Consider the following 41148-nt stretch of genomic DNA (forward strand, 5'->3'; position numbering starts at 1 on the left):
GATCGCGAGCGCGGTGTGGGAACAGCGTCCGCTGCAGATTCGCTATCAGAGCTGGAAGGCCGAAAAATTTCGGCGGATCGAACCGCTCGGCATCGTGCTGAAAAGCGGCGCGTGGTACGTGGTCGGGCGGGTCGGCGCGGACATTCGCATCTACCGCATTTCGCGTATTCTCGAATTGAGCATGCTGGACGAGACTTTCGAGCGGCCACCCGCCTTCGATCTGACGGCTTACTGGCAAGACAGCACGCAGCGTCTGTCCGAAGAGATGCATGCGAGCGAGGCAACGTTGCGTCTGTCGCCATGGGGCATGCAGATGCTCGAAGCCTTCACGTCGCCGTTCGCACGCTCAGCCGCGAAAATCGGCGAGCCGGATCCGTCCGACGGCTGGTGCACGGTCACGTTGCCGGTCGGTTCGATAAGACAGGCATGCGCGGAGTTGCTGCGCTTCGGCGCTGAGGCCGACGTACTGGCGCCGCCCGAATTGCGCGCCCGTTTCGCGGAAGTGGCCGCCGCCTTGCATCGCCGCTACGCGCAATGAGCGCGTCGGTTCACAGCCTGCTGTAGTTTCACCGGGTGCACTGCTGCGCAACTGGGTGGCCCGACCTGCGCTCGCAAAGCACTTGCGGACGCACCAGCCAGCCACCTTTCCTCAGACGAATTTTGGCCTTTTGGTGCCTCTTTTGGGGGCAGAGCTATAATGCGCACATCCCCTTTCTTTTCCGTCCTCCGTTATGAGCCGGTTACTTTGCCTGATCGTGCTTTCGCTCGGCCTGATGCAAACCGCAACGGCCGATGAAAACAATGACCGCATGTCCGCGTATCTGACGCAGAAATTCGGTCTGGCAAAGGAAAAGGCACAAAAGATTTCGGACGCGGTTCAGTCCGCTGCTTCGAAATACTCACTGCCGCCAGCACTGTTGCTGGCGATCATCTCGATCGAATCCCGCTTCAAGGAAAAGGCCAAGGGCGCCAACGGCGCGACCGGGCTGATGCAGGTGGTGCCGGGCGCCCATCGGGGGATGTTGAGGAACGTCAAGGACCTCACCGAGCCGACCACCAACATCGAGGTAGGCTCGGCGATCCTGTACGGCTACATGCGTTCGGCCAACGGCGACATGAACGCCGCGCTCAAGAGTTACGGCGGATCGCAGGCGTACGCGAAGAAGGTGAGCTTGCGCGTCGAAGATTTCGCCGACGTCGCCGGGGCGCAGAACATCGCATCGCACGCAGGCGCGCAAACCAGCATGTGCGAAGCCGACCGTTGCCCGACGCCGGACAACTGGGCCGACGCTTTTACGATACCGGCCGGCAACGCCGCTGTGGCGCTGCCTGGCGCATCGCCTGCCATGCTGCACTGAGCGGCAGCTCCGTCGTATTTCTCCTCGTTGTCATACTCCCGCGCCTGAAGGCGTGGAATTGAGCCGTCACGCTGTGTGAGGCGGCGCAGCGCTGCGCACTTTTTACGCACACCTTGGCAACCGCTCTACAATGCATTCCCATTCGAGCTCACGCAGCGCCTCTTCCGATCGATCATGTTCACCTCGTTTTCCAAAGCCACTGCCGCCACGCTTCTCGGCCTGCTGACACTTGCCGCTTGCAGCAGCGCCCCGCAACCGAAATTCCAGCAGGAATTATTCGAAACGGGTGCGAGCCCTTACGCCCGAAATTTCAATTCGAGCGTCACGGATACCTGTGAGGCCGCACGTCGCGCACTGCTGAGTCAGGGCTATCTGACGACGCTGACGCGTACCGATACCGTCGATGGAACGAAAAATTTCCAGCCGACCGGTGATACGCACGTCGTCGTCGAGTTCCATGTGGTGTGTACGCCGGGAGAAGAGGCGAGCGATACGAGCATCGTCTACGTCAATGCTGTGCAAAACGGCTTTGCGCTGAAGAAAAGCGATACGTCGGCGAGCGTCGGGCTAAGCGTGCTGGGTTCGCTGTCGCTGCCGATCCGCTCGAACAGCGATGCGATGGTCAAGATTTCAAGTGAGACCATTCCGTCGGGCAAGTTTTACGATCGTTTCTTCGGCCTTGTCGATCACTATCTGCAAACGGTGGTGCGCACGCAGCCGGTCGTGAACAACCGCATCGAAACGCGCCTGTTGCCGTTGCCGGTCGAAGCGACAGTTCCAGCGCCGCTTCCCGACTTGCCTGATGCGATTGACAAAGCAGCTGCCGTGCAACCTGCAAGCGGACCGAGCATCGCGCCTTGATGCATGTCCCGATGCAACGGGGTTTCGGCTGGTCAAGAGCTGATCAGCCTTTGATCTCATCACGCAGCGCCACTTATCCTATGTCTTTTACTTCATACGTATACATATGTAGTAATAGTTAACAAGGGTTAACCCCGTCTGTGGATAACTATCAAATCCTCCGTCACATCAATGTCATGCGAAACCCATAACCCTGCGGAACACGACGGTAGAAAAACTACAAAGCTGGGATAACTTTGACAGGGCTTGCCCGGCGGCGCGTCTTATCAAGATTTCGCACACAGGCTGTCCGATGCGCTTTCCCGAAGTTATTCATAGGCAATTGTGGATAACTTGCCGATCCGGGCCTCAGCTGCCGGGTGGCGCCCCGGTTTTTTTCGTCAACGTCATACGCTCGCCAGCGTACAGACCGCGCTTCCCCGCGCGCGCACATTGAAGCTGGAAGGTACAAAGATTGCATCTATGTTTTTGCAAGCGCAACTGTTGCTATTTAGTCAAAATCATTTCAGCAACGCCCTATCCAGGCATAGAGTTAAAGTGTTTTCTGAAGTTATTGGTGCAGTGCGGGGGTGTGCAATGAAACGCAGAACAGCACGACAATTAGTCCGTCTTCTCTCGGACATCCGGCATGCCAGCCACTGCACGACGTTGCGGGCGGCGGCCACTAATCGGGCCATATCTCTCGCATCCGCCGAGCATGATGAGGAAGGCGCCGAAAACGACGAAAGCAACGACGCCACGCGTGAGGCGAGCCACGACAAGCCGGCCCGGAGCGGATCATGAGAGCCGCAAGCGAACAGTCGCTACGTTTTCTGGTCGAGAAATGGCTGGCGCCGGGGCCTTTGGTGCCGGTTCACGTGACCGAATTCAGCCGCACCCGTCTGGGCGGCAGGCGTTATGTGCGGGTCGAGACTTCTCAGGAAGGTGGATCGCGCGGTCTCTTTTTCTTTCGACACGACGACGGCTGCTGGTGTGTGTTTCCGCCCACTGCTGATACACCCAAACTCTTCGCGCTGCCGCGCGCCGCTTAGCGGCCGATGCGGTCACTCGCGCGACTGGCCAAGCCCTCACGCCTCGTGAGGCAAGCGATCACGCTCACTTCCGCGTCGCGGCGCGGGCATCACCTGGCACACAATCAAACCCGCGAGCATCAGCGCGCATCCGAATAGCGCACGCGTCGTCAGCGTTTCGCCGAGCACGAGCCACCCCGCGAGCGCGGCGAACACACCCTCCATACTGAAGATCACTGCGGCATGCGACGGCGCCGCGTACTTTTGCGCAACCACCTGAATCGTATAGGCGACGCCCACCGACAGCGCACCGCCGTACAGAATCGTCGGCGCGGCGCGCTCGATCACGGCGAGATTGACCGGCTCGATCACAAGACCGATGGCCAGACACACGAGCCCGCAAGTCACGAACTGCACGAGCGCCAGCATCAGCGTGTCGTGTCGCAGCGCGAAGCGGCCGACCAGCATCATCTGCACGGAAATCACCAGCGCGCCGGCCAGCTGATACCAGTCGCCGTACAGAATCGAGAAGTGCTCGTTGACGCTCAGAAAGTACATGCCGATCGCGGCCAGCGTCGCACCGAGCCACGTGCCGAATCCCGTCCGATGACGAAACAGCACGCCCAGCAGCGGCACGAGCACCACATACAACGAACTGATGAAGCCGGCGTTGGCGACCTTCGTATATTGCAGGCCGATCTGCTGAAACGAAATCGACGCCGAGAGCACGACGCCAAGCAGCACGCCGGCACCGAGCAGTTCACGTGCGCCGCCGGGTTCGCGCTTCGTTAGTTCTGCCAGTGCGGAGCGCCGCACGCAGACGATCATCGTCAGCACGACCAGCGCGCCGAGCAGGAAACGCAGTCCGGTAAACAGGAACGGTCCGATCGCATCGAGGCTCAAGCGTTGTGCGACGAATGCGGAGCCCCAGATCATCGCCGCGATCAGCATCAGCAGATTCGCGCGAAGGTGTTGGCGTGTGTCAGGTTTCAAAGGCGGTTTTTCGAGTTCGGTTGTTCTAACAAGGCGTCGTATCAGGCACCGATTCTATCCGCGCGCATGCGTGCGGGATACGCAGCGGACATTCGCGAACACTTGAACACAATTGTGCACACATTTCCCCAACTTCAGGACAGACGCGCCGAAGCAGCATCCCTAGACTGCGGCTTCCGTCCCAAAAAAGTCCTGACCGTGCGCAAACGCTTCGCTTGTCTGTGTGTTCCGCTGTTTGCCCTGACCTGCTCGTCGACGGTCTACGCCGAGAATTTCTACATGTTTTCGCTCGCTGGCGGCGTGGCGCCGCGCTATCAGGGCAGCCGCGACTACCGTCCGTTCGTCGCGCCGCTCATTGCCGCCGAGTTTAGCAACGGCATCTTTCTGAGCCCGATGGACGGCCTCGGCTACAAGCGCATCTTTGCTAACGGCATGTTCGCCTCGGCGGCGCTGAGCTACGACTTCGGTCGCACCGATCGCAATCGCGCCGATTTGCCCGGCTCCGACTACCTGAAGGGCATGGGCCGGATTCCCGGTTCGGTGATGCTGTCCGTGCAGGTCGGGGCGCATCTGTTCGGTCCGTCGACCATCAGCATCACGTTGGACCAGCTGGTGACGAACACGAGTCACGGGACGAGCGGGCACGTCGATCTGACCGTGCCGGTGCTGCAAAGCGTCGACAACGAAATCAGCATCAAAGGCAGCGTGCATGCCGGCAGTGGCCGCTACACGCAGACCTTCTTTGGAGTCACCGATGCGCAAGCGGCCGCGAGCCGTTTTCAGCCGTATGCGGTGAAAGGCGGATTCGACAGCGCGAAGGTGTCGGCTGCGTGGACGTACATGTTTTCGCCGCGCTGGTCGGTGCATACCGAAGGCGGCGTGACGCGGCTGTTGGGTGCGTCGGCGAACAGCCCGATCGTGCAGTCGAAGAACAACTACTTCGCGATCTCGGCGCTGACGTATCGGTATTGATGCGCTGGCTGATGCGCCTGTTGTTGACTGGTTGTCCGGATCGACGCTTTGACGATCTCACGTTCCCGCAAGGAGCTCGCGATGTTTGCATGGCAAACCCCTTTGTCCAACGCCTGGCAGGACAGCCTGGTATCGTCGGCGCGCGCGCAGGCGATGGGCGTCGACAGTGTGCTGCTGACCGGTGCGACCGGCTTTATCGGCGGCAATCTGCTGGTGACCCTGATCAACGCCGGCCTGATCGAGCGCATGGTGTGTCTGGTGCGCGGCGTCAGCGTGGCCGACGCGCTCGCGCGGCTGCGCGCTTCGGCGGTGCGTTGCGGGCTGCCGCATGCTCGCGCTCAGCGAATCACTGATAGGAACGTGATGGTCGGCGAGCTCGGCAGCGCGTTTTCGGAAATCGATCTGGCGCGGCTCGGCAAGGCATCGCACGTGATCAACTGCGCGGGGCTCGCATCGTTCTCGACGCATCCGCAAGTACTCGATACAAATGTGCGCGATACGTTGCGCTTTGCGTCGCGTTTTGTCGGCAGCAAAACGCTGCGGCGCTTTCTGCACGTGAGCACGGCGATGGCGTGCGGCACCCAATGCGGGGCGAACGTGCAGGAATCTCCGTTCGGTTACGGCGAGACGCGCCACCTCGTGCCGTACACGCAGAGCAAACGCGAAGTTGAACGTCTGTTGCGCAGCACGTATCCACGTTTGCCGTTGGTGGTGGTGCGGCCGTCGAGCGTGGTCGGCCACACGGTGCTCGGCACGTTGACGTCGGCGAGCCTGTTCTGGGTGTTTCGCGTGGTGCACGGCGCGCGACGCTTCACGGCGCGGGCGATGAATCGCATCGACGTCGTGTCCGCCGACGACTGCGCGCGTGCACTCGCGCTGCTGGCGATGAAGCCGTCGCTGGCTTTCGATACGTATCACGTGTCGGCGGGCTCGGAGGCGCCGACCATCGGTCAGATCATCAGCGCGATGGACGAAGCCACCGGCACCTCGGGCAGCCGCTATTCGATGTGCCGTGTGCGCGACTTCGGCAAGATCGCGCGCGAGGTGGTGGCCCGCGACCGTTGCGGCAGCGGCCGCCTGATCGAGCATGCGCTGCGTTTGTACGCCGGCTTCGCGGAGTTGGACTACGCGTTCGACAACCGCCGTCTGCGCGACGAGATCGGTTTCGAGCCGCTGCCCTTCACAGACTACGTGAGCGAATGTGTGCGGACCTCGCGCGGAGTGGGGATCGCCGAGCAGATGCGCTGGGACTTCAAATGAGCTTTCAGCCGGCCGCACGGCGAGCGAGTCGCGCGATAATCGCGCAACGGCCAGACGGCTCGAAACATCACTGACCCGCCGGGCAGGCCGACTTTCAGGCAGACGCAATGGACGAGAAAGACTGGATCGCTGGCGCCGCGAAGGCGCTGGCGATCATCGAAGCATTCGACGAAGAGCATGCGCGCATGACGCCGACCATGGTGGCCGCCCGCGCCGGGCTCTCGCGCACGGCGGCGCGCCGCTATCTGCTGACGCTGCGCGAACTCGGCTACGTGGATACCGACGGCAAGCTGTTCTGGCTCGCGCCGCGCGTATTGCGGCTCGGTCAGTCGTATCTGGATTCAGCGCGTTTGCCGCGCACAGTGCAGCCGTTTCTTCAGCGCATCACCGCGACAGTGCAGGAAACCGCGCTGGTCGCGATTCTCGACGAACACGACGTGGTCTACGTTGCGCGCAACGGCGTCAATCGCGCGATGGCGGTCGGCTTCGTGCTCGGCTCGCGGGCGAGTGCGCCGCTGTCCTCGGCGGGTTTGATCCTGCTGGCCTTCCAGCCGCCGGAAAGTATCGAACAATGGTTGGCGTCCTATCCGATCAAGGTATTCACGCCCCATACGTATTCGACCACGGAGCGCTTGCGCGAAGTGCTGGGTGAAATCCGCCGCGATGGTTATGTCGTCACCGATCAACAATTGGAGTTGGGCATGCGCGGCGTTGCGGTGCCGTTGCGTGACCGGCATGGCTCGGTCGTGGCGGCGATCAGCGTGAGCATGCCGATGGGCCAGGAGTCGGCGAATGCGGCGCTGCATCGGGTGCTGCCGACCCTTCAGGAAACCGCCAGTTTGCTGCGAAATCTGGTCTAGAAGGAGACCTAGGTAATCTCCCTAATGCGGCATGCTTAATGAGTGAAAGCTTACCGAAAGCAAGCTGTCTCGCGGAAAATACATATCGAGTTTTGCGCATGACAAACCGCCTACGCTGCGTAATACTCTCCCGCGGGGAGCGGTAAGGCACCTTAAGCCTTGTCAGCTTCACCGTTCTGCTATTTCATTCACATTGACTCAGTCGTCCAGGTTTGGGGAACAACACATGAAAAAATTCATCGTCTCGCTCGCAGCCGCATCGATCGCGCTGGTCTCCGTTCAAGCTTTCGCACAGGCATCGGACGCAGCAGCGCCGGCCGCTGCAGCTAGCGCGCCGAAGAAGCACCACATCAAGAAGCTGAAGACGCACGGCAAGCGCGCTCCGGTTTCGGCAGCAGCTTCGGCAGCCGGCACGAACGACAAGGGCGCGGCAAACTAAGCTCACGCTTGGTTTCACCGGGCGAACCCTGCCGGTTCTCCTGTGCGCGCCGCTTGTCGGCGAGTGCAGCACAGTTCCGGTTAAATGTCGCCAGCAAAAAGGCCAGAGCTTCTGCTCTGGCCTTTTTGTATTGGACGGCGGTTTTGGGCGGTGTTTAGCCCGCGAGGCCGCGCTTGATGACCTCGTTCAGCAGCCCGCTCATGCCTTCCGGATGCGTGGCGGCCCGTTCTTTCAGTTCTGTGACCAGATCGCCATTCAGCTTGCAGGCGAACGCGACGAGGCCTTGCGCCTGATCGAGCTTGCGCTGTTCGCGGCGGTCGAGCTTCGGTTCGGCGGCAGCGGCTTTGCCGAAGCGGTCGGCCGTCGACAGTTTCATTGCGTTGTTCAGCTTGAGTGCCTTGTTCTTTTCAAGGTCGGTCTTTTTCATCGCCATACGGAAGGCCTCTGCCAGATAAGTAATCCCGCATTGTACGCATCGCGCCGCGCGCCGAGCGAGCGGCGCCGATTCCGCATCCGAGCGGCGTTGGCGCGGTGTTCAGGCGTTGTGGAGCCTGAGTTCATTGAGCGGCGTTCAGATCGGGCCGCTCCGGCGCGCCGGCCAAGCTGTCCATCAGCGCCCGCATGCGTTGCCAGTGCGTGCCTTCCCAGAACACGCGCCGGCACACATCGCAGGTGACGAACTGGTTATGCCGTTCCAGCACGCCATCTGGCGCCCGATCGCCGACTTCATCTTTGGCGATACGCCGCAACGGCGCATTGCACATCAGACACAAACGGAACGGCTGCGCACTGCCGGCCAGATCGAGCCGTTCAAACACTTCACGCAATTGCTCACGCGGCCGCAGCGTGCGTACATAGCAGCCATGCGTGATGCTGCGGCGTTTCAATAGCTCCCGATCGCGCGTCAGGACGATGCGCTGTTGTGCTGCGGCAAGCGCTTCGATATCGGCGTCGGGATAGTGGTTGTCGTACAGCGTGTCGAAGCCCGCGAGCCGCAGCAGCGGGGCGAGACCGCCAAGATGGGCATCAGCAATGAAGCGCACCACGCGCAGCGGATATTCGCGCACGCGCAATAGCGGCTGGATGTCGAGCGCTTCAAACTTTGGATAAACGGCGATGCGATCGCCGTCGGCGAGCGGATGATTGAAACCGACCGACTCACCGTTCACCAGAATCAGTTCGACCTCGGTATGCGGCACGCCGAGCACTTCGATCATATGTTTCGCGGTCGCGCCGCGCGCGCAGGCGCAACTGAACGTGCGCCGGCGCAGGGGCCGGGCGAGAAAATCGTTCAGCTCCTCATAGAAGCGGAATGTCGCGGTGACCATCGCATCAGTATCGCACCGTGTTTAATTGCGCGCTGTCCTGCACGTGTCGCATGGGTGTGCTTTACTTCCAGTTCTTTAGAAGACGGAGCGACAGATGGACATCGGTTTTATCGGTCTCGGCGAGATGGGCGCCGCGATGGTTGCAAACATTTTGAAAGCCGGGCATCAGGTGCGCGTGTGGAACCGCTCGCCAGAACGCGCGCAACCGCTCGCCGACGCAGGTGCGCGGATCGTCGCGACGCCGGCTGAAGCGTTTGCGGGCGACGCCGTGTTCTCGATGCTCGCCGACGATGCCGCGCTGCGCGAAGTCATCACCGCGTCGCTGCTGGAACACGCCCCGCGTGGCCTGATCCACGTGAACATGGCGACGATCTCGGTGGCGCTGGCCGAGGAGCTGGCGACGGCGCATGCGTCGCGCGGCGTCCACTACGTCGCCGCACCGGTGATGGGGCGGCCTGACGTCGCGGCGGCGGGCAAGCTGACGATCGTGGCGGGCGGCCCGGCCGAGTCGATCGACCGCGTGCAGCCGATTTTCGACGCCATCGGTCAGAAAACCTGGCGCATCGGTTCGCTGCCGCAACAGGCGAACGTGATGAAACTCGCGGCTAACTTCATGCTGGGCGCGGCTGTCGAGACGCTCGGCGAGGCAGCCACGCTCGTGACCGGCCACGGGCTGGCGATGCAGGATTTCCTCGATGTCATCACGAGCGGCCTGTTCCCGGGACCGGTCTATTCGGGCTACGGCAAGTTGATTGCCGAGCAGCGCTACGAGCCGGCGCTGTTCAAGGCACGCCTCGGACTGAAGGATCTGCGCCTCGCGCTGGCGGCCGCGGACGCGGTCAACACGCCGCTGCCGATTGCGAGTGTCGTACGTGACAGCCTGATCGAAGCAGTAGCGCATGGCGACGGCGAGAAGGACTTCGCGGTGCTGGGCCAGGTGGCGGCACGGCGGGCAGGGCGCTGAGCGGGGGCTTGGGGCGTGCGCCTAACGGCGCGCGCCGGCTTTCTTAGCGGAACCGGAGACCGGGTTCGGCCGCCCGGCAGTTGGGCCGAGCGCGCTTCGCCGCGGATTCGCACGGGCGGGCATAATAGCCGTCCGATTCCTATTCGCCTCGATCCCAATGAGTCTGCATACCTGGTGGCTGTTCGCCGCTACTGTTTTCGTCGTTTCCGCGATCCCCGGTCCGAACATGCTGCTCGTGATGACGCACGGCGCCCAGCACGGGCTGCGCCGTGCCAGCGCGACCATGGCCGGCTGCCTGTCGGCGCTGGTGCTGATGCTGGCGGTGTCGGCGGCGGGCCTCGGCGTCTTTCTCGCGGCGTGGCCGACGATGTTCAACGCACTGCGGATGATCGGCGCGGCCTACCTCGTCTATCTGGGCATCAAGGCGTGGCGGGCGCCGGCTGACGAAGGCGCTGCCGGCGCGGTCGACGAACTTTCCGCCAAACCGGCGCGCTCGTCCCTCGTGCTGTTTCGCAACGGCTTCCTGGTGGCGAGCAGCAACCCGAAAGCCATCCTGTTCGCCGCCGCGTTGCTGCCGCAATTCATCGACGCCGCGCAGCCCAAGCTGCCGCAGTTCGGTGTGCTCGTCGCGACTTTCGCGGTCATCGAGGTGAGCTGGTACCTGGTGTACGCCGGTTTCGGCACGCGAATCGGCGCCCGACTGAAGAGCCGTAGCGTCGCGAGGATGTTCAATCGTCTGACGGGTGGCGTGTTTGTCGGCTTCGGCGCGATGATGGCGCTGGTGCGTCACTAGGCGAGCGGCCTCGGCAGGTGCGCGGCACCCAACGCCGCTCGCTCCCAAAGCGTTGTAAGAATTGTTGCGCTCGTACAACGCCGAGGGTCAACCCTAATTTGTATGTTGCGACGCACCAAACCATTTGCTATAGTTTGCCTTGTCTCCTCCATGTCTCCTCTGATATGGATTCAGCCCGCCGGATTAGGCGGGCTTTTTTTTGCCCAGAATTTCCCGCGTCCCCCAGAAAAGACAAAGCCGGCTGACCCCTCCGCGGGGCCGCCGGCTTTGTCGCATCCGCGTCGAACTCAGAACTTGTAGGAGACGGCCAGGAACGAAATGATCGGATCGGCTTTCAGCTCTGCCTTCGAGACACCCAATTCCGTGCCGTCCGCCGCCTTGATGATCACCGACGAGGTGGTCTTCAGCGGAATGTACGTGACTGATGCAACGAGGCCCCAGTGGTCGGTGATGTTGTACGAGAGCCCCGCGTTGAACACCGGCTGCCAGGACGAGGACGCCTTCGCCGACACCTGCGTCTGTCCGGGCTTGCCCGCGCCGGCTGCCAGCACCGAGCCGAGATTGTTCTGCGTCGCGGTCACGAAGTTCGGGCTCAACTGAACGTCGGAGAACCAGTTATACGACACGCCGATACCCACGAACGGCCTGAAATGGGCCGTCGGCGCATTGAAGTAATACTGGAACAGCAGCGCCGGGCTCCACTGGCGCACGCTCTTCACGATCGGATTGGCCTGCGGATCGCCCAGATCCTGCTGACCGAGTGCGCCTGCAGGCCCCGGCGGCTTGACGGTGCCGTGCCCGTAGAGCTTGAAAACCGGCGGTACGCCAGCCACTGTCGAGACGGCGATGTGATCGGTGAGGTAGTGGCTGAACACGAGGCCGACGGTGTTGGCACTACTGGTCGACAAGCCCGTGCCGGCAGACGTGAACGAACTCGGCAAACGCAGCGGCGTATTGATCGGCGTCGGCGCGACGTTGGTGGTCAGCGGCGTGCTCGAATCCTGCGGCATGACGTGGAACCAGCCGAGCACGGCGACGTTGTCGCCCGCGTGTTGCGCGTGCGCACTGGCCGACAGGCAGATGGCCAGTAGCGCGAAATAGATTTTTTTCATGTTGTTCCTCCTGAGGCGCGCGTTGCGTTCGTCGCGCGCGGCGAGCGACGGCGGCCTGGCGGCCCAACCGGTGCGCTGGATACTGGGTGGACGCCGGCTGCCGCGCTATTGCTGTGCGCAGCAGCCGGGACGCGAACGCCTCGCTGCGTGCCGGCGGCGCGTGCTGCGTCCATTACTGGACGAAGGCGCCGATCGTGAAGTACGGCGAGGCCGCGTTGGTCAGATCGAGGTAGCCGAACACGCCACCCGTGAAGATCATCTTTCCGGTCGGCGTGGTGCCTGTCGAGGCGCCCACTTGCGTCGTCGTGACAACACCCGGCACGGTCTGCGTGAAGGCCAGATTCAGCGCCGTCGCAAGCGATGCTTGCGATGCGTTGAACGGATCGAGCAGCGTGGCCTCGGTGCCTTCGAGCGCCGTGGTGCGATAGTCGAACTGGCTATCCACACCGATGTACTCACCGTTTTGCGAGTTCACCGCGATCGAGGTTTGCGGCGCCAGAATCGAGATGCCCGATTCGTCGTCCGCGTACGGACCGAGTTCGCCATTCACCGGCGTCGTCACCGACGAGTTCGCTGCGCCGGTTCGCACCAGGATCGGCACCACCTGATTGCGCAGCTTGCCGACGATCATGTAGCCGCGCGCCTTCGGCGTGGTGGCGAGCGTCGGTTTGGCCTGGCCCACGAACTTGTCGGTTTCGAATGCGCCGCTGCCGTCCGACGACTGCACGAAGTTCGTACCCGGTTGCTGGCACGAGCCCGCGTTGACACCGGAGTTGTCGCACTCGGTCCACGTGCCGTCCGCATTGATCGTGATCTTCGTATCGACCGCGACAGGCGCGAAGTTCTGTGACGGAACCTGGTGATAGCCGAGCTGGTTGTAGGTGCCGACCACGTTCGCAAGGTTCGTTTCAATCGACGAGAAACCGATGAACGGGTAGTACGGGAACTTGGTGTCGGGTACTGCGCCTACGCCGAGAATCCCGCCGAACGAAATTTCCGCACCCGGGATCGTGCCGCCCGCCACGCCTTCGCCAACGAAAATACGCGCCGGACGATTCGGATCGAGACTGGCGCCGTTCAGGCGGAAGGCGCACTGGTTGAGCTTCTGCGTCGGCAGCAGAGTTTCCTGGGTCAGCGTGCCGCTGGCGGTCTGGCCGGCGCGCGTCGGTGCGACGGTGCCGGTGGTCGCCGGAATCGGCGATTCGATGTAGCTGATCTGCCAGGTCATCTTGGTCGTGTCCATCTGCAGCTTGACCAGTTCCCCGTCACCGCCGCCGCCCGTGAACACTGTGCCGTAATCGAGCGAAGCAGGGCACAGGCGAACTTCAGTCACCGGGCCGTCTCCATTACCGCCGCCACCACCACTGCACGCCCCCAGCAACGGTGCTGCAAGAGCGAGCACCGAAAGGATTCTCCATTTCATACCGCCTCCAGAATTTTCTCGTTGTGTGTGGCCGGCTCCCAGTCCAGCCACCTATTGCTCTATTTATGCCTCGAGTTGCGAACTACCGGTCCTTCGTTCGTTACTTGCTGATCTGCGCTCCGATGCCGAAGTAGGGGGCGCTGGAAGCAGTGCTGCTGAGTTGCGAGGTCGGCGCTACGCCGCCGTTCACCGTGCCCTGAATCTCGATCGCGTACAGTCCGCCGGAGGCGATCGCGAAGCCGGTTCCGCTCGGGTGCTGGACACCGACCAGTCCGGGGCTCGACAGACCGTAGCTCAGAGCGAAGTGGTCCTCCGGTGCGGAAGTCGACGGGTTGATGAAGGAGCCCACACCGCCCTGGATCAACGTTGCAGTGGATTTGAAGTTCGAATCCGCGCCGACGTAGCCACCGTTGAAGCCACCCGATGCGAGCGGCGTGGCTGCGGCGAGCATGGCGATACCGGATTCGTCGTCGACCTTGGCGTCGAGATGCAGCGGCGGCGTGCCGAGATTCACGAGACCCGTGCGGACAACGAGCGGCACCGTTGCGCCGTTGATCTGGCCGAGGATCATGTGCGCCGGCGCCACGGAACCGCTAGTCCCGGTAGGCAGCGTCAGTTGAGTCCCGATCTGCGGCGTGTTTTGACTGTCGAAGTAGCCGCTACTGTTGAGCGTCCAGGCGGTGCCGGTCGTCAGGCAGCCACTTGCACTCGGATGAAACGCTGCGTTGGCCGCATTGGAGCCGGTGCAATTGCCGCTCGCGTCGAAAGTCTCAACCGTAGTAGTGGCCGTTGCCGCGTAAGAGCCCGACGGCACGAGATGGTAGAGCAGGCCGTTGTAGGTGCCGGGCAACTTCGTGATGTCCGTTGTCGTGGCGGCAAACCCGAGGAACGGATAGAAATCGAAATGCCGAGCGGGAACGGCGCCGATGTTCTCGAGGCCGGGCAACGGTGCAATCGTCAGGCCGTCGTACTCGACGTCCGCGCCCGGGATTCCGCCGCCGGCCACGCCGAGGCCGACGAGGATCATCGGCGGATTCGGGTTGTTGGTGAAATCGGGTGTTGTGTAGGGCTGACCGTCGCCAACGCCAGTGCCTGTGCCCGCGCCGAGGATGAACGCGCAGCGCGTCTGTTCGGCGGTCGGCAGTGCGCCGGTCGGCGGGTGGATCACGGCGCCCTTGATCTGTGTACCCGCGCGTGTCGGTGTGACCTGACCCGTGCGCAACGGAATCGGCGACTCGAGCCACTTCAGCGTGTACGTCATCGCCGTCGCATCGATATTCACCTGCACCACTTCGCCGCTACCCGCGCCACCCAGGAACGTGGTCTTCACGATGTCCGCAGTGGCCGGACATAACGCGGTCGTACCAGCGTTCGAAGTCGGCGGACCTTGCACGCCGCAGCTCGAGCCCGAGCATTGCGGTGCGTTGATCGTGCCGGGGTTGTCCGCCTTGCCACCGCCGCAGGCGACAAGAAATGGGGCCGTGGCAATGGCCATCGCCAGGCCTCGAGTAATGGCGTGCGACATACTGCTGTCTCCCTTCCTGTAATTGTGCGGACTAATTTCGCTGCGCGATTAATGCCTGTCAATTGAATGAGCCGTCTAAAAAGACCGATTCAAACAGCGAAATGTTTGCCGGGTGCACGCCATGTGGGGCCTGGCAGCCCTTTTAAACAAAAAAGGATTTTTGGGTTCAGCAGCGACATCGTTGCTTCGCGGCACACCCTTGCCAGGCAAGCGTTGCAGCAAAATGGCTCTATGATCTTCGAACGACCGTTCGCCAAAAAATCCGGAGTTTCCCTATGCGGCAAACTATGCTGTGCGGGTCAATTCAGGGAATGAATTACCGGAGATTGGTGAGCATTCCGATTTTTCTTTTTAAAGTAATGCGGGCTACTACTGATTAACTTTTAAAGAGGGATTCTGAGTGCAGGTTTTTAAAACGAAAAAGCCGGTCTGTTAAGACCGGCTTTTTTGTGGATTGACGGCGAATTGCCGTCTGTATCTCGAACCTGTTTAACGTTTCAAGCCGGCTTCTTCGTCGGCGCCGATCGCGAGGTTCATGCACTGGATTGCTGCGCCCGATGCGCCCTTGCCCAGGTTATCGAGGCGTGCGACCGTCACAAAGCGCTCTTCATTGCCGAACACGAACAGGTCGACACGGTTGGTGTCGTTGTTCGCCTGTACGTCGAAGAAGCCGCTGTCGAGGTTTGCTTCCGCGTCGAACGGCGCGACGTTCACGAATGCCTCGCCCGCGTAGTACTCGGCGAACAGCGCCTGTACGTCTTGCGGCGTGGCCTTCTTGGCCAATTGGCTCGGCGAGAAGAACGTGGTGACCGCGAGACCCTTGTAGAAGTCGCCGACGATCGGCGTGAACACCGGCGCCGACTTCAGGCCCGTATGCGCCGCCATTTCCGGCAGATGCTTGTGCGTAAGGCCGAGCGCGTAAGGGCGCGGGCTCTTACGCTTGTCGTTACCGCCGGCTTCGTAGTCGGCGATCATCTTCTTGCCGCCGCCGCTGTAACCGGTGATCGAGTAAGCGTGCGCAGCGAATTCCGGCGCCACGACGCCTGCTTCGACGAGCGGACGCATGGCCAGCACGAATGCCGATGCATGGCAGCCCGGCACGGCGATGCGTTTCGCGGTGCGCAGACGCTCGCGTTGCGCGTGGGCCAGTTCGGGCAGGCCGTAGGCCCAGTCCGCCGATGTGCGGAAGGCCGTGCTCGCATCGATCAGCACGGTGTGGTCGTTGTCGAGGAGGGACGCCGACTCGCGTGAGGCGACATCCGGCAGGCACAGGAACGTGACGTCCGATGCGTTGATGAGACGACGGCGCTCTTCGAGATCCTTGCGCTTCGCTTCTTCGATACGCAGGATCTCTACGTCGGCGCGTTGCGACAGGTATTCGAAAATCTTCAGGCCGGTCGTGCCTTCCTGTCCGTCGACAAAAACTTTCGTGCTCATCTCAATCTCACTGGCTTGCTGGAAACGGGGCGCGACACCGCGCCGGAACGCTATTTTAAGACCTGATAGCGGCGGGTGCGCGAAACGGGGGCGAAAAAACGACGATGCGCGCCGAAAATGACATCGGCGTGACCGGTTACGCGACAGATGCAAGCCGATGCTGGTGGATTCGGGGCAGATTGACGGCGCTTGTCAGGCTGCGCGCAGCACGCGTTCTGACGAGCGCCGCGGCCAACTCGAGGGCGTGCGACCTAACCGCGGCTTCCCGGCGCAAGCCTTCGAACGCTGCCTTATCGAACTCCAGCGTTCCACCGCGCCGTCACGTCGGCAACGCGCTTACCGAACATCCGCGCAGTTTCCAGATCGCCGGGAGGCGGCGCTTCTTCCGGCGACGCATCCGCAGGGGATTGCGCCAGCAGGCCGGTAAAGCCGCCCACATAGTTCAGGTCGTTGCGTGTCGCCGCCTTGGTGTTCGACGGCATCATGCCGGTGCCCACCCAGATCATGCTGTGCTGCATTGCCAGCGTGACGAAGTACTGGATCGTCGAAAACTTGTCGCCGTTCATGGTCGCCGAGTTGGTGAAGCCGGCGGCGATCTTGTCCTTCCACGTCTGGCCGAACCAGGGTTTCGAGCTCGCGTCGGCGAATTTCTTGAAGTCGGCGGACGGGCCGCCCATGTAGGTCGGTGCGCCGAAGATGATGGCGTCGGCGGCCGCCAGTTCTGTCCAGCCCGCGTCGTCGATCTCGCCGACCGGCATGAGTTTCGCGTCCGCGCCGGCTTCGAGCGTGCCGGCCAGCACGGCTTCGGCGACTTTCTTGGTGTGGCCGTAGCCGCTGTGATAAACGATGACGATTTTCGACATAACACTCTCCGGCAAGGTGAAAAAGCAGAGGTAGGTACCGCAACTGTGCGCGCATGCAGCGACGCGACATCGACAAGCATCGCCTGCGTCGCCCTGTTGCACATTAGCGTGCCCGGATGACAGAAATTCCGCAGCGGCGGCAATGTGATACAAGCCGAGCGCCCATCGGCGTGTCGACCCAAGGCGCGACTTGCCCGAGCTTGGCACTCGGCGCCGTGTGAGCCGCGTTTCGGCGCGCAGGCGATGCAGTTCAAGTCAGATGTAGACGTCTGCAGCTACCGTCCGTAACTCACCACCATTCGCGCGCTGCCGAGCGTGGCGGTGCCGATTTCGTGATCGAACATGAGCGCCGGGCGCCCTTGAGCGAGGCGCAGGTCCGCGCTGCTCAGCGCATAAACGGTGACAACATAGCGATGAGGTTTTCCGGGTGGCGGGCAGGGGCCACCGTAGCCGTCGATATCGAAATCGTTGCGTGCTTCGACCGCGCCGAGTTTCTTCAGGAAGCCCGACGAACTGGCGTTTTCCGGCAAGCTGTCGACGGTAGCCGGAATCGCCGCCACGGCCCAGTGCCACCAGCCGCGGCCAGGCGCGTCCGGGTCGAATACCGTGACCGCAAAGCTGCGCGTTCCAGCCGGCGCATCGTGCCACGTCAATTGCGGCGAGCGATTGCCGCCTTTGCAGTCGTCCTGATCGAAAACCTGAGCCGCATCCACGGTACCGCCCGCGCGGAAGCTTGCGCTGGTCAGCGTGAACACACCCTCGGCAGATGCGTCAGGACAATGCGCCGCGAATAGCGCGAGACTCAGCATCGCGCAGGTGAGGAACGGCATACGGCGGAATGGCGAAGCAAGCGAAACAACCAGGCAACGCGAGCGCATGTGCCGGTTCTCCTGTCAGGGCGCGAGGGTTGTCCTCGCGAGGATTATTGTCCCTATTTTGTGCCCCAGGGTCGAATCAAGTCTAACATTCGCTTTGCGACGGATCATTGTTGCTGGCGACGGGCTTGGCGGACGCGAAATCGGCTATAGTCCGAGGAAATATTCGCGCGAATATAGGCGCGTGCCCGATCAGTTCAAGTACCAAGAATAGAAAGGCATGTCAGAAGTTTTGGAGAGTGGTTTATCTGTCGAGGGGAGGGCAATGCAAGATCCAGTCAGGGTCGTGGTCGCCGACGACCATCCGGTGATTCTGTTCGGCGCCGAACAAGCTTTGCTCAAGTTTCCAGGCCTGCAGGTCGTCGCGCGCGCGCGACAGTCAACCGAACTGGTGAAGGTGCTGCAAACCGTTGCGTGCGATGTGCTTGTCACGGATCTGGCCATGCCAGGCGGCCAGTACGGTGACGGTTTGCCGTTGATCGGTTATCTGCGCCGCAATTTTCCCGACCTTCCCATCGTTGTGCTGACGATGCTGGAAAACGCCGCGTTGCTCAAACGCTTGAGCGAGCTCGGCGTGACGTCGGTCGTCAACAAATCGGACGACCTAAGCCACATTGGGCTCGCGGTGCAGCACGTCAGCCGCAACCTGGAATACATGAGCCCGTCGGTCAAGGCGTCGCTCGATACGCTGCGCATGAATGCCGGCGGCAAGAACGAAGATGTGATGCTGTCGCGGCGCGAACTCGAGGTGGTGCGCCTGTTCGTGTCCGGCATGACGATCAAGGAGATTGCGGAGCAGCTCAATCGCAGCATCAAGACGATCAGCACGCAGAAGAACACGGCGATGCGCAAGCTCGGCATCGATCGCGATTCGGAGTTGTTCCAGTACGCGCAGAGCAACGGCTTGCTGAATCTCTCGTCGCATTCGGTCGGCGATACCGGGAGCACATCCTAGTCGCGCTCAACTCTTCGCCCGGTTGGGCGAGATCGATGCGAGATCAATGAAAAAGGCCGCCTGTCTCATCGACAGGCGGCCTTTTCATTCCATCCGGGGCAAGCAGTTGCGCTTACTGCGGCGTTGCGTTGGCGCCGCCGTGTGCCGCGGACCATTCGGCCGGTGCGTGCAGGAATTTTTCTACTTCGTCGAGCGTCTTGCTGTCGAAGTAGTTGTTGGCCTTGGCGACCCGCAACACGTCCCACCACGTGGCAAGCGCGTGCAGATCGACGTCGATGTCTTTCAGCACCGACACGCTTTCCTTGAAGATGTTGTAGTGGAACAGCACGAAGCAATGGTTCACCGTTGCGCCGGCAGTGCGCAGCGCGTTGATGAAGTTGATCTTGCTGCGGCTGTCCGTGGTCAGGTCTTCGACCAGCAGGACGCGTTGACCTTCGGTGAGCAGACCTTCGATCTGCGCATTGCGGCCGAAACCCTTTGGCTTCTTGCGCACGTATTGCATCGGCACCATCAGGCGGTCGGACAGCCATGCCGCGAACGGGATGCCGGCGGTTTCGCCACCGGCTACCGCGTCGATCTGCTCATAGCCGACGTCGCGCAGGATGGTGGCTTCGGCCATTTCCATCAGGCCACGGCGCACGCGCGGATACGAGATCAGCTTGCGGCAGTCGATATAAACCGGGCTCGCCCAGCCGGACGTGAAAATGTACGGTTTCTCCGCGTTGAAGTGCACTGCTTGCACTTCCAGCAGCATCTTGGCGGTCGTGTCGGAGATCGTCTGGCGATCGAAGCCTGTCATGGGCGGATCCTTGGGTGTGAGCGAGGAGAAGCGGGCGCGAGGCCCGGTGGCGCAGCAAGCTGGGTATACCGCGCCATGATGGGCGGCGCCTTGATAGGCAAATACGCAACTGGTCAGTGGAGTGCAGGCCAGTTTTTGCTGCGCGCGTAGCCCGACATTTTACCCGAAATGGGCCCTCCCGAGGAGGCCGTCGTGCGTGCCGGCAGCGAATGACGGTCATAACGGCCGCGCTGAACAGAGCGTGCGCGGTTCGTCGAGAGCCGTATTGCTGCTGCTTTCGGGGCTGTTTTTCGGTCTGCTTTTTGGCTTGCTTGTGAGCGGTCTGGCGCGCCTTTACACTCACGCGAATTTGCTGGGCGGTCTTGCCGGCTTGCCGCCTCCACGTCCTACGGAATGCTTTCAATGACTGTCGCTTCTTCTGCCACCGAGACCCGTGAACCTGCCCGGAGCGGCTATGCCGGCCGCGCGCTGATCGCGTCGGTGCTCGGTTACGCGATGGACGGCTTCGATCTGCTGATCCTCGGTTTCATGCTGCCGGTAATTGCCGCGGATCTGCATCTGAGTTCCGCGCAAGCCGGTTCGCTCGTCACCTGGACGCTGATCGGCGCGGTAGCCGGCGGCCTGATCTTCGGCGTCTTGAGCGACTATTTCGGCCGCGTGCGAATGTTGACGTGGACGATTCTGATCTTCGCCGTCTTCACCGGACTGTGCGCGCTGGCTCAGGGTTATACCGACCTGCTGGCGTATCGGACCATTGCAGGCATTGGCCTCGGCGGCGAGTTCGGTATCGGTATGACGCTGGTGGCCGAAGCGTGGCCGGCGTCGCAGCGGGCGCGCGTCTCCTCCTATGTCGGGCTGGGATGGCAACTCGGGGTGCTGGCGGCGGCGTTGCTGACGCCTTTGCTGCTTCCTGTAATCGGCTGGCGCGGCATGTTTGCGCTTGGATTGCTGCCTGCCGTGGTGTCGTTCGTCGTGCGGCGTCGCGTTGAGGAGCCGGCGCTGTTCACCGAGCGCGTCGCACGTGGAATGCGCAAGCTGCCGCTGAAATTGCTGGTGGCCGACGGACGCACTACGCGCGCCAGCGTCGGCGTCGCGATTCTCTGTTCAGTACAGAACTTCGGCTATTACGGTCTGATGATCTGGCTTCCGAGCTATCTGTCGAAGACGTTCGGTTATTCGCTGACCAAGTCCGGCGTGTGGACCGCCGTGACGGTGCTCGGCATGGCGTGCGGCATCTGGCTGTTCGGCATGGCGGCCGACCGTTTCGGCCGCAAGCCGACGTTCCTGTTCTACCAGGTGGGCGCGGTGGTGATGGTATTCGTCTATGCCCATCTGACCTCGCCGATGGCGCTGCTGATCGGCGGCGCGGCGATGGGCGTGTTCGTCAACGGGATGATCGGCGGCTATGGCGCACTGATCTCCGAGCTTTATCCGACCGATGCGCGCGCCACTGCGCAGAACGTGCTGTTCAACGTCGGCCGTGCGGTCGGCGGTTTTGGGCCGGTGGTCGTAGGCGCACTGGCCGCACGCTATTCGTTCGGCGCCGCGCTCGCGTTGCTCGCGTCGATCTATCTGCTCGATATCTTCGCGACACTCATTCTGATCCCGGAACGACGCGGCGCCGAGCTCGAATGACACGTGCGTGACTCACGCCTGACCCATGCTTGACCTCGGCATGCGGTATGTGCGGCCATCCGCTCGATGGCCGTCGGATGCGGCGCTGCAGCATTGCTGGCCGGTGTTTCGCCGATGGCGAGCCATGTTAACCACTCAGTGCATCGACGCATTCGGGGTGTACACTAACCGACCCGCGTAGCACTCCGCACCGTCTTGCCCTCCGCCGAGGTTCGACGCCGCGCCCAACCGGCGCATGCGAAAACCGCCGCAGTCGATTATCCATTCGATAGACGTACGCGACGCCAACGGTGCAGTGTGCCGGGCCCAATTACTTACGTCTCGCAGGCTAAAAAATGGACGAACAACTTAAGCAAAGCGCTCTCGCCTACCACCAGTTTCCGAAGCCCGGCAAGATTTCGGTTACGCCCACCAAGCCACTGTCGAACCAGCTCGACCTGTCGCTCGCGTACTCGCCGGGTGTCGCCGCGGCTTGCATGGCGATCTACGAAGACCCGCTCGACGCGCAGAAGTACACCTCGCGCGGCAACCTCGTCGGCGTGATCACGAACGGTACGGCCGTGCTCGGTCTCGGCAATATCGGCCCGCTCGCCGCGAAGCCGGTCATGGAAGGCAAGGGTTGCCTGTTCAAGAAGTTCGCCGGCATCGACGTGTTCGACATCGAACTCTCCGAGTCCGATCCAGACAAGCTGGTCGAAGCGATCGCGATGCTCGAGCCGACGCTGGGCGGTATCAATCTCGAAGACATCAAGGCGCCTGAGTGCTTCTACATCGAAAAGAAGCTGCGCGAGCGCATGAAGATTCCGGTCTTCCACGACGATCAGCACGGCACCGCGATCATCGCCTCGGCGGCAATCCTGAACGGCCTGAAAGTGGTCGGCAAGAAGCTCGACGAAGTGAAGCTGGTGTGTTCGGGCGCAGGCGCAGCGGCTATCGCGTGTCTGGATCTGCTGGTGAATCTCGGCCTGTCGAAAAAGAACGTGCTGGTCACGGACTCGAAGGGCGTGATCTACGAAGGCCGCGGCAATCTGGATCCGTCGAAGGAACGTTACGCGGCGAACACTGAAGCGCGCACGCTGGCTGACGCGATTCGCGGCGCCGATGTGTTCCTCGGCTGCTCGAGCGCCGGCGTGCTGAAGCCGGAAATGGTCGTCGAAATGGGCACCCAGCCGCTGATTCTGGCGCTGGCGAATCCGGAACCGGAAATCCGCCCGGAAGAAGCGAAGAAGGTGCGTCCGGACTGCATCATCGCAACGGGCCGTTCGGACTACCCGAACCAGGTCAACAACGTGCTGTGCTTCCCGTTCATCTTCCGCGGCGCGCTGGATGTCGGCGCAACTACGATCACGGAAGAAATGAAGCTCGCGTGCGTGCGCGCGATTGCGGAGCTGGCGGAAGAAACCGACCAGGGCGATGAAGTTGCCAAGGCATACGAAGGCCACTCGCTCGAATTCGGCCCGGAATACCTGATTCCGAAGCCGTTCGATCCGCGCCTGATCATCAAGATCGCGCCGGCTGTCGCGCAAGCCGCGATGGATTCGGGCGTCGCAACCCGTCCGATCAAGGACATGGACGCGTATCGCGAAGAACTCGGCACCACCGTGTACCGCACCGGCATGGTGATGCGTCCGGTGTTTGCTGCTGCGAAGTCGGAGCCGGCGCGTATCGTGTTCGCCGAAGGTGAAGACGAGCGCGTGCTGCGCGCTGCGCAATTCGTGCTGCTGGAAAAGATCGCCAAGCCGATTCTGGTTGGCCGTCCGTCGGTGATCGAGATGCGTTTGAAGAAGATGGGCTCGAAGCTGAAGTGCGGCGAAGACTTCGAAGTCGTCGATCCGGAAGACGATCCGCGTTATCAGCAATGCTGGCAGGCGTATCACGAACTCGGCGCGCGCGAAGGCGTCACGCCGGACGTCGCGAAGGCCGCGATGCGCAAGTTCAACACGCTGATCGGCGCGATCCTCGTGCGCCTGGGCCAGGCCGATGGCATGATTTGCGGGATGATCGGCCAGTACCACGCGCATCTGAAGTTCATCGAACAGGTGCTGGGTAAGGCAGACAACGTGCAGAACTTCGCTGCCATGAACCTGCTGATGTTGCCGGGCCGCAATCTGTTTATCTGCGATACGTACGTGAACGAAACGCCGACCGCCGAACAGCTCGCCGACATGACGATGCTGGCTTCGCGCGAAATCGAAAAGTTTGGCATCACGCCGAAGGTTGCGTTGCTGTCGAATTCGAATTTCGGCAGCGCGCCGTCTTCGTCGTCGCAACGTATGGCGGCAGCTCGCAAGCTGATCGCTGAACGTGCGCCTTCGCTCGAGATCGACGGTGAGATGCACGGCGACGCGGCGTTGTCGGAAGCAGTCCGCAAGGCTGCGTTCCCGGGCACGACGCTGACCGGCGAAGCGAATCTGCTGATCATGCCGAACGTGGAAGCGGCAAACATCACATACAACCTGCTGAAGATGATCGGCGGCGAAGGCGTGACGGTGGGTCCGTTCCTGCTGGGCGCCGAGAAGCCGGTGCACATCCTGACGCCGGCTGCGACTGTGCGCCGGATCATCAACATGACGGCGGTGGCTTCGGCAAACGCACGCAAGGGGTGAGCGCGCAGTCATGCGGATAGGTTGATGGTTGAAGCTACGCCGCGCGGATTGCGGCGTTTGCGGTAAGCCTGTGAGAACGCCACGGAAGTTGATTCCGTGGCGTTTTTTTATGTGTGCGTTTTTATGCTGATGGCCGTTGGTCTGAGAAATTCTTAGGCATCGAAGTGGGTTTTAAGAATGCTCCGATTCGATTCGCTGTGACACTTTTGTAAAGTTACTTCTGAGGCGCGGCACTACGCGATGGCAACGGAACAGTCGGCTGGTCAATCCTTTGCATCCAGTCTGGCGTTGCGCTTCCTCTTGTGTTGAGAAGTTTGTAGTGGCAGTAACAGTAGTTCTGATGGTGAAGACAGTAGTACCAATGGGTTGCAGTACCGGTAGTAAGTGTGTGTTGTTGTAGTTGATGGTTGATGTAGAAGTTGATGGTTGATGTAGAAGTTGATGTAGAAGTTGAAGTTGAAGTTGAAGTTGAAGTTGAAGTTGAAGTTGGTAGTTGGTAGTTGGTAGTTGGTAGTAGAAGTGGGAAGTTGCAGTAGCAGTTCGTAGTTGCAGTAGTTGTTCGTTTTTTGGTTGTTTGTTTTTGGTTGGTTGTTGTTGTGTTGTTGGAAGGAGCAGTACCGCTTGTTCTTGTACACACGCATCATGTGTCGAAACAGGCAAAAAAAGGCGACTGTCCGCGAGGACAGCCGCCTTTTCCATTGCGGGCCAATGTCAGCCAGTCAAGCCGGCAAGATCACGCTGCGTGCTGCGATTTCCCCGTTTCCGGCGAACGCCAGCGCGTCAGCAAGTCGTTCCATTTGACCCGCACACCCTTCAGATTGTTTTCCTTCACGTGCCCGTAACCGCGGATGCCGTCCGGTAGATTCGCCAGTTCGACGGCTAGTTCACGCTTCTGCACGGTCAGGCCGCTGATCAGCTCGCGTACCAGTGCTTCATACTCAACGATCAGCGTACGCTCAGTGCGACGCTCTTCCGTCTTGCCGAATACGTCGAGCGCCGTCCCACGCAGGAACTTGAGTTTTGCGAGTACGTGCATGGCGCTGAACACCCACGGTCCGTACTTCTTCTTCACCAGATGGCCTTGTGCGTCTTTCTTCGAGAACGTCGGCGGCGCGAGGTGAATGTGCAGCTTCCAGTCGCCTTCGAAATTCGCCTTCAGTTTTTCGATGAACGCGGGGTCGCTGTAGAGCCGTGCGACTTCGTACTCGTCCTTGTAGGCCATCAGCTTGTGCAGATTCTTCGCGACTGCTTCGGTCAACGGTAACTGGCCGTCGATCGAATCGAGTGCCGATTCCGCCACGCGCACTTGCGACACCAATGCACGATAACGGTCCGCATAAGCGGCGTCCTGATACGCGGCAAGATAGTCAGCGCGCTTGTCGATCAGCGTGTCGAGCGCCTTCGGTGTGTGCAGCGAGATGATCTTGCTGCTCGTCGTTTCCGCCGCGGCACCGCGTCCTTGCGAGTGCGCGAGCGTGCGCACCGAAGCCAGATCGTGCGCGGCACGACGGCCCCATTCGAATGCCGCACGATTCTTCTCGATCTGCACGTTGTTCAGCTCGATTGCGCGCATCAGCGATTGATACGTCAGCGGCACCCAGCCGCGCTGCCATGCGTAGCCGAGCACGAACGGATTCGTGTAGATCGCGTCACCGAGCAGGGCGACGGCGAAGTGATTCGCATCGACCATATCGACACCTTCGTCGCCCGCACCGGCACGTACGTCCGCTTCGGTGCTGCTGCCCGGAAAGCGCCAGTTCGGGTTCTTGATGAGCTCAGCCGTCGGTGTGTGCGCGCTATTGAGCACGACGCGGGTGCGGCCCACCTGCATCCGCGAAACGCATTCGTCGCTGGCGGTCACGATCGCGTCGCAGCCGATCACGAGACTGGCTTCGCCCATTGCGATGCGGGTCGCGTGAATATCGCCCGGGTTCTGCGCAATCTGCACGTGGCTCATCACGGCGCCGCCCTTTTGCGCGAGGCCGGTGACGTCGAGTACCGTGACGCCCTTGTTTTCCAGATGCGCCGCCATGCCGAGCAGGGCGCCGATCGTTACGACACCCGTGCCGCCGACGCCCGTTACCAGTACCCCATAAGGGCGCTCGATCGACGGTAGTTCGGGTTCCGGCACCGGCGGCATCGCGTCGCCGACAATGCCAGAAGCCGCCTTCGGCTTGCGCAACTGCCCCCCTTCGACGGATACGAAGCTCGGACAGAACCCGTTCACGCACGAGAAGTCCTTGTTGCAGGTCGACTGATTGATCTGGCGCTTGGTGCCGTACTCGGTATCGAGCGGCTCGACCGACAAGCAATTCGACTTCACCGAGCAATCGCCGCAGCCTTCACACACCGCTTCGTTGATCACGACACGGCGCGCCGGATCCGGATACGTGCCGCGTTTCCTGCGGCGGCGTTTCTCCGTCGCGCAGGTCTGGTCGTAGATCAGGATCGTGGTGCCGGAAATCTCGCGAAGCTGACGCTGAACTTCATCGAGTTTGTCGCGATGGTGAATGTCGATGCCGGGGGCGAGACCGACGTTCGCGTTGTACTTCTCCGGTTCATCGGTGACGATCACGATCTTCGTCGCGCCTTCGGCGGCGAGTTGATGCGTAATCTGCGGCACGGTCAGCACGCCGTCGACCGGTTGGCCGCCCGTCATCGCGACCGCGTCGTTATAGAGAATCTTGTAGGTGATGTTCGCCTTCGAGGCGATCGCAGCGCGAATCGCGAGCAGACCCGAGTGGAAGTAGGTGCCGTCCCCGAGGTTGGCGAACACGTGCTTATCGTTGGTGAACGGCGCCTGGCCGATCCACGCGACGCCTTCGCCGCCCATCTGGCTGAAGGTGCTGGTGCTGCGGTCCATCCACACGGTCATGTAGTGGCAGCCGATACCGGCCATCGCACGCGAACCTTCCGGCACGTTCGTCGACGTGTTGTGCGGGCAGCCGGAACAGAACCACGGCTTGCGCTCGGCTTCGACGCGCGGACGCGCCAGCGCTTTTTCCTTTGCTTCGATGACCGCGATGCGTGCCGCGATGCGCGCACGCACGTCGGACGGCAGGTCGAACTTGTCGAGCCGCGTGGCGATCGCCTTGGCGATGATCGCCGGCGAGAGTTCGTAGTGCGCCGGCAGCAGCCAGTTGCCCATCGGCACGGACCATTCGCCACCCGCGCCGTCCTTCTCGTCGAACTTGCCGAACACGCGCGGACGCTGCGCATCGGGCCAGTTGTACAGTTCTTCCTTGATCGCGTATTCGAGAATCTGGCGCTTTTCTTCCACCACCAGAATTTCATCGAGACCGCGTGCGAAGGCTTGCGCACCTTGCGCCTCGAGCGGCCATACACAGCCGACCTTGTACAGGCGGATACCGATACGCGAACAGGTTTCGTCGTCGAGACCGAGATCGGTCAGCGCCTGACGCACGTCGAGATATGCCTTGCCGCCGGTCATGATGCCGAAGCGCGCATGCGGCGAATCGATTTCGACGCGGTCCAGTTTGTTCGCACGCACATAGGCGAGCGCTGCGTACCACTTGTAGTCGAGAAGACGGGCTTCCTGCACCAGCGGTGGATCCGGCCAGCGGATGTTCAGGCCGCCTTCGGGCATGGCGAAGTCGTCCGGCAGAATGATTTTCGTGCGGTGCGGATCGATGTCGACCGACGCCGACGATTCGACCACATCGGTCACACACTTCATCGCGACCCACAGTCCGGAATAGCGGCTCATCGCCCAGCCGTGCAGGCCGAAGTCCAGATATTCCTGCACGTTCGATGGGAACAGCACCGGCAGGCCGCAGGCCTTGAAGATGTGTTCCGACTGGTGCGCGAGTGTCGAGGATTTAGCGGCGTGGTCGTCGCCGGCGAGCACGAGAACGCCGCCGTGTTGCGCCGAACCGGCCGAATTGCCGTGCTTGAATACGTCACCGGAGCGGTCAACGCCCGGGCCCTTGCCGTACCACATCGAGAACACACCATCGTACTTGGCGCTCGGGTACAGATTGACCTGCTGTGAACCCCACACGGAGGTCGCCGCGAGGTCTTCGTTGACGCCGGGCTGGAACACGACCTGGTGCGCGGCGAGATGTTGCTTCGCTTTCCACAAGGATTGGTCGAGTCCGCCGAGTGGCGATCCGCGGTAACCGGAGATGAATCCGGCGGTATTGAGCCCGGCCGCCCGGTCGCGTTCCTGCTGCAGCATCGGCAGACGAACCAGCGCCTGGATGCCGCTCATGTACGCGCGGCCGCGTTCGAGGGTGTATTTGTCGTCGAGCGTGACGGAAGATAGCGCGGCTTCGAGCGAGGCTCGCTGACCTGCGTCTAGCGGGGCATTCATTATGTGTACTCCTCCAACCAGTTTGGGATCACCAAAACTTTTTTTGGCCGCGGCATCTTGTGAACGCTTGGGGCCGGGGTCGCCATATTGACGTGTTTTAAGTGATGGTAGCACTGGTGAAAACCCGCCGCAGCGCGCCAGAAATGCGGCATTGCAGCGCTCGACTTGCGCTGAACGCGCCGGCGACTTCCTGCGGCGCAATCCCCTGTAACAAGCTGTAAAAACTACAAATCTGGGGAACCGCAGTTGAAATGTCTGTCTAACACCCCACCTGCGAGCAATGTCTGCGCAACGCTCCGCATTCGGTGGAGCTTCAGGACAGCAGGGCAGTTAGAAAAGGAGTACGCATGAACACTAGAAACATCCAGACCTTCCTGATGGTTTCGGCCGCATTCTTCGCCATGAGCGCGCCGGTGCGCTCGAGTACAGGCTCGAACAGCGCAGGGACGCTGTCGAACGCGATCACCAGCACGGCGCAGGTCGCGCCGGCACGCATTGCGGTGGAGCGCATTGCACGATCCACAAAGGCCGACGAGGAAGACCAGAATTCGTGATGCATCGCTGAAGCGGCGTATCGGTTGAAAATTGGCCGTCGTCTGGGCTTCGGACCGCGGCATAAACGACGAAGGGCGAGGATCGCAAGATCTTCGCCCTTTTTTATGTCTCCCAGATTCCGCGTGGACCGCTAGCCGTTGGCCGCTAGTCGTTAGGCCTTGTCCTGGACCACGCCACGGCGAATCTGATCCAGCTCGATCGATTCGAACAGTGCCTTGAAGTTGCCCTCGCCGAATCCCTGATTGCCCTTGCGCTGGATGATCTCGAAGAAGATCGGCCCGATCTGGTTTTCGGTGAAGATCTGCAGCAGCAAATCGTCGGGTGCGCCGTCGATCAGGATCTTGCGCTTGCGCAATTCGTCGAGCGGCTCGCCGTGGTTCGGCACGCGGCGATCAACGAGTTCATAGTACGTGTCGATCGTATCGAGCAACGAGATGTTCGCCGCGCGCAAACCGTCCACCGTGCGGTAGATGTCGTTGCTGCCCAGCGCGATGTGCTGGATGCCTTCGCCGTGGTACTGGTCCAGATACTCCTGGATCTGACCGGCTACGTCTGAGCCTTCCTCATTGATCGGAATGCGGATTTTGCCGCACGGCGAGGTCATTGCCTTCGATTTCACGCCGGTCACTTTGCCTTCGATGTCGAAGTAACGCACTTCCCGGAAATTAAACAGACGCTCATAGAACTCCGCCCATTCCTGCATGCGGCCGCGATGGACGTTGTGCGTCAGGTGGTCGATGTAGGTCAGACCGTGGCCGACAGGGTTTGGATTCGCGCCCGGAATCGGTTCGAAGTCGACGTCGTAAATATCGATGTTGCCGATCGTGCTCGGCTCAGCACCGTTCTTGCCGCGCCAGCGGTCGACAAAATAGATCAGCGAGTCGCCGATGCCCTTGATTGCCGGGATGTTCAGTTCCATCGGGCCGGTCTTGTTGTCGAAGCCCCAGGCGCCTTTTTCCAGAGCCTGCTGGTAAGCCTTCGCCGCGTCCTGCACACGGAACGCGATGGCGCAGATCGACGGGCCATGCAGGCGCGTGAAGCGTTGCGCGAACGAATCTTGTTCCCCGTTAACGATGAAGTTGATTTCACCCTGGCGATACAGCGTCACGTCTTTGTGACGATGCCGGGCGACGGCGGTGAAGCCCATCTGTTCGAACAGCTTGCCGAGCGCCTTCGGATCCGGTGCGGTGTATTCGATGAATTCGAAGCCGTCCGTGCCGACCGGGTTTTCCCAAGTTGAAACCTGCATTGTCTGTCTCCATTGAGCGCCGGCGCGAGGTATGCGAGTTAGCGCGACTGAATGACGCAAGTGTAAAGGCCGGCTGGCGACGAAAACTTGCGAACTTAATCGCGCGCCGATACGCTTGAGCTATTTTCTAGCTCAATTTCTAAAACGGACGGCAGAAAATGGCCAAAATAGAGATAGACGCCATCGACAGGCGCATTCTGGCGATCCTTCAGGCGAATGGCCGGCTGTCGAATCAGGAGATCGCCGAGCGCATCAACCTGTCGCCGAGCCCGTGTCTACGGCGTATCCGTCGACTGGAAGAGAGCGGGGTGATTCGCGGCTATGTCGCGTTGCTCGATGCGCAAAAGCTTGGGCTTGATCTGCTCGCCTACGTCAACGTGCGGCTGGAAAAGCGCAGCGGTCCGGGGCTCAGTCCGCGTGGCGACACTACGCATGCCGATCTGTTTCGCGCGGCAGTGCAGACGTGGCCGGAGGTGGTCGCATGTCACGCGATGACGGGCGACATGGATTACCTGCTGAGAGTGCAGGTAGAGGATATGGCGCACTTTTCACGCTTCGTGCAGGACCAGTTGCTGCACCATCCCTCTGTCATCGACGTGAAGACGAGCTTTTCGCTCGAGAAGTTCAAGGAGACGACGGCACTGCCGATTTTGTGAGGGCCGACCGTGGTCAGTCGACGAACAAACAAAAAGGGCGGCCAGAAGGCCGCCCTTTGTTCTTCGCCGAAGCGCAGACCGCTTAAGCGGCCTCTGCTGCCGGCATGAACGATTCGAACAACTTCGACGCCTGACGCGCCTGGCGCTTGAGTGCGTAGTCGAACACGGCGGCTTGCTCCTGCAGCATTTCAGCGATGATGCTCGTCTGATCCGCTGGCGACAGCGTCAGATAGGCATCTGCTTCGCCGTACGCGTATTCGATCTTCATGCCGGCCTTCTTCGCGATGTGCATCATGGTCGAATTGCGCGACAGGCAATGCATGTAAAGCGTGGTGACATGGGTATTGCGGCTGCGGATGGCGGCGCGCTCGAAGAGCTTCGAGCCAATGCCTTGCCCGCGGACGCTTTCCAGCACCGACACGCCGAATTCAGCGGTGCGCTTGTCGCCTTCGGCCGGCAGATACGCCAGATGGCCGACGCCGGTGAGCTGCAACTGACTGTCGAACACGCCGAAGACCGTGTCGCGCGTGAAATCGATCGCGCGGACATAGTTTTCAATGACGTGGTTCGGGACGACCTGGCCGAAGCGCAGAAGGCGGTCGTCTTCGCCGAGCGCGAGGAAGTGGGTCAGCAGTCGTTCGCGATCGATGGCGGTGAGCTCACGGACCAGAGCAGGCGCACGACCGCCTGGCTGCAATGGACGATCGTGTGCAACGATCGGCTCAGCGGCGCGGGGTGTAATCATGTTCATGGTCGGGTTCTCCTTTTAATCGAGCGGCATGGTGCACCGCAAAAACGATTTTAGCGGATATGCCGATTCCGTACTAGGGAAAACCCGTATCAAAAACTGAGGGCGGTGTCTAGAAAGTTAGCGCCCTATTTTTAATGCTTTGATTATTAAAGAAAAATAAATTGAACGAGCGTTCGTGGCAAGGTGTCGCGGCTAGACAACTCGTGGCAATTATTTCCTCTGAACAATGCTGCCATGCGCAATCAGCCTTGGGCAGAACTCAGTCCGTGATCCACCATATCGACCACTTGCTCGGCGAATTCCCGGTAGCCCATCCGGCCGTCTGGCTTGAGCCAGGTGAACGTCCAGTTGATCATGCCGAACACCATCATCGTGAGGGCGGTCTGGTTTTCGCGTGTGGCGCGCTCCGGATAGGCGCGCGCCAGTTGCCGCGCAAATGCCGCGACAACATCGCGCTGGCGGTTCAGGATGACTTCGCGCTGGGTATCGACCAGGTACTTGACGTCGTTCAGGAGCGCGACGTGCCGGCTGTGCGACGTCTCGTACTCGGAGAGAAACGCCCGGATCAGCTCGGCGAACGTGTCGCGCTCGGACAGCCCGCGGCGTTGGCTTGCGCCTTCCACCTCCGCGATGATCAGCATCAGCCGCTTCGTGTAGCGGTCCAGCAGATCGAACAGGATCGCTTCCTTGCTCGCGTAATAGTGGTACAGGCGCGCTTTCGAGGTACCGCTCGCGGCCGCGAGATCGGCCATCGAGGTGCTCGGGTAGCTGGTCTGGGCGAATTTCTCCGCTGCGAGTTCGAGAATCTGGTCGCGTTGGGTTTCGTGGTCGGGGGCTCGGGTGCGGGCCATGGTCGTCTATTTTATTAGTGTGGACAGGGGGCAAGCGCCGCAGACAGTTCCAGCGTGCGCCATGCGCTCGCGTCGCCACGCAGCTTGATGCGACGGGTCGCGGCCAGTTCGCGGAAGCGCCACAGCACGATGCTGTCGCTCACCAGATAAAAGAGTTCAGCGGTCATCAGTTCCGCTGCAACGTGCGCGGCGGGCTGCCAGTCGCCCGTGACGTGTTCGAGAATCAGCGCGTCCAGGTCGGCGAAGTTGCCGCTCGTGAACGTGTTGTCGCGCCAGCGGCGCGTTTCGCCGTTCGCGTGCTTGGCTTCCTGCCATTCGAGTGCGAGCCGGCTGATGCGCAGAACCGAAATCGGCGCCGCGTCGTCCAGACGCCCTTGCAGGACAGTCGGCGCGAACATGCCGACGGACGTCGCGCGATCTTTGCGGCTATGCGCCCAGGCGCCCGGATCGGTGAGGTCGCGAATCGACAGGCGCACTTCGTTCAGCCGTTGCGGGCTATTGCGCAGGTGATAGCAGACGCGGCGCAGCATCAATTGATCGGCCGCGCTTTCGCCGTGCCAGACCACCAGATTCGCGTCGCCCCGCGCGATGTTCTCCAGCGCTGCTGCCTGCTCGCGGAATTCGCGAAGGAAATCACGCCTCGTGTCCGCGCTGACACGGTCCCAGAACTCGGCTCGCACGTCGGGCCCGTCGTCGATGCCGCGCAATGGACCGACCGCCAGATCGTCGCGCAGTGCGTGCACGCGATCGTCGCGGCTTGCCTCGGCTAGCGCGGCGCGCAGTGATTCGGCGGCGACATCGCCGTTGGTGAGGTGGATGGTGCTCATCGGCAGTGGCTTGGGCTGGCAAAAAACGCAAATGACGAAAGGGGCCGCTCATCGATCGGGACAGATGTCCGATCGCGAGCGGCCCCTAGTGTAAGCGCATCGCGGACCTGCTGAAAGCGTTGCGGGTGTCGCGTGGCCACCCGGCGCGCTAGACTCAACGTTCGTCGTAACTCACCACCACCCGATCGCTGATCGGATGGCATTGGCAGGTCAGCACGAAACCGTCGCGGATTTCGTGCTCTTCCAGGGTGTAGTTCTTTTCCATCTTCACTTCGCCTTCGAGCACCTTCGCGCGGCAGGTGCAGCAGACGCCGCCCTTGCACGCGTACGGCAACGCGAGGCCGGCACGCAAGCCGACGTCGAGCACGCTCACGCCCTGATACGGCAGGCGCAGCTTGCGCCTTTTCCCGTCGAGGACGATTTCGAGGTCGGCGGCCGGGGTGTCGTCGGTGATTTCGACCGGCGGCACGCCCGCTTGCGGCAGCGGCGAACCGAAGCGCTCCACATGCACTTTCTCCGAAGGCACACCCGCGGCTTTCAGCGCGGCCTCGGCCGCATCCATCATCGGGCCGGGCCCGCAGATGAAGGCTTCGTCGATGGCATCGGCCGGCAGCAGGTTGTCGATGAAGGCGGCGCACTTCTCCTGGTCGAGTACGCCGTTGAACAGCTCAACGTCCTGCAAGTCGTCCGACAGCACGTGATAGAGCACGAAGCGGTTCATGAAGCGGTTCTTCAGATCCTCGAGCTCTTCCGCGAACATGATCTGATCGACGCTGCGGTTGCCGTACACCAGCGTGAAGGTGCTGCGCGGCTCGATTTCCAGCGTGGTCTTGATGATCGCGAGCACCGGCGTGATGCCCGAGCCGCCGGAGAATGCGATGTACTGCTGGCCCTGGTCGGCATTGAGATGCGTGAAGAAGCGGCCGTCCGGCGTCATCACGTCGATGGTGTGGCCGGGTTGCAGCGTGTCGAATGCGAAGTTCGAGAAACGCCCGCCGCGCACGCGCTTGATGCCAATGCGCAGTTCGCCGTCGCGGTCGTAATCGGTGACGCCGACGCAGATCGAGTACGAACGGCGCGTTTCCTCACCGTCGATGTGCGTTTTCAGCGTGACGAACTGGCCTTGCGTGAAGCGATAGTGGTCGCGCAGTTCGACAGGGACTTCGAAGGCGACCGAGACCGCGTCGGCGGTTTCGGGCCGCACTTCGCGGATACGCAGCGGATGAAATTGCGGGGTAGCCATATCAGTATGGTTTGAAGTAGTCGAAGGGTTCGCGGCAGTCGATGCAGCGGTACAGGGCCTTGCAGGCCGTCGAGCCGAATTGCGCGAGACGCTCGGTGTGCGCCGAGCCGCAACGGGGGCACGACGGTGCCGGCAGTGCGCGCGGCACGAAACGCAGCACTTTTTCCTGCGGCGGCGCGGCTGAACCGCAATTGCCCGTGGGCGGCGCGATGCCATAGGCGCGCAATTTCTCGCGCGCTTCCGCGGTCATCCAGTCGGTGGTCCAGGCAGGCGCCAGCACGGTGGCGATCCGATACGGCTTCAGTTCGGCCGCATCGAGCGCATGCGCGACGTCTTCGGCGATCTGCGACATCGCCGGGCAACCGGAATAGGTCGGCGTGATCACGACTTCGAGCGTGCCGTCGGCAGCGCGGCGCACGTCGCGCAGAATGCCGAGTTCACGAATCGATACCACCGGAATCTCCGGATCAGGCACCGTTTCGAGCACGGCCCATGCGCGCTCGAGCGTGGCGTCGGCGGTGGGCATGGCAGTCGAGGTCGTCATCGTAAAGTTCCGTTGGGTTCCGGTTGAGCGCTCGGGTGCGTGCTCAGGTGCGTGCTCAGGTGCGTGCTTACCAGGTGGCGCCGGGATGCTGGCGCGCGAGGCTTTGCATTTCGGCCAGCACGAAGCCCATGTGCTCCGAGTGCTCGCCATGCTTGCCGGCCGTGATGTGCTTGACCGCTTCGGGGAGCTTGAGCGTGGCCTGGTCGAGCGTGGTCTGGACGTCTTCGAGCCATGCTGCCTCGAGATCCGACGTCAGCGGCCCGATGCCGGCGGCGGTGATGGCTTCTTCCACTGCGTCGGCGCTGAAAAACTCGCGTGTGTACGGCAGCAGATAGTCCAGCGCGGCCTGTGCGCGACGATGCGATTCGTCCGTGCCGTCGCCAAAACGAATCAGCCATTCGCTCGCGTGGTGCACGTGATAGCTGGTTTCCTTGATCGACTTCGAGGCGATCGCGGCAAGCTGTTCATCCTTCGACGTAGTGAGGGCAGTCCACAGATGCGCCATCAGCGTCGAATACAGGAAATTGCGCACGATCGTGACCGCGTAGTCCTTCTCGGCTTGCGCGGTGCCAGCGAGCGGACCGTAATGCGGCAACTCGGCCAGCGTGTAGTTGGCGAACTCACGTTCCGCGCGGAAGTATGCGTAGTCGTCTTCCGTGCGGCTTTTGCCTGTGAGCTGCTGTTCCAGCGAGGCGGCGTGCGTGTACAGCAGGCGCGCTTGGCCGATCAGATCCAGACTCATGTTCGACAGCGCGATGTCCTCTTCGAGGATCGGGCCGTGACCGCACCACTCGGCATTGCGCTGACCGAGGATCAGCGCGGTGTCCGCGAGGCGCAGCACGTACTGCAGATGTTGGGGCGTGATGGTCATGGCCGCGCTTACATGTGGTTGACTTCGTCGGGGAGCGTGTAGAACGTCGGGTGGCGGTAAATCTTGTCGCCAGCCGGTTCGAACAGCTCAGCCTTGTCTTCCGGCGCAGACGCCGTGATCGCCGACGACGGCACCACCCAGATACTCACGCCTTCCTGGCGGCGCGTGTAGACGTCGCGCGCCATGCGCAGCGCCATCGGCGCGTCGGCGGCATGCAGGCTGCCGCAGTGTTTATGGTCGAGTCCCTGCTTGCTGCGCACGAAGACTTCCCAAATCGGCCATTCCTTGTTCATCGCTGATCTCCTGATACTTTGTCTTGCTTGTCGCCGCCCTTAGGCAGCCTGCTGTTGTGCGCGCTGGCGCTGCTTTTCGGCGTGGGCGAGGGCTGCTTCGCGCACCCAGGCGCCGTCGTCGTGTGCTTTGACGCGGGTTGCGAGGCGTTCGCGGTTACACGGGCCGTCGCCATTCACGACGAGCCAGAATTCTTCCCAGTCGATGTCGCCGTAGTCGTGCTGGCCGCGCGCTTCGTTCCACTTCAGGTCCGGGTCCGGCAGCGTGACGCCGAGCACCTTGGCCTGATCGACGGTTGCGTCGACGAATTTCTGGCGCAGATCGTCGTTCGAGATGCGCTTGATGCCCCATTTCGACGACTGATTGCTGTGGATCGAGTCTTTGTCGCTCGGGCCGAACATCATCAGCACCGGCCACCACCAGCGGTTTACGGCTTGCTGGACCAACTCGCGTTGCGCTTCGGTGCCGCTCATCATCGACATCAGCGCGTCGAAGCCCTGGCGCTGATGGAACGACTCTTCCTTGCAGATGCGGATCATCGCGCGGGCATAAGGGCCGTAAGTGCAGCGGCACAGCGGAATCTGATTCATGATCGCCGCGCCGTCCACCAGCCAGCCGATCACGCCGACGTCCGCCCACGTAGGCGTCGGGTAGTTGAAGATGCTCGAATATTTGGCTTTGCCCGAGTGCAATGCGGCGATCAGCTGATCGCGCGACACACCGAGCGTTTCGGCCGCGCTATATAGATAGAGGCCGTGGCCGGCTTCGTCCTGCACTTTGGCCAGCAGGATCGCCTTGCGCTTCAGGCTGGGCGCGCGGGAGATCCAGTTGCCTTCCGGCAGCATGCCGACGATTTCAGAATGCGCGTGCTGCGAGATTTGCCGGACTAGGGTCTTGCGGTAGGCCTCAGGCATCCAGTCCTGCGCTTCGATCTTGCCGTCGGCGGCCATGACCGCGTCGAATTGCGACTGCTCCGGCGAACTCGCTGCCGTGTCGAGCGGGGCGACATTGCCGGGGATATCCAGGGATTGCGTGTACATGGGGACGCTCTCAGCGGAAGTTGTCTGTGTGTGCGCAGTATAAACCAACCGACCGGTCGGTTAATAAATTTTTTGAGAAGAATGGCTCTTTTCGATAGGGATACCTTGGGTTCGTCGCCGAGGTGTTTCGCGAGCGTCGCCGCCCCGTGCCGACACATAACCTATAAAATTGCGAATTGGCCGCGATTTGCGGCCTTCATGCATCCCCCGGTACTCATGTTACGTCTAAGCGAAATTAAACTCCCGCTCGATCACCCCGAAAGCGTTCTCGAAGCCGCCGTCCGCGCGCGCCTCGCTGAACTCGGCGTGGGCGAGGACGGGCTCATCCGGTACACCGTGTTCCGCCGCGCGCACGACGCCCGCAAGCGCACCGACATCAAGCTCACCTACATCGTCGACGTCGAGGTGAAGGATGAAGCGGCCGCGCTTAAGCGGCTCGCCGACGTGCCCCACTGCGCTGTGACGCCGGACATGACGTACCGTTTTGTCGCCAAAGCGCCGGCGCAGATGACTTCCCCGCGCCCGGTTGTGATCGGCATGGGGCCGTGCGGCCTGTTTGCGGGGCTGATCCTCGCCCAGATGGGTTTTCGTCCGATCATTCTCGAGCGCGGCAAGGCCGTGCGCGAGCGCACCAAGGATACTTTCGGGTTGTGGCGCAAGTCGGTGCTCAATCCTGAATCGAATGTGCAGTTCGGTGAAGGCGGCGCGGGTACGTTCTCGGACGGCAAGCTTTACAGCCAGATCAAGGATCCGAAGCACTACGGCCGCAAGGTGCTCGATGAATTCGTCCGCGCGGGTGCGCCGGAAGACATTCTCTATCTGAGCCGGCCCCATATCGGCACGTTCCGCCTCGTCAGCATGGTCGAAAAGATGCGCGCGACCATTCACGAGCTGGGCGGCGAGGTGCGCTTCGAGACGCGGGTCGAGGATATCGAAATCGAGCAAGGCAAGGTGCGCGGGCTCAAGCTGTCGACGGGCGAGCATTTGCGCTGCGACCACGTGGTGCTGGCGGTCGGCCATAGCGCGCGCGATACCTTCCAGATGTTGAGCGACCGCGGCGTCTATATTGAGGCGAAGCCGTTTTCGCTCGGTTTTCGGATCGAACACCCGCAAGGCTTGATCGATCGCAGCCGTTTCGGCAAGTTCGCGGGCCACAAGCAACTGGGCGCCGCCGACTATAAGGTCGTGCACCACTGCAGCAATGGGCGCGCGGTTTATAGCTTCTGTATGTGTCCTGGCGGCACGGTGGTGGCGGCGACTTCCGAGCCGGGCCGCGTAGTGACCAACGGCATGAGCCAGTACTCACGGGCCGAGCGCAATGCCAACGCCGGGATTGTCGTCGGCATCACGCCGGAGGACTATCCGGGCGGCCCGCTCGCCGGCATTGCGTTCCAGCGCAAATGGGAAGAGCGGGCGTTCGAGCTGGGCGGCGGCAACTATATGGCGCCGGGCCAGCTGGTCGGCGACTTTATTGCCGGGCGGCCGTCTACTTCGCTGGGTTCGGTGGTGCCGTCCTATAAACCGGGCGTGCATCCCACGGATCTCAGCACGGCGCTGCCGGATTACGTGATCGAAGCGATCCGCGAAGCGTTGCCGCAGATGGATAAGAAGATTGCTGGTTTTGCCATGCACGACGCGGTGTTGACGGGTGTTGAGACGAGAACGTCGTCGCCGATTCGCGTGCGGCGCCGGGATGACTATCAGAGCATGAATGTCGAGGGCTTGTATCCGGCCGGTGAGGGCGCGGGGTATGCCGGCGGGATCTACTCGGCCGCCATCGACGGGATCGAAGTGGCCGAAGCGCTTGCGTTGAAGATGGTTGGGGTGTCGGCGGCGGCTTGATGAGTGATGGGTCTGTCTGTGCGAGTGCCGAATGGCTGAGGCGGTGGCGGGTTCATGTGGGCGGAGCGCTATGCATCGTCATGCGGAATGACTGTCTCGTGGAAATCGCGCCGTGAGTCCCGCTGAGGGCTCTCTAGTGCAGGGCGAGCTGAATACGTACGGTTGTGCGCGGTTCGCCAAATACCCATACCGCCGCTCGCGGTACATTCGGCGCCGCGGCCCTGCGACCAGGCGCGGGTGATCGCACGATGGCGGTCGCGCGGTCCGCCGCGACAGCGATGGCGATCGGGCACAATGCACGTTTCGCCTCGAACTGACCACCCGAATGACCATTCGCACTCTGGCTGCCGCATGTAGCGCGGCGCTGCTTTGCCAATTCGCCGTTTCCCCGACTGTTTTTGCCGCCGATGCCCCGACGCACTGGGTCACCGCATGGGCGACGGCATTGCAACCCATTCCCCAACGATCGGATTTGCCGCCTCTATATCGCGCCCCTGAGGTCGCCGGGCGAACGGTGCGCCAGATCGTCTATCCGACGCTGTCCGGTAAAACCGTACGAGTCCATCTCAGCAACGAGTACGGCAAGACGGCGCTCGTTATCGACGAGTTGCGCATTGCGCGCTCGGCCGGCGGCGCGGCAGCGCTAGGCAGTGGGGAGGCGCGCGTGACGTTCGGCGGCAAGAGCGCGGTGAGCGTACCGCCGGGTGGCGAATTGGACAGCGATCCGGTCGCAATCGACATCGCCGAGGGCGCACCTTACGCGATCAGTGCGTTCATGGGGCCGGAACAACGGATCGTGGCATGGCATCGGGTCTCGAATCAGCTGAATTACGTTTCTGCACCGGGCAATCACACTGCCGATACTTCCGCTAACTCGTTTCGCGGCCGGTTCACGCAATACGTATGGGTGACGGGTTTGTCGGTGGATGCGCCGTCATCGGCCGCTGTTGCCGCGATCGGTGATTCGATCACCGACGGTATGCGCTCGAGCCTGAATCAGAACCGGCGCTGGCCGGACGCGCTGGCTCGCCGGTTCGCCAGCACTGGCGACCACTCGACGGCGATCGTTAATCTTGGCATCAGCGGCAATCGCTTGTTGAGCGACTCGCCCTGTTACGGCGACGCGCTTGTCCGGCGTTTCGACAAGGACGTGCTGGAGCGCCCGGGCGTCAAGACGGCGATTCTGCTGATCGGAATCAATGACATCAACTTCGCGGAGATGCCGGCGCGTAGCGGCCTCGACTGCGACTTTCCCCATACCTCGGTGACAGCCGCCGACCTGATCGCCGGCTACCAGCGAGTGATTGCCGACGCACGGCATCGTGGCGTGAAGGTGTTCGGCGCAACTTTGACGCCTGCATCGCTGCCGGCGCCGCGGGAGACTATCCGCTTGGCGGTCAACCAGTGGATTCGAAGCAGCCATGCTTTCGACGGTGTTGTCGATTTCGACGCTGCGCTACGCGACCCGGCGCAACCGAGTCGTCTGCAGCGCGCCTTTGACAGTGGTGACCATATTCATCCCAGCGACGCTGGGTACACCGCAATGGCCGAAGCGGTTCCGGTGGCTGCTGTAGTGAATTCAACCCGGAAGTGAGTCGCCAAAAAAAGATTTTCGTCAAACCCTTGTCACATGACTGATGTTCGCCTATAGTTCGCCTCCTCGTTTGCGAACGAGGGCCGCGGCGGAAACCAGCGGCCGTAGCGTCAACAAGGTTTTAAGCGAAAGCGGAAAAATATTGTTGACAAAGCGAAAAAGAGCCTTCATAATCTCGTTTCTCTGCTGCTGATGCAGCGACGCAGAACGAAGCGGTGCCGGGTGGTTGAGGTGAGGCGGCGCTTCGGTGGTGAATGCGTAATCGATCTTTAAAAATTAACAGCCGATAAGTGTGGGCGCTTGATGCGCGACGCGAGCTGGACTCTTCGGGGTCTGGCATAAGCGAAAGTATCAAGTCTCACACTAGTATTAAGGAAGGTTTTCCCGTCTTCGGACGGGATGATCATTCGTCAGTACGTTGAGTGAGCGACCG

Annotated in this window: 37 protein-coding genes (1 of these 37 cut by a window edge); 17 read left to right on the forward strand and 20 right to left on the reverse strand. The window is 61.6% G+C overall.

Annotation, left to right across the window (positions count from 1 at the left end; translation table 11 throughout):
• The 4 genes from KHO30_RS37185 to KHO30_RS37200 all read left to right on the forward strand — a co-directional run.
• Positions 1–538, forward strand: the 3' portion of a protein-coding gene (locus KHO30_RS37185; RefSeq protein WP_244864236.1) for a helix-turn-helix transcriptional regulator. The gene continues 446 nt to the left of window position 1, outside the view; only the last 538 of its 984 coding nucleotides appear in the window; its start codon lies off the left edge, out of view; it ends in the stop codon at positions 536–538.
• A 193-nt stretch (positions 539–731) separates the two neighbouring features.
• Positions 732–1358: a lytic transglycosylase domain-containing protein gene (locus tag KHO30_RS37190; RefSeq protein ID WP_093641032.1), complete on the forward strand. Its 627-nt coding sequence runs from the start codon at positions 732–734 to the stop codon at positions 1356–1358.
• A gap of 174 nt (positions 1359–1532) precedes the next feature.
• The gene (locus KHO30_RS37195; RefSeq protein ID WP_093641035.1) at positions 1533–2219 is read left to right on the forward strand and encodes a DUF2242 domain-containing protein; all 687 of its coding nucleotides are present in this window, start codon (positions 1533–1535) and stop codon (positions 2217–2219) included.
• A gap of 779 nt (positions 2220–2998) precedes the next feature.
• Positions 2999–3250 carry a hypothetical protein gene (locus KHO30_RS37200; protein WP_093641038.1) on the forward strand — a complete coding sequence of 84 codons (252 nt, stop codon included), beginning with the start codon at positions 2999–3001 and terminating at the stop codon, positions 3248–3250.
• Between the two features lie 36 nt (positions 3251–3286).
• Here KHO30_RS37200 and KHO30_RS37205 read toward each other — a convergent pair whose 3' ends face one another.
• Positions 3287–4222, reverse strand: a complete 936-nt coding sequence (locus KHO30_RS37205; RefSeq protein WP_211703915.1) for a DMT family transporter — start codon at positions 4220–4222, stop codon at positions 3287–3289.
• 279 nt (positions 4223–4501) lie between these two features.
• Here KHO30_RS37205 and KHO30_RS37210 point away from each other — a divergent pair, with 279 nt between their 5' ends.
• The 4 genes from KHO30_RS37210 (at position 4502) to KHO30_RS37225 (ending at position 7753) form a co-directional block, all read left to right on the forward strand.
• Entirely contained in the window at positions 4502–5194 is a 693-nt protein-coding gene (locus KHO30_RS37210; RefSeq protein ID WP_211703916.1) for a MipA/OmpV family protein, read from the forward strand.
• Between the two features lie 81 nt (positions 5195–5275).
• A complete protein-coding gene (locus KHO30_RS37215) occupies positions 5276–6454 on the forward strand; it encodes an SDR family oxidoreductase (RefSeq protein WP_211703917.1) in 1179 nt (392 codons plus the stop codon).
• A 107-nt stretch (positions 6455–6561) separates the two neighbouring features.
• Positions 6562–7314 carry an IclR family transcriptional regulator domain-containing protein gene (locus KHO30_RS37220; RefSeq protein WP_093641050.1) on the forward strand — a complete coding sequence of 251 codons (753 nt, stop codon included), beginning with the start codon at positions 6562–6564 and terminating at the stop codon, positions 7312–7314.
• Positions 7315–7540: 226 nt separating this feature from the next.
• Positions 7541–7753 (forward strand): hypothetical protein, encoded by a 213-nt coding sequence (locus KHO30_RS37225; RefSeq protein WP_054040885.1) that lies wholly within the window; start codon positions 7541–7543, stop codon positions 7751–7753.
• 154 nt (positions 7754–7907) lie between these two features.
• Here the strand turns inward: KHO30_RS37225 and KHO30_RS37230 are convergent, their stop codons facing one another.
• Together KHO30_RS37230 and KHO30_RS37235 are read right to left on the reverse strand one after the other, a co-directional pair.
• Positions 7908–8186, reverse strand: coding sequence for a hypothetical protein (locus tag KHO30_RS37230; RefSeq protein WP_091798267.1), 279 nt, complete (start codon positions 8184–8186; stop codon positions 7908–7910).
• Positions 8187–8310: 124 nt separating this feature from the next.
• Complete coding sequence (locus tag KHO30_RS37235; RefSeq protein ID WP_211703918.1) at positions 8311–9081, reverse strand: Mut7-C RNAse domain-containing protein; 771 nt, start codon at positions 9079–9081, stop codon at positions 8311–8313.
• A 94-nt stretch (positions 9082–9175) separates the two neighbouring features.
• Between KHO30_RS37235 and KHO30_RS37240 the strand changes: the two genes are divergently transcribed.
• On the forward strand, positions 9176–10045 hold the full coding sequence (locus tag KHO30_RS37240; RefSeq protein ID WP_093641056.1) for an NAD(P)-dependent oxidoreductase: 870 nt from the start codon (positions 9176–9178) through the stop codon (positions 10043–10045).
• Between the two features lie 157 nt (positions 10046–10202).
• Positions 10203–10838 carry a LysE family translocator gene (locus tag KHO30_RS37245; protein ID WP_211703919.1) on the forward strand — a complete coding sequence of 212 codons (636 nt, stop codon included), beginning with the start codon at positions 10203–10205 and terminating at the stop codon, positions 10836–10838.
• A gap of 287 nt (positions 10839–11125) precedes the next feature.
• On the opposite strand, the gene KHO30_RS37250 is transcribed toward KHO30_RS37245, so the two are convergent.
• From KHO30_RS37250 to KHO30_RS37275, 6 genes are all read right to left on the reverse strand, one after another.
• Positions 11126–11950 carry an OmpW/AlkL family protein gene (locus tag KHO30_RS37250; protein ID WP_093641061.1) on the reverse strand — a complete coding sequence of 275 codons (825 nt, stop codon included), beginning with the start codon at positions 11948–11950 and terminating at the stop codon, positions 11126–11128.
• Positions 11951–12122: 172 nt separating this feature from the next.
• Positions 12123–13373 carry a DUF2957 domain-containing protein gene (locus tag KHO30_RS37255; RefSeq protein WP_093641064.1) on the reverse strand — a complete coding sequence of 417 codons (1251 nt, stop codon included), beginning with the start codon at positions 13371–13373 and terminating at the stop codon, positions 12123–12125.
• A gap of 100 nt (positions 13374–13473) precedes the next feature.
• Positions 13474–14898: a DUF2957 domain-containing protein gene (locus KHO30_RS37260; protein ID WP_200620581.1), complete on the reverse strand. Its 1425-nt coding sequence runs from the start codon at positions 14896–14898 to the stop codon at positions 13474–13476.
• Between the two features lie 489 nt (positions 14899–15387).
• Positions 15388–16335, reverse strand: a complete 948-nt coding sequence (argC, locus tag KHO30_RS37265) for an N-acetyl-gamma-glutamyl-phosphate reductase (protein WP_211703920.1) — start codon at positions 16333–16335, stop codon at positions 15388–15390.
• Positions 16336–16625: 290 nt separating this feature from the next.
• On the reverse strand, positions 16626–17198 hold the full coding sequence (locus KHO30_RS37270; protein ID WP_093641076.1) for a flavodoxin family protein: 573 nt from the start codon (positions 17196–17198) through the stop codon (positions 16626–16628).
• A 275-nt stretch (positions 17199–17473) separates the two neighbouring features.
• Complete coding sequence (locus tag KHO30_RS37275) at positions 17474–18076, reverse strand: YbhB/YbcL family Raf kinase inhibitor-like protein (RefSeq protein WP_200620579.1); 603 nt, start codon at positions 18074–18076, stop codon at positions 17474–17476.
• Between the two features lie 262 nt (positions 18077–18338).
• Here KHO30_RS37275 and KHO30_RS37280 point away from each other — a divergent pair, with 262 nt between their 5' ends.
• Positions 18339–19028 carry a response regulator gene (locus tag KHO30_RS37280; RefSeq protein WP_200653057.1) on the forward strand — a complete coding sequence of 230 codons (690 nt, stop codon included), beginning with the start codon at positions 18339–18341 and terminating at the stop codon, positions 19026–19028.
• Positions 19029–19140: 112 nt separating this feature from the next.
• Here the strand turns inward: KHO30_RS37280 and KHO30_RS37285 are convergent, their stop codons facing one another.
• Complete coding sequence (locus KHO30_RS37285) at positions 19141–19827, reverse strand: orotate phosphoribosyltransferase (protein ID WP_054043249.1); 687 nt, start codon at positions 19825–19827, stop codon at positions 19141–19143.
• 402 nt (positions 19828–20229) lie between these two features.
• Here KHO30_RS37285 and KHO30_RS37290 point away from each other — a divergent pair, with 402 nt between their 5' ends.
• On the forward strand, positions 20230–21462 hold the full coding sequence (locus tag KHO30_RS37290; RefSeq protein ID WP_093641089.1) for an MFS transporter: 1233 nt from the start codon (positions 20230–20232) through the stop codon (positions 21460–21462).
• A gap of 335 nt (positions 21463–21797) precedes the next feature.
• Entirely contained in the window at positions 21798–24068 is a 2271-nt protein-coding gene (locus KHO30_RS37295; RefSeq protein ID WP_175053929.1) for an NADP-dependent malic enzyme, read from the forward strand.
• A 733-nt stretch (positions 24069–24801) separates the two neighbouring features.
• On the opposite strand, the gene KHO30_RS37300 is transcribed toward KHO30_RS37295, so the two are convergent.
• Positions 24802–28401 carry an indolepyruvate ferredoxin oxidoreductase family protein gene (locus KHO30_RS37300; protein WP_211703921.1) on the reverse strand — a complete coding sequence of 1200 codons (3600 nt, stop codon included), beginning with the start codon at positions 28399–28401 and terminating at the stop codon, positions 24802–24804.
• 347 nt (positions 28402–28748) lie between these two features.
• Between KHO30_RS37300 and KHO30_RS37305 the strand changes: the two genes are divergently transcribed.
• The gene (locus KHO30_RS37305) at positions 28749–28955 is read left to right on the forward strand and encodes a hypothetical protein (RefSeq protein WP_093641101.1); all 207 of its coding nucleotides are present in this window, start codon (positions 28749–28751) and stop codon (positions 28953–28955) included.
• 152 nt (positions 28956–29107) lie between these two features.
• On the opposite strand, the gene hppD is transcribed toward KHO30_RS37305, so the two are convergent.
• The gene (gene hppD, locus KHO30_RS37310; RefSeq protein ID WP_093641104.1) at positions 29108–30205 is read right to left on the reverse strand and encodes a 4-hydroxyphenylpyruvate dioxygenase; all 1098 of its coding nucleotides are present in this window, start codon (positions 30203–30205) and stop codon (positions 29108–29110) included.
• A 158-nt stretch (positions 30206–30363) separates the two neighbouring features.
• On the opposite strand from hppD, the gene KHO30_RS37315 reads away from it, so the two are divergent.
• Positions 30364–30861, forward strand: coding sequence for an Lrp/AsnC family transcriptional regulator (locus KHO30_RS37315; RefSeq protein ID WP_093641107.1), 498 nt, complete (start codon positions 30364–30366; stop codon positions 30859–30861).
• A gap of 82 nt (positions 30862–30943) precedes the next feature.
• Here KHO30_RS37315 and KHO30_RS37320 read toward each other — a convergent pair whose 3' ends face one another.
• The 8 genes from KHO30_RS37320 to paaA all read right to left on the reverse strand — a co-directional run bounded on the left by KHO30_RS37320 (position 30944) and on the right by paaA (position 37279).
• Positions 30944–31612: a GNAT family N-acetyltransferase gene (locus KHO30_RS37320; protein WP_093641109.1), complete on the reverse strand. Its 669-nt coding sequence runs from the start codon at positions 31610–31612 to the stop codon at positions 30944–30946.
• A gap of 242 nt (positions 31613–31854) precedes the next feature.
• Positions 31855–32463 carry a TetR/AcrR family transcriptional regulator gene (locus KHO30_RS37325; protein ID WP_093641112.1) on the reverse strand — a complete coding sequence of 203 codons (609 nt, stop codon included), beginning with the start codon at positions 32461–32463 and terminating at the stop codon, positions 31855–31857.
• Between the two features lie 14 nt (positions 32464–32477).
• On the reverse strand, positions 32478–33290 hold the full coding sequence (locus KHO30_RS37330; RefSeq protein WP_211703922.1) for a DUF1835 domain-containing protein: 813 nt from the start codon (positions 33288–33290) through the stop codon (positions 32478–32480).
• Between the two features lie 154 nt (positions 33291–33444).
• Complete coding sequence (gene paaE / locus KHO30_RS37335) at positions 33445–34533, reverse strand: 1,2-phenylacetyl-CoA epoxidase subunit PaaE (protein WP_175053923.1); 1089 nt, start codon at positions 34531–34533, stop codon at positions 33445–33447.
• A gap of 1 nt (position 34534) precedes the next feature.
• Entirely contained in the window at positions 34535–35077 is a 543-nt protein-coding gene (gene paaD / locus KHO30_RS37340) for a 1,2-phenylacetyl-CoA epoxidase subunit PaaD (RefSeq protein WP_211703923.1), read from the reverse strand.
• Positions 35078–35144: 67 nt separating this feature from the next.
• Positions 35145–35948 (reverse strand): 1,2-phenylacetyl-CoA epoxidase subunit PaaC, encoded by an 804-nt coding sequence (gene paaC / locus KHO30_RS37345; protein WP_211703924.1) that lies wholly within the window; start codon positions 35946–35948, stop codon positions 35145–35147.
• 8 nt (positions 35949–35956) lie between these two features.
• Positions 35957–36241 carry a 1,2-phenylacetyl-CoA epoxidase subunit PaaB gene (gene paaB, locus KHO30_RS37350; RefSeq protein ID WP_007179854.1) on the reverse strand — a complete coding sequence of 95 codons (285 nt, stop codon included), beginning with the start codon at positions 36239–36241 and terminating at the stop codon, positions 35957–35959.
• Between the two features lie 39 nt (positions 36242–36280).
• Entirely contained in the window at positions 36281–37279 is a 999-nt protein-coding gene (paaA, locus tag KHO30_RS37355; RefSeq protein ID WP_200653064.1) for a 1,2-phenylacetyl-CoA epoxidase subunit PaaA, read from the reverse strand.
• A 216-nt stretch (positions 37280–37495) separates the two neighbouring features.
• On the opposite strand from paaA, the gene KHO30_RS37360 reads away from it, so the two are divergent.
• A complete protein-coding gene (locus KHO30_RS37360) occupies positions 37496–39121 on the forward strand; it encodes an NAD(P)/FAD-dependent oxidoreductase (RefSeq protein WP_200653065.1) in 1626 nt (541 codons plus the stop codon).
• A 325-nt stretch (positions 39122–39446) separates the two neighbouring features.
• Complete coding sequence (locus tag KHO30_RS37365; RefSeq protein WP_211703925.1) at positions 39447–40715, forward strand: SGNH/GDSL hydrolase family protein; 1269 nt, start codon at positions 39447–39449, stop codon at positions 40713–40715.
• Positions 40716–41148: the final 433 nt, after the last annotated feature.

It is taken from the genome of Paraburkholderia aspalathi, from assembly GCF_905220735.1.
GTDB lineage: Bacteria > Pseudomonadota > Gammaproteobacteria > Burkholderiales > Burkholderiaceae > Paraburkholderia > Paraburkholderia aspalathi.

Bases quoted from the DNA above. Each gene is read 5' to 3' on its own strand.
- KHO30_RS37190 (WP_093641032.1), top strand. From the start codon at position 732: ATGAGCCGGTTACTTTGCCTGATCGTGCTTTCGCTCGGCCTGATGCAA.
- KHO30_RS37195 (WP_093641035.1), top strand. From the start codon at position 1,533: ATGTTCACCTCGTTTTCCAAAGCCACTGCCGCCACGCTTCTCGGCCTG.
- KHO30_RS37200 (WP_093641038.1), top strand. From the start codon at position 2,999: ATGAGAGCCGCAAGCGAACAGTCGCTACGTTTTCTGGTCGAGAAATGG.
- KHO30_RS37210 (WP_211703916.1), top strand. From the start codon at position 4,502: ATGTTTTCGCTCGCTGGCGGCGTGGCGCCGCGCTATCAGGGCAGCCGC.
- KHO30_RS37215 (WP_211703917.1), top strand. From the start codon at position 5,276: ATGTTTGCATGGCAAACCCCTTTGTCCAACGCCTGGCAGGACAGCCTG.
- KHO30_RS37220 (WP_093641050.1), top strand. From the start codon at position 6,562: ATGGACGAGAAAGACTGGATCGCTGGCGCCGCGAAGGCGCTGGCGATC.
- KHO30_RS37225 (WP_054040885.1), top strand. From the start codon at position 7,541: ATGAAAAAATTCATCGTCTCGCTCGCAGCCGCATCGATCGCGCTGGTC.
- KHO30_RS37230 (WP_091798267.1), bottom strand. From the start codon at position 8,186: ATGGCGATGAAAAAGACCGACCTTGAAAAGAACAAGGCACTCAAGCTG.
- KHO30_RS37235 (WP_211703918.1), bottom strand. From the start codon at position 9,081: ATGGTCACCGCGACATTCCGCTTCTATGAGGAGCTGAACGATTTTCTC.
- KHO30_RS37240 (WP_093641056.1), top strand. From the start codon at position 9,176: ATGGACATCGGTTTTATCGGTCTCGGCGAGATGGGCGCCGCGATGGTT.
- KHO30_RS37245 (WP_211703919.1), top strand. From the start codon at position 10,203: ATGAGTCTGCATACCTGGTGGCTGTTCGCCGCTACTGTTTTCGTCGTT.
- KHO30_RS37250 (WP_093641061.1), bottom strand. From the start codon at position 11,950: ATGAAAAAAATCTATTTCGCGCTACTGGCCATCTGCCTGTCGGCCAGT.
- KHO30_RS37255 (WP_093641064.1), bottom strand. From the start codon at position 13,373: ATGAAATGGAGAATCCTTTCGGTGCTCGCTCTTGCAGCACCGTTGCTG.
- KHO30_RS37260 (WP_200620581.1), bottom strand. From the start codon at position 14,898: ATGTCGCACGCCATTACTCGAGGCCTGGCGATGGCCATTGCCACGGCC.
- argC (WP_211703920.1), bottom strand. From the start codon at position 16,335: ATGAGCACGAAAGTTTTTGTCGACGGACAGGAAGGCACGACCGGCCTG.
- KHO30_RS37270 (WP_093641076.1), bottom strand. From the start codon at position 17,198: ATGTCGAAAATCGTCATCGTTTATCACAGCGGCTACGGCCACACCAAG.
- KHO30_RS37275 (WP_200620579.1), bottom strand. From the start codon at position 18,076: ATGCGCTCGCGTTGCCTGGTTGTTTCGCTTGCTTCGCCATTCCGCCGT.
- KHO30_RS37280 (WP_200653057.1), top strand. From the start codon at position 18,339: ATGCAAGATCCAGTCAGGGTCGTGGTCGCCGACGACCATCCGGTGATT.
- KHO30_RS37285 (WP_054043249.1), bottom strand. From the start codon at position 19,827: ATGACAGGCTTCGATCGCCAGACGATCTCCGACACGACCGCCAAGATG.
- KHO30_RS37290 (WP_093641089.1), top strand. From the start codon at position 20,230: ATGACTGTCGCTTCTTCTGCCACCGAGACCCGTGAACCTGCCCGGAGC.
- KHO30_RS37295 (WP_175053929.1), top strand. From the start codon at position 21,798: ATGGACGAACAACTTAAGCAAAGCGCTCTCGCCTACCACCAGTTTCCG.
- KHO30_RS37300 (WP_211703921.1), bottom strand. From the start codon at position 28,401: ATGAATGCCCCGCTAGACGCAGGTCAGCGAGCCTCGCTCGAAGCCGCG.
- KHO30_RS37305 (WP_093641101.1), top strand. From the start codon at position 28,749: ATGAACACTAGAAACATCCAGACCTTCCTGATGGTTTCGGCCGCATTC.
- hppD (WP_093641104.1), bottom strand. From the start codon at position 30,205: ATGCAGGTTTCAACTTGGGAAAACCCGGTCGGCACGGACGGCTTCGAA.
- KHO30_RS37315 (WP_093641107.1), top strand. From the start codon at position 30,364: ATGGCCAAAATAGAGATAGACGCCATCGACAGGCGCATTCTGGCGATC.
- KHO30_RS37320 (WP_093641109.1), bottom strand. From the start codon at position 31,612: ATGAACATGATTACACCCCGCGCCGCTGAGCCGATCGTTGCACACGAT.
- KHO30_RS37325 (WP_093641112.1), bottom strand. From the start codon at position 32,463: ATGGCCCGCACCCGAGCCCCCGACCACGAAACCCAACGCGACCAGATT.
- KHO30_RS37330 (WP_211703922.1), bottom strand. From the start codon at position 33,290: ATGAGCACCATCCACCTCACCAACGGCGATGTCGCCGCCGAATCACTG.
- paaE (WP_175053923.1), bottom strand. From the start codon at position 34,533: ATGGCTACCCCGCAATTTCATCCGCTGCGTATCCGCGAAGTGCGGCCC.
- paaD (WP_211703923.1), bottom strand. From the start codon at position 35,077: ATGACGACCTCGACTGCCATGCCCACCGCCGACGCCACGCTCGAGCGC.
- paaC (WP_211703924.1), bottom strand. From the start codon at position 35,948: ATGACCATCACGCCCCAACATCTGCAGTACGTGCTGCGCCTCGCGGAC.
- paaB (WP_007179854.1), bottom strand. From the start codon at position 36,241: ATGAACAAGGAATGGCCGATTTGGGAAGTCTTCGTGCGCAGCAAGCAG.
- paaA (WP_200653064.1), bottom strand. From the start codon at position 37,279: ATGTACACGCAATCCCTGGATATCCCCGGCAATGTCGCCCCGCTCGAC.
- KHO30_RS37360 (WP_200653065.1), top strand. From the start codon at position 37,496: ATGTTACGTCTAAGCGAAATTAAACTCCCGCTCGATCACCCCGAAAGC.
- KHO30_RS37365 (WP_211703925.1), top strand. From the start codon at position 39,447: ATGACCATTCGCACTCTGGCTGCCGCATGTAGCGCGGCGCTGCTTTGC.